This is a genomic window from Kineococcus deserti (assembly GCF_050871945.1).
Taxonomy (GTDB): Bacteria; Actinomycetota; Actinomycetes; order Actinomycetales; family Kineococcaceae; genus Kineococcus.
Genome location: NZ_JBJLSI010000030.1, coordinates 1 through 56,770, shown reverse-complemented (window position 1 = coordinate 56,770; position 56,770 = coordinate 1). Strand labels below are relative to the sequence as shown.

At 74.7% G+C, this 56,770-nt stretch carries 58 protein-coding genes and 1 tRNA gene (1 of these 59 cut by a window edge); 49 read left to right on the top strand and 10 right to left on the bottom strand.

What is annotated here, in order from left to right; genetic code table 11:
* The 9 genes in view from ACRYR2_RS19535 to ACRYR2_RS19495 are tightly spaced (at most 52 nt apart) and all read left to right on the top strand, a layout consistent with a single transcriptional unit that may run on beyond the window.
* Window positions 1-262: the 3' portion of an NAD kinase gene (locus ACRYR2_RS19535; protein ID WP_432564554.1), read on the top strand. Its footprint begins 677 nt before the window's first position; only the last 262 of its 939 coding nucleotides appear in the window; its start codon lies off the left edge, out of view; it ends in the stop codon at window positions 260-262.
* A 4-nt stretch (window positions 263-266) separates the two neighbouring features.
* Window positions 267-2,144 (top strand): DNA repair protein RecN, encoded by a 1,878-nt coding sequence (gene recN, locus ACRYR2_RS19530; RefSeq protein ID WP_432564553.1) that lies wholly within the window; start codon window positions 267-269, stop codon window positions 2,142-2,144.
* 11 nt (window positions 2,145-2,155) lie between these two features.
* Window positions 2,156-3,379, top strand: coding sequence for a putative cytokinetic ring protein SteA (steA, locus tag ACRYR2_RS19525; protein WP_432564552.1), 1,224 nt, complete (start codon window positions 2,156-2,158; stop codon window positions 3,377-3,379).
* Window positions 3,380-3,431: 52 nt separating this feature from the next.
* Window positions 3,432-4,400, top strand: a complete 969-nt coding sequence (locus tag ACRYR2_RS19520) for a copper transporter (RefSeq protein ID WP_432564551.1) — start codon at window positions 3,432-3,434, stop codon at window positions 4,398-4,400.
* The gene (locus tag ACRYR2_RS19515; protein ID WP_432564550.1) at window positions 4,397-5,239 is read left to right on the top strand and encodes a hypothetical protein; all 843 of its coding nucleotides are present in this window, start codon (window positions 4,397-4,399) and stop codon (window positions 5,237-5,239) included. Before ACRYR2_RS19520 ends, ACRYR2_RS19515 begins: the two co-directional genes overlap by 4 nt.
* 7 nt (window positions 5,240-5,246) lie before the next feature.
* The gene (locus ACRYR2_RS19510; RefSeq protein ID WP_432564549.1) at window positions 5,247-6,863 is read left to right on the top strand and encodes a lipid II flippase MurJ; all 1,617 of its coding nucleotides are present in this window, start codon (window positions 5,247-5,249) and stop codon (window positions 6,861-6,863) included.
* A gap of 14 nt (window positions 6,864-6,877) precedes the next feature.
* Entirely contained in the window at window positions 6,878-7,927 is a 1,050-nt protein-coding gene (locus ACRYR2_RS19505) for a glycosyltransferase family 4 protein (RefSeq protein WP_432564548.1), read from the top strand.
* A 41-nt stretch (window positions 7,928-7,968) separates the two neighbouring features.
* Window positions 7,969-9,687, top strand: coding sequence for a CTP synthase (locus ACRYR2_RS19500; RefSeq protein ID WP_432564547.1), 1,719 nt, complete (start codon window positions 7,969-7,971; stop codon window positions 9,685-9,687).
* Window positions 9,684-10,358 carry an NUDIX domain-containing protein gene (locus ACRYR2_RS19495; RefSeq protein ID WP_432564546.1) on the top strand — a complete coding sequence of 225 codons (675 nt, stop codon included), beginning with the start codon at window positions 9,684-9,686 and terminating at the stop codon, window positions 10,356-10,358. The genes ACRYR2_RS19500 and ACRYR2_RS19495 overlap by 4 nt, the downstream gene beginning before the upstream one ends.
* A gap of 67 nt (window positions 10,359-10,425) precedes the next feature.
* Here the strand turns inward: ACRYR2_RS19495 and ACRYR2_RS19490 are convergent, their stop codons facing one another.
* The gene (locus ACRYR2_RS19490) at window positions 10,426-11,346 is read right to left on the bottom strand and encodes a methyl-accepting chemotaxis protein (protein WP_432564545.1); all 921 of its coding nucleotides are present in this window, start codon (window positions 11,344-11,346) and stop codon (window positions 10,426-10,428) included.
* Complete coding sequence (locus ACRYR2_RS19485; RefSeq protein WP_432564544.1) at window positions 11,343-11,888, bottom strand: PAS domain-containing protein; 546 nt, start codon at window positions 11,886-11,888, stop codon at window positions 11,343-11,345. Before ACRYR2_RS19485 ends, ACRYR2_RS19490 begins: the two co-directional genes overlap by 4 nt.
* 104 nt (window positions 11,889-11,992) lie before the next feature.
* Between ACRYR2_RS19485 and ACRYR2_RS19480 the strand changes: the two genes are divergently transcribed.
* The 24 genes from ACRYR2_RS19480 to ACRYR2_RS19365 all read left to right on the top strand — a co-directional run bounded on the left by ACRYR2_RS19480 (window position 11,993) and on the right by ACRYR2_RS19365 (window position 34,766).
* Entirely contained in the window at window positions 11,993-13,069 is a 1,077-nt protein-coding gene (locus tag ACRYR2_RS19480) for a site-specific tyrosine recombinase XerD (protein ID WP_432564543.1), read from the top strand.
* 402 nt (window positions 13,070-13,471) lie between these two features.
* Window positions 13,472-14,287: a ParA family protein gene (locus ACRYR2_RS19475; RefSeq protein WP_432564561.1), complete on the top strand. Its 816-nt coding sequence runs from the start codon at window positions 13,472-13,474 to the stop codon at window positions 14,285-14,287.
* A gap of 241 nt (window positions 14,288-14,528) precedes the next feature.
* Window positions 14,529-17,096, top strand: a complete 2,568-nt coding sequence (locus tag ACRYR2_RS19470; protein ID WP_432564542.1) for an AMP-binding protein — start codon at window positions 14,529-14,531, stop codon at window positions 17,094-17,096.
* Window positions 17,097-17,290: 194 nt separating this feature from the next.
* Window positions 17,291-18,052, top strand: coding sequence for an SAF domain-containing protein (locus ACRYR2_RS19465; RefSeq protein ID WP_432564541.1), 762 nt, complete (start codon window positions 17,291-17,293; stop codon window positions 18,050-18,052).
* 3 nt (window positions 18,053-18,055) lie between these two features.
* Window positions 18,056-18,853, top strand: coding sequence for a hypothetical protein (locus tag ACRYR2_RS19460; RefSeq protein ID WP_432564540.1), 798 nt, complete (start codon window positions 18,056-18,058; stop codon window positions 18,851-18,853).
* Complete coding sequence (locus ACRYR2_RS19455) at window positions 18,850-20,184, top strand: CpaF family protein (RefSeq protein WP_432564539.1); 1,335 nt, start codon at window positions 18,850-18,852, stop codon at window positions 20,182-20,184. Before ACRYR2_RS19460 ends, ACRYR2_RS19455 begins: the two co-directional genes overlap by 4 nt.
* Window positions 20,184-21,032, top strand: a complete 849-nt coding sequence (locus ACRYR2_RS19450) for a type II secretion system F family protein (RefSeq protein ID WP_432564538.1) — start codon at window positions 20,184-20,186, stop codon at window positions 21,030-21,032. The genes ACRYR2_RS19455 and ACRYR2_RS19450 overlap by 1 nt, the downstream gene beginning before the upstream one ends.
* Window positions 21,029-21,988, top strand: a complete 960-nt coding sequence (locus ACRYR2_RS19445) for a type II secretion system protein (protein WP_432564537.1) — start codon at window positions 21,029-21,031, stop codon at window positions 21,986-21,988. Before ACRYR2_RS19450 ends, ACRYR2_RS19445 begins: the two co-directional genes overlap by 4 nt.
* 30 nt (window positions 21,989-22,018) lie before the next feature.
* The gene (locus ACRYR2_RS19440; protein WP_432564536.1) at window positions 22,019-22,270 is read left to right on the top strand and encodes a hypothetical protein; all 252 of its coding nucleotides are present in this window, start codon (window positions 22,019-22,021) and stop codon (window positions 22,268-22,270) included.
* Window positions 22,243-22,662, top strand: a complete 420-nt coding sequence (locus ACRYR2_RS19435) for a TadE/TadG family type IV pilus assembly protein (RefSeq protein ID WP_432564535.1) — start codon at window positions 22,243-22,245, stop codon at window positions 22,660-22,662. Before ACRYR2_RS19440 ends, ACRYR2_RS19435 begins: the two co-directional genes overlap by 28 nt.
* A complete protein-coding gene (locus ACRYR2_RS19430; RefSeq protein ID WP_432564534.1) occupies window positions 22,659-23,063 on the top strand; it encodes a TadE/TadG family type IV pilus assembly protein in 405 nt (134 codons plus the stop codon). Before ACRYR2_RS19435 ends, ACRYR2_RS19430 begins: the two co-directional genes overlap by 4 nt.
* Window positions 23,060-23,521 carry a pilus assembly protein TadG-related protein gene (locus tag ACRYR2_RS19425; protein WP_432564533.1) on the top strand — a complete coding sequence of 154 codons (462 nt, stop codon included), beginning with the start codon at window positions 23,060-23,062 and terminating at the stop codon, window positions 23,519-23,521. The genes ACRYR2_RS19430 and ACRYR2_RS19425 overlap by 4 nt, the downstream gene beginning before the upstream one ends.
* Before the next feature lie 20 nt (window positions 23,522-23,541).
* Complete coding sequence (locus ACRYR2_RS19420) at window positions 23,542-24,117, top strand: hypothetical protein (protein WP_432564532.1); 576 nt, start codon at window positions 23,542-23,544, stop codon at window positions 24,115-24,117.
* A complete protein-coding gene (locus ACRYR2_RS19415) occupies window positions 24,117-25,274 on the top strand; it encodes a hypothetical protein (RefSeq protein ID WP_432564531.1) in 1,158 nt (385 codons plus the stop codon). Before ACRYR2_RS19420 ends, ACRYR2_RS19415 begins: the two co-directional genes overlap by 1 nt.
* A 24-nt stretch (window positions 25,275-25,298) precedes the next feature.
* The gene (locus tag ACRYR2_RS19410; protein ID WP_432564530.1) at window positions 25,299-27,176 is read left to right on the top strand and encodes a LysM peptidoglycan-binding domain-containing protein; all 1,878 of its coding nucleotides are present in this window, start codon (window positions 25,299-25,301) and stop codon (window positions 27,174-27,176) included.
* A 127-nt stretch (window positions 27,177-27,303) separates the two neighbouring features.
* A complete protein-coding gene (locus ACRYR2_RS19405; protein ID WP_432564529.1) occupies window positions 27,304-28,260 on the top strand; it encodes a segregation and condensation protein A in 957 nt (318 codons plus the stop codon).
* Complete coding sequence (gene scpB, locus ACRYR2_RS19400; RefSeq protein ID WP_432564528.1) at window positions 28,257-28,988, top strand: SMC-Scp complex subunit ScpB; 732 nt, start codon at window positions 28,257-28,259, stop codon at window positions 28,986-28,988. The genes ACRYR2_RS19405 and scpB overlap by 4 nt, the downstream gene beginning before the upstream one ends.
* Window positions 28,985-29,974 (top strand): pseudouridine synthase, encoded by a 990-nt coding sequence (locus ACRYR2_RS19395; RefSeq protein ID WP_432564527.1) that lies wholly within the window; start codon window positions 28,985-28,987, stop codon window positions 29,972-29,974. Before scpB ends, ACRYR2_RS19395 begins: the two co-directional genes overlap by 4 nt.
* A 47-nt stretch (window positions 29,975-30,021) precedes the next feature.
* Window positions 30,022-30,384: a chorismate mutase gene (aroH, locus tag ACRYR2_RS19390; protein ID WP_432564526.1), complete on the top strand. Its 363-nt coding sequence runs from the start codon at window positions 30,022-30,024 to the stop codon at window positions 30,382-30,384.
* 30 nt (window positions 30,385-30,414) lie between these two features.
* Window positions 30,415-31,527, top strand: a complete 1,113-nt coding sequence (locus tag ACRYR2_RS19385) for a prephenate dehydrogenase (RefSeq protein WP_432564525.1) — start codon at window positions 30,415-30,417, stop codon at window positions 31,525-31,527.
* 59 nt (window positions 31,528-31,586) lie between these two features.
* The gene (gene cmk, locus ACRYR2_RS19380) at window positions 31,587-32,378 is read left to right on the top strand and encodes a (d)CMP kinase (protein ID WP_432564524.1); all 792 of its coding nucleotides are present in this window, start codon (window positions 31,587-31,589) and stop codon (window positions 32,376-32,378) included.
* Window positions 32,375-33,142: a lysophospholipid acyltransferase family protein gene (locus ACRYR2_RS19375; RefSeq protein WP_432564523.1), complete on the top strand. Its 768-nt coding sequence runs from the start codon at window positions 32,375-32,377 to the stop codon at window positions 33,140-33,142. The genes cmk and ACRYR2_RS19375 overlap by 4 nt, the downstream gene beginning before the upstream one ends.
* Window positions 33,139-34,626 (top strand): ribosome biogenesis GTPase Der, encoded by a 1,488-nt coding sequence (der, locus tag ACRYR2_RS19370; RefSeq protein ID WP_432564522.1) that lies wholly within the window; start codon window positions 33,139-33,141, stop codon window positions 34,624-34,626. Before ACRYR2_RS19375 ends, der begins: the two co-directional genes overlap by 4 nt.
* A 66-nt stretch (window positions 34,627-34,692) precedes the next feature.
* Window positions 34,693-34,766, top strand: a tRNA-Pro gene (locus ACRYR2_RS19365).
* Between the two features lie 74 nt (window positions 34,767-34,840).
* Here ACRYR2_RS19365 and ACRYR2_RS19360 read toward each other — a convergent pair.
* From ACRYR2_RS19360 to ACRYR2_RS19350, 3 genes are all read right to left on the bottom strand, one after another.
* Complete coding sequence (locus ACRYR2_RS19360) at window positions 34,841-35,425, bottom strand: TetR/AcrR family transcriptional regulator (protein WP_432564521.1); 585 nt, start codon at window positions 35,423-35,425, stop codon at window positions 34,841-34,843.
* 20 nt (window positions 35,426-35,445) lie between these two features.
* Window positions 35,446-35,781, bottom strand: a complete 336-nt coding sequence (locus tag ACRYR2_RS19355; RefSeq protein WP_432564520.1) for a YnfA family protein — start codon at window positions 35,779-35,781, stop codon at window positions 35,446-35,448.
* Between the two features lie 164 nt (window positions 35,782-35,945).
* Entirely contained in the window at window positions 35,946-37,097 is a 1,152-nt protein-coding gene (locus tag ACRYR2_RS19350; protein WP_432564519.1) for a glycerol dehydrogenase, read from the bottom strand.
* A gap of 117 nt (window positions 37,098-37,214) precedes the next feature.
* Between ACRYR2_RS19350 and ACRYR2_RS19345 the strand changes: the two genes are divergently transcribed.
* Genes ACRYR2_RS19345 through ACRYR2_RS19325 form a run of 5 tightly spaced genes read left to right on the top strand, consistent with a single transcriptional unit; the run spans window position 37,215 to window position 41,626 of the window.
* Window positions 37,215-38,066 carry an ABC transporter ATP-binding protein gene (locus ACRYR2_RS19345; RefSeq protein WP_432564518.1) on the top strand — a complete coding sequence of 284 codons (852 nt, stop codon included), beginning with the start codon at window positions 37,215-37,217 and terminating at the stop codon, window positions 38,064-38,066.
* A complete protein-coding gene (locus ACRYR2_RS19340) occupies window positions 38,063-38,836 on the top strand; it encodes an ABC transporter permease (protein WP_432564517.1) in 774 nt (257 codons plus the stop codon). Before ACRYR2_RS19345 ends, ACRYR2_RS19340 begins: the two co-directional genes overlap by 4 nt.
* A gap of 17 nt (window positions 38,837-38,853) precedes the next feature.
* Entirely contained in the window at window positions 38,854-39,948 is a 1,095-nt protein-coding gene (locus ACRYR2_RS19335; protein ID WP_432564516.1) for an ABC transporter substrate-binding protein, read from the top strand.
* On the top strand, window positions 39,945-40,988 hold the full coding sequence (locus tag ACRYR2_RS19330; protein ID WP_432564515.1) for an LLM class flavin-dependent oxidoreductase: 1,044 nt from the start codon (window positions 39,945-39,947) through the stop codon (window positions 40,986-40,988). Before ACRYR2_RS19335 ends, ACRYR2_RS19330 begins: the two co-directional genes overlap by 4 nt.
* Window positions 40,985-41,626 carry a cysteine hydrolase family protein gene (locus tag ACRYR2_RS19325; RefSeq protein WP_432564514.1) on the top strand — a complete coding sequence of 214 codons (642 nt, stop codon included), beginning with the start codon at window positions 40,985-40,987 and terminating at the stop codon, window positions 41,624-41,626. The genes ACRYR2_RS19330 and ACRYR2_RS19325 overlap by 4 nt, the downstream gene beginning before the upstream one ends.
* A gap of 6 nt (window positions 41,627-41,632) precedes the next feature.
* Here ACRYR2_RS19325 and ACRYR2_RS19320 read toward each other — a convergent pair whose 3' ends face one another.
* The 4 genes from ACRYR2_RS19320 to ACRYR2_RS19305 form a co-directional block, all read right to left on the bottom strand.
* Window positions 41,633-42,457 (bottom strand): anti-sigma factor, encoded by an 825-nt coding sequence (locus ACRYR2_RS19320; protein ID WP_432564513.1) that lies wholly within the window; start codon window positions 42,455-42,457, stop codon window positions 41,633-41,635.
* Entirely contained in the window at window positions 42,444-43,058 is a 615-nt protein-coding gene (locus ACRYR2_RS19315; RefSeq protein ID WP_432564512.1) for an RNA polymerase sigma factor, read from the bottom strand. Before ACRYR2_RS19315 ends, ACRYR2_RS19320 begins: the two co-directional genes overlap by 14 nt.
* Before the next feature lie 165 nt (window positions 43,059-43,223).
* Window positions 43,224-43,958, bottom strand: coding sequence for a DUF4397 domain-containing protein (locus ACRYR2_RS19310; RefSeq protein ID WP_432564511.1), 735 nt, complete (start codon window positions 43,956-43,958; stop codon window positions 43,224-43,226).
* Between the two features lie 116 nt (window positions 43,959-44,074).
* A complete protein-coding gene (locus ACRYR2_RS19305; RefSeq protein ID WP_432564510.1) occupies window positions 44,075-44,677 on the bottom strand; it encodes a hypothetical protein in 603 nt (200 codons plus the stop codon).
* Between the two features lie 179 nt (window positions 44,678-44,856).
* Here ACRYR2_RS19305 and hrpA point away from each other — a divergent pair, with 179 nt between their 5' ends.
* Window positions 44,857-49,038 carry an ATP-dependent RNA helicase HrpA gene (gene hrpA, locus ACRYR2_RS19300; RefSeq protein WP_432564509.1) on the top strand — a complete coding sequence of 1,394 codons (4,182 nt, stop codon included), beginning with the start codon at window positions 44,857-44,859 and terminating at the stop codon, window positions 49,036-49,038.
* 110 nt (window positions 49,039-49,148) lie between these two features.
* A complete protein-coding gene (locus tag ACRYR2_RS19295; RefSeq protein ID WP_432564508.1) occupies window positions 49,149-49,568 on the top strand; it encodes an Hsp20/alpha crystallin family protein in 420 nt (139 codons plus the stop codon).
* Between the two features lie 275 nt (window positions 49,569-49,843).
* Here ACRYR2_RS19295 and ACRYR2_RS19290 read toward each other — a convergent pair whose 3' ends face one another.
* Window positions 49,844-50,599, bottom strand: coding sequence for an SDR family NAD(P)-dependent oxidoreductase (locus tag ACRYR2_RS19290; protein WP_432564507.1), 756 nt, complete (start codon window positions 50,597-50,599; stop codon window positions 49,844-49,846).
* A 267-nt stretch (window positions 50,600-50,866) separates the two neighbouring features.
* On the opposite strand from ACRYR2_RS19290, the gene ACRYR2_RS19285 reads away from it, so the two are divergent.
* The 9 genes from ACRYR2_RS19285 (at window position 50,867) to ACRYR2_RS19245 (ending at window position 56,643) form a co-directional block, all read left to right on the top strand.
* Window positions 50,867-51,487, top strand: a complete 621-nt coding sequence (locus ACRYR2_RS19285; protein WP_432564506.1) for a CDP-alcohol phosphatidyltransferase family protein — start codon at window positions 50,867-50,869, stop codon at window positions 51,485-51,487.
* Complete coding sequence (locus ACRYR2_RS19280) at window positions 51,484-52,353, top strand: DUF881 domain-containing protein (protein WP_432564505.1); 870 nt, start codon at window positions 51,484-51,486, stop codon at window positions 52,351-52,353. Before ACRYR2_RS19285 ends, ACRYR2_RS19280 begins: the two co-directional genes overlap by 4 nt.
* A 68-nt stretch (window positions 52,354-52,421) precedes the next feature.
* Entirely contained in the window at window positions 52,422-52,754 is a 333-nt protein-coding gene (locus ACRYR2_RS19275; RefSeq protein ID WP_432564504.1) for a small basic family protein, read from the top strand.
* Window positions 52,751-53,509 carry a DUF881 domain-containing protein gene (locus tag ACRYR2_RS19270; protein WP_432564503.1) on the top strand — a complete coding sequence of 253 codons (759 nt, stop codon included), beginning with the start codon at window positions 52,751-52,753 and terminating at the stop codon, window positions 53,507-53,509. The genes ACRYR2_RS19275 and ACRYR2_RS19270 overlap by 4 nt, the downstream gene beginning before the upstream one ends.
* Before the next feature lie 43 nt (window positions 53,510-53,552).
* On the top strand, window positions 53,553-53,936 hold the full coding sequence (gene gcvH, locus ACRYR2_RS19265; RefSeq protein WP_432564502.1) for a glycine cleavage system protein GcvH: 384 nt from the start codon (window positions 53,553-53,555) through the stop codon (window positions 53,934-53,936).
* A 147-nt stretch (window positions 53,937-54,083) separates the two neighbouring features.
* Window positions 54,084-54,602 (top strand): FHA domain-containing protein, encoded by a 519-nt coding sequence (locus ACRYR2_RS19260; RefSeq protein ID WP_432564501.1) that lies wholly within the window; start codon window positions 54,084-54,086, stop codon window positions 54,600-54,602.
* A 41-nt stretch (window positions 54,603-54,643) separates the two neighbouring features.
* Window positions 54,644-55,357, top strand: coding sequence for a transcriptional regulator FtsR (gene ftsR, locus ACRYR2_RS19255; protein WP_432564560.1), 714 nt, complete (start codon window positions 54,644-54,646; stop codon window positions 55,355-55,357).
* Window positions 55,358-55,427: 70 nt separating this feature from the next.
* On the top strand, window positions 55,428-55,907 hold the full coding sequence (locus ACRYR2_RS19250; protein WP_432564500.1) for a bifunctional nuclease family protein: 480 nt from the start codon (window positions 55,428-55,430) through the stop codon (window positions 55,905-55,907).
* 139 nt (window positions 55,908-56,046) lie between these two features.
* Window positions 56,047-56,643, top strand: a complete 597-nt coding sequence (locus ACRYR2_RS19245) for a MerR family transcriptional regulator (protein WP_432564499.1) — start codon at window positions 56,047-56,049, stop codon at window positions 56,641-56,643.
* The last annotated feature ends 127 nt before the right edge of the window (window positions 56,644-56,770 follow it).

Below are 56,770 nucleotides of genomic sequence, written 5' to 3'. Positions count from 1 at the left end.
GTTCGCCCGGCCGCTGGTCATCGCGCCGACGTCCGTGGTGGGTGTCGACGTCCTGCGCAGCATGGGCGACGGCGGGGTCCTGTGGTGCGACGGCCGGCGCACCTTCACCGCGCCGGCCGGAGCCCGGATCGAGGTGCGACGCTCGGACCAGACGATCCGGCTGGCCCGGCTCAGCACCGGCATCTTCACCGACCGGCTCGTCGCCAAGTTCGGGTTGCCGGTCTCCGGCTGGCGCGGGCCCCGGTCCACCGAGGGAGGGTGAGCGTGTGATCGAGGAGCTGCACATCCGCTCCCTGGGCGTGATCCGGGACGCCCGGCTCCCGCTGGGGCCGGGGCTGACCGTCATCACCGGGGAGACCGGCGCCGGCAAGACGATGGTCGTCACCGGGCTGAACCTGCTCATGGGCGAACGGGCCGACGTCGGAGCCGTCCGCGCCGGCGACGACGCCGCCGTCGTGGAGGGCCGGCTGCAGGTGGCCGACGACGGACCGGTCGCCGCCCGCACCCGCGAGGCCGGCGGTGACCTCGACGAGGGCGAACTGCTGCTGGCGCGCACCCTGTCGACCTCCGGCCGCAGCCGCGCGCACGTCGGGGGCCGCAGCGCGCCCGTGGGCGTGCTGGCCGAGATCTCCGAGCACCTCATCGCCGTGCACGGGCAGACCGACCAGCTCCGGCTGCGCTCGGGGGTCCAGCAACTGCGCGTGCTCGACGCGTTCGCCGGGCCGGCGGTGGCGGGCGACCTGGAGACGTACCAGCGGCTGCACGCCCGCTGGCGCGCGGTCAGCGGCGAGCACGACCACGTCGCCGGGCACGCCGCCGAACGGGCCCGCGAGGCCGAGCTGCTGCGCCTCGGGCTCGACGAGGTCGAACGTGTCGACCCCCAGCCCGGGGAGGACGTCGCCCTGCGCGAGGAGTCCGAGCGGCTGGCCCACGTCGAGGTCCTGCGCACCGCGGCGGCGACCGCCCACGAGGCGCTGACCGGTGAGGCCGCGGGCAGCGAGGGCATGGGCGAGGGCGGGGCGGACAGCCGGGTGGACGCCGCCCGTCGGGCCCTGGCCTCGGCCGGCGACCACGACACCGTCCTGGCCGGGTTCGCCGCCCGCGCCGGCGAGGTCGCCTACCTGCTGGCCGACCTCGCCACCGAGGTCGCGACCTACGCGCAGTCCCTGGAGGCCGACCCGTTGCGGCTGTCCGTCGTCCAGGAGCGCCGGGCACAGCTGAGCGCGCTCGTGCGGCGGCACGCCGACCCGGCCGACGGCGTCGCCGGTGTCCTGGCCTGGGCCCGGGAGGCCGCCGAACGGTTGCTCGACCTCGACGACGACGGCCGGCTGGAGGCGCTGGCCAAGGAGCGCGACGAGCTCGAGCAGGAACTGCGCGCCCTGGCCGGGCGGCTGACCGCGGCCCGCCGCGCTGCCGCCACCGACCTGGAGGAACGGGTCGCCGGTGAGCTGACGGCGCTGGCCATGCCCAGCGCGCGCATCGAGGCGGCCGTGCACACCGGTCAGGAGCTGGGCCCGTGGGGCTGCGACAGCGTCGAACTGCTCCTGGCCGCGCACTCCGGTGCCGCGCCGCGACCGCTGTCGCGCGGCGCCTCCGGCGGTGAGCTGTCCCGGGTCATGCTCGCGCTGGAGGTCGTGCTGGCCGGTGCGGACCCGGTGCCGACGATGGTCTTCGACGAGGTCGACGCCGGCGTCGGCGGCCGGGCCGCCGTCGAGATCGGCCGCCGGCTGGCGCGGCTGGCCGCCAGCACCCAGGTCGTCGTCGTCACCCACCTCGCCCAGGTCGCCGCCTTCGCCGACGCGCACCTGACCGTCGTCAAGACCGACGACGGCAGCGTCACCGAGTCCGGTGTGGTCCGGCTGGACGACGAGGGCCGGATCACCGAACTGGCCCGCATGCTGTCCGGCCGGGGGTCGGGTACCGCCCACGCCCACGCCGAGGAGCTGCTGCGGTCATCGCGTGCAGAAGCCGTGCAGGACAGGGCGCCGAAGCGGCCGAAGGCCAAGCGCGCGGCGAGTGCGTCCCGAGGCGGTGCCGCGTCCGTGGGACGATCGAGCGCCGCCACCTCGCAGGTGGCCGGTGACACCGCTCGTGGGAGCACGCAGAAGAAGTCTCGGTCCGGGAGCCGCCGGACCCAGGGGTGAGGAGTTCGACAGTGATCAGGCGTCGGCGAACGCGCGGCGACGACCTGGCGACGTCGGGCTCCACCGCCGAGGCGGCCCACGAGGTGGCCGTCACCGGCACCGTGCGCGTCGACCGGCGCACCAAGCGGTTGACCAAGCGGCTCAAACCCGGCGACATCGCCGTCATCGACCACCTCGACCTCGACCGCGTCTCGGCCGAGGCCCTCGTCGCCTGCGCCCCGGCCGCCGTCGTCAACGCCTCCCGCAGCACCTCCGGCCGCTACCCGAACCTGGGCCCGGGGATCCTCGTCGAAGCCGGGATCCCCGTCCTCGACGAGGTCGGCGAAGAGGTCATGGCGAACCTGTCCGAGGGCGCCAGCGGAACCCTCACCGACGACGTGCTGCGCGCCGAGGGCCGGATCGTCGCCCGCGGGCGGCGGCTGACCCCCGACCTGGTCGCCGCGGACTCCGAGGCCGCCCGTGCCGGGTTGTCCCTGCAGCTGGAGGCGTTCGCCGCCAACACCATGGAGTACCTGCGTCGTGAACGGGAGCTGCTGCTCGACGGGGTCGGTGTGCCCGACATCCGCACCGACCTCGACGGCCGGCACGTCCTCATCGTGGTGCGCGGGTACCACTACAAGGAGGACCTGGTCACGCTGCGGCCCTACATCCGTGAGTACAAACCCGTGCTCATCGGGGTCGACGGCGGGGCCGACGCCATCCTCGAGGCCGGGTACAAGCCGCAGCTCATCGTCGGGGACATGGACTCCGTCTCCGACAGCGCCCTGCGCAGCGGGGCCGAGGTCGTCGTCCACGCCTACCGCGACGGCCGTGCCCCGGGGCTGGAACGCGTCCGGTCCCTGGGCATCGACGCCGTGGTGTTCCCGGCCACCGGCACCAGCGAGGACGTCGCGATGCTGCTGGCCGACGACAAGGGCGCGACCCTCATCGCGGCCGTCGGCACCCACGTCACGCTCGTGGAGTTCCTCGACAAGGGCCGCGCCGGCATGGCCAGCACGTTCCTGACCCGGCTGCGGGTGGGCGGCAAGCTCGTCGACGCCAAGGGCGTCTCCCGGCTGTACCGCTCCCGCGTGTCGGACAGGCAGGTCCTCGTCCTCGTCCTCGCCGGGATCCTGGCCCTGGTCGCCGCGCTGCTCGTCACCCCCACGGGGCAGGCGATCCTGGCCGTCACCGGCGCCCGCCTGGAGGACCTGTGGGCCGGCCTGGTCGGCCTGCTGCCGGGGGAGGGACCGTGAGCCGCCCGGTGCCCCACCGCTCCCGCACCGCCCACGACCGACAGGATGACCAGTGATCGACTTCCGGTACCACGTCGTCTCACTGGTGTCGGTGTTCCTCGCGCTGGCCGTCGGCATCGTCCTGGGGGCCGGGCCGCTGAACGAGGGCATCTCGACCGGCATCACCGACCAGGTCCGGCAGCTGACCCAGGAGAAGAACCAGCTGCGCACCGAGCGGGACGAGGCCCTCACCACCGCCGAGTCCCAGGACGCCTGGGCCGAGGCCGTCGCCCCGGCCCTGGTGGCCCGTCAGCTCGGTGGGCGCAGCGTCTCGATCGTCGAGCTGCCCGGCGCCGACTCCAGCCAGGTCGACGCCGTGATCGACGTCCTGGAGGCCTCTGGCGCCACCGTCGCGGCGCAGGTCACCGTGCAGGACGAGTGGACCGACCCCACGGCGGCAGGGGAGCGGGAAGGGGTCGCCGCCGGGCTCGTCGGGCAGCTGACCACCGCACCTGCCGCCGACGCCGGGACCGAGGACCTGCTGGCCGCCGAGCTGGCCCGCGCGCTGGTCACCACCGAGCTCGCGCAGACGGGCCAGCCGGACGAGGCCGCGGCCGCCGTCCTGGCCACCCTGGCCGACGCCGGCCTCGTCGAGGTCCGCGACGGGACCGACGTGGCCGCCACGCGCGGCACCCTGGCCCTGGTCGTCGGCGGTGCGCCCGACAGCGACGTCACCGACGACCAGGTGCAGGCGACGAACGCCGCCTGGACCGCCCTGGCCCGCGCGCTCGACGCGGCCAGCGCCGGGGCGGTGCTCGCCGGCCCGGCCGAGGCCGCCGGCGACGGAGGCCCGATCGCGGCCCTGCGCGCCGACGGCGAGGTGGCCGACGCCGTCAGCAGCGTCGACGGCCTGGACTCCCCGATCGGCCAGGTCAACGTCGTCCTGGCGCTGCGCCAGCAGCTGTCCGGGGGAGCGGGCCAGTACGGCACCGCCGGCTCGGCCACCGCGGTCAGCCCGCCGCTGCCGGCGGCCGCACCGTGAGGGCGCCGCTGGCCCTGGCCGCCGCCCGCGGCGCCGGCCACCGCGCGGGAGCCCTGCTGCGGCACAACCCGCCCGGGGGTGCCGAGCGCTGGGACCGCACGAACCACGCGGGACGCACGGTCACCCTCCTGGAGGGCCCCACGGTGGCGCTGGCGCTGGCCGCCGGCTGCCTGGCCACCGCCCCGGGCACGCGCGCCGCGGCGGTCCTGGCCGCCGTCGGCGCCGGCGGCTTCGGTGCCCTGGACGACCTGACCGAACGAGCCGGTGACCGCGACGCCGGCGCCCGCGGGCTGCGCGGTCACCTCGCGGCGCTGCGCCGCGGCCGCGTCACCACCGGGGCGGTCAAGGTCCTCGGCATCGGTGCCACCGGCGTGCTGGCCGCGGTCGTGCTGGACCGCCCGCGCACGCCGGCGCAGGTCGTGGACACGGCTCTGGCCGGTGCCCTCGTCGCCGGGTCGGCCAACCTGCTCAACCTCTTCGACCTGCGCCCGGGCCGGGCCGCCAAGGTCGCGACCGTCGTCGCGGCCTCCCTGAGCGTGGGCGCGCCCGGCAGCGCCGGAGCCGCCGCCGCCCGTCCGCCGGCGGCCGCCGTCGTCGGCGCCTGCTCGGCGGTGCTGCCCGACGACCTGGCCGGGCGCAGCATGCTGGGGGACACCGGGGCCAACGCCCTCGGCGCCGTCCTCGGCGTGGCCGCGCTGCGCCGGTGGCGCCGGCCGGGGCGGGCGGTGGCCCTGGGCGTCGTGGTCGCCCTGACGCTGGCCTCCGAGCGCATCAGCTTCAGCCGCGTCGTGGAGGCCGTGCCGGTGCTGCGCGAACTCGACCGGCTGGGCCGTCCATGAGCCGCCGGTGACCACCCGGACCCGTTCGATCGCGGCGGCCGCCGCATCGGTGGCGCTGCTGACGGTCCTGGCCCGCGTCGCCGGGTTCGCCCGGCTGTTCGCCTTCAGCCAGACCGTCGGCGACACCTGCCTGGGCACGGCCTACCAGACGGCCAACCAGGTGCCCAACGTCCTGTTCGAGGTGGTCGCGGGCGGCGCGCTGGCCGGGGTGCTCGTGCCGCTGCTGTCCTCGCGGCTGGCCTCGCAGGACCCGCGCGAACGCGCCGCCGCCTCCCGCACCGCCTCGGCCGCGCTGACCTGGAGCGTGCTGGTCCTGCTCCTCGTCACCGCCCTGACCGCCCTGCTGGCCCGGCCGGTCGTGGAGGCGCTGCTGGCCGGCGCGGCCGTCGGCCAGTGCGGGAACCAGGTCCTGGTCACCGGGACCGTCATGCTGTGGATCTTCCTGCCGCAGGTCCCGCTGTACGCCGTGGCCGTCGTCTTCGCCGGGGTGCTGCAGGCCCAGCAGCGCTTCACCGCCCCCGCCGCGGCCCCGCTCGTCTCCAGCCTCGTCGTCGGCACCAGCTACCTGGTGGTCGGCGCGATCGTCCCGGCCGCCGTCGTGCGCGGCGACCTCGCCGACGTCCCGGGCACGGCGGTCGCGGTGCTGGCGGGCGGCACGACGCTGGGCGTCCTGGCGCTCGCGGCCACCCACGCCCCGGCGCTGCGCAGCGCCGTGCGGTGGCGGCCGGCGCTGCGCCCGGCGCCGGGGGACTGGCCCCGGCTGCGGTCGCTGGCGCTGTCCGGGCTGGCCGTGCTGCTGGCCCAGCAGGTCGTCACCGTCGCCGCCGCCGTCGTCGCCAACGACGGGGCAGCCGGCGCGATCAACCGGTGGAGCTACGCGTGGGCGATGTTCCTGCTGCCCTACGCCGTCCTGGCCGTCCCGGTCGCGACGGCGGTCTTCCCCCGGCTGGCGCAGGCCGCCGACGCCGGCCGGGCCGAGTTCGCCGCCCTGCTCGCGCCCGCCGTGCGCACGGTGCTGCTCGTCAGCTCCCTGGGGGCGGCGGTGCTGGCGGCGGTCGCCGCGCCCGTCGCGGTCGTCTTCGTCGCCGGGCGGGTGGGCTCGGGGCAGACCGCCGACCTCGCCGTGGCCCTGGTCCTCTTCGCGCCCGGCCTGCTCGGGTACGGGCTCGTGGCGCTGCTGACCCGGGCGCTGTACACGCTGGGCGCCGGCCGCAGCGCTGCGCTGGGGACGGTGACCGGCTGGGTCGTCGTGCTCGCCGGGGTCCTCGTGCTGCCGCTGCTGCTGCCGGCCGACCGGGTGGTCGGGGCGCTGGCCCTGGCCCACACGCTGGGCCTGACGCTGGCCGGCGTGCTCCTGCTGCGGGCGGTGCACGTGGCCGCTCCGGGGGCGCTGACGGGCCTGGGCCGGGTCGCCGTGGCCGCCGTGCTGGCCGCGGCGGTCGCGGGGAGCGCCGGCGGCCTGCTGGGGGCGTGGTGGCGGCTGCAGGACGTCGTCGCGGCCGTGGCGCAGGGCGTGCTCATCGCCGCCCTGGCCGCGCTCGTCTGGCTGGCCGTGGCCCGCCTCGGCGCCCCGGCCGAACTGGGCGCCCTGGCGCGCAACGTGCGGCGGGTGGTCCGCCGGTGACCTCGGGAGGACCAGTGGAACGGGTCGTGTTCGTGCTCGGCAGCAGCGCCGGCGGGGTGGGACGGCACGTCGCCGCGCTGTGCGCGGGGTTGCGGGACGAGGGCGTCGACGTGCGGGTCGCCGCGCCCGCCTCGACCTTGCGGCGCTTCGACTTCGGCGTCCCGGCGACGGCCGTGGAGATCGGCCCGAGCATCGACCCCGTGCGCGACCTGCGGGCCGCCGCCGCGCTGCGCCGCGCCGTCGGTGCCGTGCCGGGGGCGCTCGTGCACGCCCACGGGGTCCGCGCCGGCTTCGTCGCCACCCTCGCCGTCGCGCGCCGCACACCGTTCGTCGTCACCCTGCACAACGCCGTCCTGGGCACCGGCCCGCGCGCCCGGCTCGGGACGGCCGTCCTGGGGCGGGTGTGCCGGCGCGCCGACGTCGTCCTCGCCGTCTCGGGCGACCTCGTCGCCCAGGCCCACCGGCTGGGGGCGAGCGTGGCCGACCGCGCCCTCGTCCCGGCACCCGCGCTGCCGCCGGGCGACCCGGCGCGGGGCCGGGCCGTGCTCGGCGAGGGCCCCGTCGCCCTCACCGTCGCCCGGCTGGCCCCGCAGAAGGGCCTGGGCACGCTGCTGGAGGCCGCCGGCCGCAGCGGCGTGCGCGTCGTCGTGGCCGGCGACGGGCCCCTGCACGACGAGCTCGCCGCCCGCATCCGGCGCGAGGACCTGCCCGTGCAGCTGCTGGGCCGGCGCGAGGACGTCGCCGACCTGCTCGCGGCCGCCGACGTCGCGGTCAGCGCCAGCGTCTGGGAGGGGCAGCCGGTGTTCGTCCAGGAGGCGCTGCGGGCCGGTGTCCCCGTCGTGGCCACCGACGCCGGAGGAACCCGCGAGGTCACGGCCGACGCCGCCGTGCTCGTCGGCGTGGGGGACGCGACGGCGCTCGCCGACGCCCTGCGACGGCTGGCCGCCGACCCCGCGCAGCGGGCCGTGGCGGCCCACCGCTCCCGGCTGCGGGCCGCCGAACTGCCCACCGCCTCCGACGTCCTGGAGCAGCTCCGCCGGGTCCACCGCGCGGCGCGCGGCTGAGCCGGCGCACCTCCGCGCCGCGTCCGGTACGATCGAACTCCGTGGCGAACCGCAGCACTCCCGAGTCCATCACCCAGCACGTCTTCGTGACCGGGGGTGTGGCCAGCTCCCTCGGCAAGGGTTTGACGGCTTCCAGCCTCGGTCGTCTCCTGCGCGCCCGCGGTCTGCGGGTGGCGATGCAGAAACTGGATCCCTACCTCAACGTCGATCCCGGAACGATGAACCCGTTCCAGCACGGTGAGGTGTTCGTCACCGACGACGGCGCCGAGACCGACCTCGACATCGGCCACTACGAGCGCTTCCTCGACGTCCGCTTCGACGCCTCGGCCAACGTCACGACCGGCCAGGTGTACTCCTCGGTCATCGCCAAGGAACGGCGCGGGGAGTACCTGGGCGACACCGTCCAGGTCATCCCGCACATCACCAACGAGATCGTCGACCGGATGCGGGCCCAGGCCCGCGAGGACATCGACATCATCATCACGGAGGTCGGCGGCACCGTCGGCGACATCGAGTCCCTGCCGTTCCTGGAGGCCGCACGTCAGGTGCGCCAGCGCCTGGGCCGCGACAACGTGTTCTTCGTGCACGTCTCGCTCGTGCCCTACATCGGCCCCAGCGGTGAACTGAAGACCAAACCCACCCAGCACTCGGTCGCGCAGCTGCGCAACATCGGCATCCAGCCCGACGCCATCGTCTGCCGCGCCGACCGGGACATCCCCGAGAGCGTCAAGCGCAAGATCGCCTCGATGTGCGACGTCGACGACGAGGCCGTCATCGCCTGCGTCGACGCCCCGTCGATCTACGACATCCCCAAGGTGATCCACCGTGAGGGCCTGGACGCCTACCTCGTCCGCAAGCTGAACCTGAGCTTCCGCGACGTCGACTGGTCGACCTGGGACGACCTGCTGCGCCGCGTCCACAACCCGCGCCGCCGCGTCGAGATCGCCCTGGTCGGCAAGTACATCGACCTGCCCGACGCCTACCTGTCGGTCACCGAGGCGCTGCGCGCCGGGGGGTTCGCCGAGGACGCCAAGGTCGACATCCGCTGGGTGGCCTCCGACGAGTGCTCCACCCCCGAGGGCGCGCAGAAGCAGTTGCACGGCGTCGACGCGATCTGCGTCCCCGGCGGTTTCGGGGTCCGCGGCATCGAGGGCAAGCTCGGTGCGCTGCGCTGGTCGCGGGAGAACGGCGTTCCCACGCTGGGTCTGTGCCTCGGCCTGCAGTGCATGGTCATCGAGTACGCGCGCAACGTCGCCGGCATCAAGGACGCCAGTTCCACCGAGTTCGAGCCCACCGCCAAGAACCCGGTCATCGCCACCATGGCCGAGCAGCGCGAGATCGTCTCGGGCGAGGGTGACCTCGGCGGGACCATGCGTCTGGGGTCGTACGAGGCCGTGCTGCAGCCGGGGTCGGTCGTGGCCGCCACCTACGGCAGCGAGCGGATCTCCGAACGCCACCGGCACCGCTACGAGGTGAACAACTCCTACCGCGACAAGCTGTCGGGCAAGGGGCTGGTGTTCTCCGGCACGTCCCCGGACCGCGAACTGGTCGAGTTCGTCGAACTGCCCGCGAAGGTCCACCCGTACTACGTGGGCACCCAGGCGCACCCGGAGTTCAAGTCGCGCCCGACGCGGTCGCACCCGCTGTTCTCCGGCCTGGTGGCCGCGGCCCTGCGCCGGCAGCGCGAGGAGCAGCTCATCGACGTCGACCCCGAGCCGGCCGCCGACTCGGCCGAGGTGCTGTCGGACGTGACCGCGTGAGCTTCCCGGAGGAACTCGACGTCCCCGTCGTCGAGGGGAGCGGACTGTCCGACGCGCTCGCGCAGCGTCGCCTGGTCGGCAGCGAGGTCGTCTTCAGCGGCCACGTGTGGGACGTCGTGCGCGAGACGGTGGAACTGCCCGACGGCGGGACCGTCGTGCGCGACGTCCAGCGCCACCCCGGTGCGGTGACGATCCTGGCGCTCGACGACGACGAGAACGTCCTGTTCATCAAGCAGTACCGCCACCCGATCCGCCGGGAGATGTGGGAACTGCCCGCCGGGCTGCTCGACGTCGCCGACGAGGAACCGCTGGTGGCCGCGCAGCGGGAACTGGCTGAGGAGGCCGACCTCGTCGCCGCCGACTGGGCCGTGGTGGCCGACTGGTTCAACTCCCCGGGCGGGTCCAGCGAGGCCAACCGGATCTACCTGGCCCGCGGGTTGTCCGCGGTGCCGGCCGGCGAGCGGCACACCCGCGAGGACGAGGAGAAGGACCTCGTCCCGGTGCGGGTGCCGCTGGAGCAGGCCGTCCGCGCCGTCCTGGAGGGCCGGCTGGCCAACCCCGGCAGCGTCATCGGGGTGCTGGCGCTGCACGCCGCGAAGGCGGGCGGCTGGAAGGACCTGCGCCCGGCCGACGCGCCGTGGCCGACGGGACTCATCCGGCCCGAGCGCTGAACGGATCGTCGGGCCCTCGTTCCCGGTGACCGGGAACGGGGCCCGGCGATCCGGATCCCGAGGCCGCTCAGGCCCCTCGGACGGTGGCGACGAACCCGGTCACCTGCTGCTGCAGCAGGCCCGCGACCTCCGACAGCCCGGTGGTCCCCGAGCCCCCGGAGACGGCGTCGGTGATGGCGCCGACCTCGGCGTCCATCCCCTCGATGCGCCGGGCCACGCCCTCGATGACGGCCACGGCCTCCTCGGTGGCCTGCTGGCTGGCCGCGACCTGCGCCGCGATCACCGCGTTGGACTGGGCGGCCTGGTCGGCCAGGCGCTTGACCTCCTCGGCGACGACGGCGAACCCGCGACCGGCCTCGCCGGCGCGTTCGGCCTCGATGGTGGCGTTCAGCGAGAGCAGACGGGTCTGCGCGGCGACCTTCTCGATGAGCTGGACGGCCTCCTCGATGCGGGTCGAGGCCTCGCGCAGCGACCCCACGGTGACGACGGCGCGCTGCACCTCCTCGACGGCGTCGCGGGCCGTGCGGGCCAGTTCGGCCGCCCCGGACCCGGCGCTGGTGGCACCCGCGCTGACCTGCTCGGAGGCCGACAGGACGGTCGACTCCAGCTCGTCGGCCAGCGCGTGCCGGGCCGTGGTGGCGCGGTCGAGCTCCACGGCGGCGGTGGCCGAGGCGCGGCGCGCGGCGTCGATGACCTGGGCGCCCCCGCGGAACGCCCCGCGGGTCCCGCCGAGCAGGAACCGGCGGTGGAAGCGGCCTTCGCTGGCGGCCGTCAGCGTCGCCGACGCGTCCCGCACGAAGGCGTCGGTCATGTCGAGCTGGTGGTTGAAGGCGGTGCGCAGCTCGACGAGCAACGGGTCGTCGCCCAGGTGCGGCACCCTCGCCTCGAGGTCGCCGTCGGCGGCGCGCGAGGCCACCTCCACGACCGCCCGCAGGACGTCGTCGTGGTTCTTCGCGGTCGTGGGGGCGTTGCGGCGCAGGCGCTTCACGCGGCGGCTCCCTGGGGGACGAGGGACCACACGAACTCCTCGTAGCTCTGGCCGGCGGCCTGCAGCCGCTGCGCGAGCAGTGCGCGCGAGGCCGCGACGGCGTCGGCGGGACGGGAGTGGCGGGACTCCACCGCGAGCAGGTCGTCGTACAGCCGGCGGACGGCGGCGACCGCGCCGGGAGCCGGCACCCGGCGGTTGGAGTGGTAGCCCAGCAGCCGGCCGGAACCGTCCACGCTGGGGGTGACGTGGGCCAGCACCCAGTAGTGCGCCCCGTCGGCGGCGAGGTTGACGACGTAGGCGAACATCTCGCTGCCGCCGCGCAGCGTCTCCCACAGCAGGTCGAAGACGCCGCGCGGCATCCCCGGGTGCCGGATGATGTTGTGCGGCTGCCCGATCACCTGCTCCTCGGTGAGCGCCGACACGCGCAGGAAGACGTCGTTGGCGTAGGTGATCACGCCCCGCGGGTCCGTCTTGGTGACGATGAGCTCGTCGTCGCCGAAGCGACGCTCCGCACCGGTCGGAGAAGTGGTGGACGGTCGCATGCCTTGTCCCTCGGCCGGACGGGTGACGGACTTGAGGCGAGTCCGTCACCCTCCGTCCGCGTGGGTGCCCCGAGGAGGGAGCCGGTGTCCCCTAGGGTCGGAACGTGTCCGCCACCTCGCTCGCCCGGGACCCGGAGCCTGCCTCCCGCCCCGTGCCGGTCGTCCCCGCCCCGGGGGTCGGCTCGGGGGACGAGCCGACGGCGTTGTGGACGGCGGTGCAGGACTACCTGGGCCACCTGGGGGTCGAGCGCGGGCTGTCGGCCAACACGCTCGGGGCCTACCGCCGCGACCTGGCCCGCTACGTGCGGTTCCTGACCGCGCGCGGGGTCGACGATCCCGCTCAGGTCGACGAGGCGACGGTCAGCGCCTTCGTCCTCGCCCTGCGCTCGGGAGAGGACGGCGGCGCGGTGCTGACGGCGAGCTCGGCGGCCCGCACGGCCTCGGCGGTGCGGGGCTGGCACCGGTTCCTGCACGCGCAGGGACGCAGTGCCGACGACCCCTCGGTGCAGGTGCGGCCGCCCGCACCGCCACGGCGGCTGCCGTCCGCGCTGACCGTCGAGGAGGTCACCCGGCTGCTGGAGGTCGCCGGCCTCGTGCAGGACGGCGCACAGGCCGCCGTCCCGTTGCGGGACCGGGCGCTGCTGGAGGTGCTCTACGGCTGCGGGGCCCGCATCAGCGAGGCCGTCGGGCTCGACCTCGACGACGTCGACCCCGAGGTCCTCGGCGAGACCGGCGTGGTGCGCCTGCGCGGCAAGGGGGTCAAGGAACGGGTGGTGCCCGTCGGCCCCGTCGCCCGCGCGGCGCTGGAGCGGTACCTGGCGCGCTCGCGTCCGCAGCTGGTCGCCGACGGGCGCGGTACACCGGCGTTGTTCGTCAACACCCGCGGCGGAAGGCTGTCCCGCCAGAGCGCCTGGGCGGTCCTGCAGTCGGCGGCCGGCAGGGCGGGCATCACCCGCGCGGTGTCGCCGCACACGCTGCGGCACTCCTTCGCCACCCACCTGCTGCACGGCGGGGCCGACGTGCGCGTCGTGCAGGAGCTGCTCGGCCACGCCTCGGTGACCACGACGCAGGTCTACACGCTCCTCAGCGCCGACTCGCTGCGCGAGCTGCACGCCGACGGCCCCCCGCGGGCGCGCCACGGTCACCACCCGTCGGCACCACCACCGCGCGACGGCGACTAAGGTCACCGCAGACCTGCCCGTCCCCGACGACCGCCCCGAGGAAGTGCCACCTCCGTGACCAGCGAGTTCCCGCCGCCCGCCACCTCCACGCCGTCGAGCTTCGGTCCCCTCGTGGACCGGGCGCGCGAGCAGGCGCGGCAGTTCCCGGCGGTACCGGCGGTACCGCCGGTGGCGCAGCCGGAGGCGCAGCCGGAGGTGCAACCGGTGGCCCAGGTGCCGCAGCCCGAGGCCGAGCGCCCGCAGGAGCCGCAGGCCCAGCAGCCCGACGTTCCGCAGCCCGACGTTCCGCAGCCCGAGGGCCGGCCGTGGCCCGAGTCGGATCCCGAGCCCGTCACGGCGGAGCCGCGCGCGGTGCAGGCGCAGATCGAGCTGGGCCTCCAGAACGGCCCGACGGGCCGTCCGATGCCGACGTTCCCGGTCCCGGCGCCGCTGGACCACCACGGCCCGGCCCGGGTCATCTCCATGTGCAACCAGAAGGGCGGCGTCGGCAAGACGACGACCACCATCAACCTGGGCGCCGCGCTGGCCGAGTACGGTCGCCGGGTGCTGCTGGTCGACTTCGACCCGCAGGGCGCACTGTCGGCCGGGCTGGGGGTGAACTCCCACGAGCTCGACAAGACCGTCTACCAGTTGCTGATGGAACGCGGTACCGACGTGCGCGAGGTCATCCAAGAGACGGCGGTCGAGGGGCTGGACCTGCTGCCGGCCAACATCGACCTGTCCGCCGCCGAGGTGCAGCTGGTCGGCGAGGTCGCCCGCGAGAGCGTCCTGGCCCGGGCGCTGCGCCCGGCGCTGGCCGACTACGACGTCGTCCTCATCGACTGCCAGCCCTCGCTGGGGCTGCTGACGGTCAACGCGCTGACGGCCTCGCACGGGGTGCTGATCCCGCTGGAGTGCGAGTTCTTCGCGCTGCGCGGGGTGGCGCTGCTGGTCGAGACGATCGAGAAGGTCCAGGAACGCCTCAACCCGGCTCTGGAGATCGACGGGATCCTGGCCACCATGTTCGACGGCCGGACGCTGCACAGCCGTGAGGTCGTCACCCGCGTCGTGGACGCGTTCGGCGACGACGTCTTCCACACCGTCATCGGCCGCACGGTGAAGTTCCCCGACGCGACGGTCGCCGCCGAGCCCATCACGTCCTACGCGGGCAACCACCCGGGAGCCGAGGCCTACCGGCAGCTCGCCCGTGAACTCGTCGCTCGTGGTGACGCAGCCTGAACTCCCCGTGACGGGATGAAACCTCCCGTCTCGTAAGGGTTTCGGTCGCGACGGTGGCTGTTCGTGGTCAGTGCTCGACTCTCCGTCGAATTTCCTCGTCCGGTCGGTGATGGTCCCCGTCGGCCGGGCCGTTCTGCCCGTCCGGGCCCCCCGGAACGGGTTAGTGTGCGTCCCCGGATGGCCGGATCTTCGTCCGGTCGGGGGAGGGGGCTCACCCGTGGGGGGACACGCAGGAACTGTCGTGAGCGAAGGGTTCACGACGTTCTCCGAGGAACACGCGCAGGGGCAGCTGATCCCGCGCATCGTCGACGTGGCGCTGGCCTGCGCCGCGCGGGTGCTGGTCGCCGACGGCCGGGCACGGCTCACCGGCGCCGACCTGCTGCGGCGTGCCGCGCTCGTGCGCGCGGCCGTCCTGGCGCACCACCCGGTCGACGGCGTCGCCGCGCAGGAGACACCTGTCGCCGTGCTGCGCGGTCACGACGTCGGCGCCGTCGCGGCCGTCGTCGGCGTCATCGCCTCCGGGCACCCGGTCGTCATCCTGGACCCGACGACCCCCGCGACCCGGTTGCGGCACTACGTCCAGGCCGCGGGCGCCGACCTGGTCGTCACCGACGCCGAACGCGCCGCCACCGCCGCTGAGCTGGCCGGTGCCGTCGTCGACCCCGACTCCGGCGCCGACGCCCTGGCGTCCTGGCCGGACCACGTCGAGGCCGCCGCCGCCCTGGTCGCCACCGAGGCCGCACCCGACGACGTGGCCGTCATCGTCTACACGTCCGGCTCGACCGGGGCCCCCAAGGGCGTGGCCTGCGACCACCGGTCGATCCTGCACGACACCTGGGTCAACTCCGAGGGCACCGGCGCCTTCCCCGCCGGCAGCGTCGTGGCCCACCTGCTGCCCATGGCTTTCAGCGCCGGGGTCACCCCGACGCTGGGGACGCTGCTGGCCGGCGCCCGGCAGGAGCTGTTCGACCCCCGCCGCCGCTCCGTCGCCGAACTGCCGGGGTTCCTGGCCGAGGTCGGCGCGGACGTGCTGCTGGCCTCCCCGGCCATCCTGCGCGGGGTGATCACCTCGCTGGGTCCCGACGGCCGCATCCCCGGGCTCAAGACCGTCACGATGGCCGGCGAGACCGTGCACGGCGCCGAGCTCGCCGCCGTCCGGCGCGCCGTCGGGCCGGAGTGCGTGGTGCGCAACCGGTACGGCTCGACCGAGACCTGGCTCATGAGCGAGTACGCCATCACCGGTGACGACGAGGCGCCGGACGGGGCCACGCCGGTCGGCTGGGCCGTGCCGGGAGCGCGGCTGCAGGTGGCGCTGGAGGACGGCACGCTGGCCGACGAGGGCACCGGCCGCGTCGTGCTCACCTCGCGCTGGCTCGGTGGCCGCTACTGGCGCAACCCCGCCAAGACCGCCGAGGTCTACACCGACAACCCCGACGGGTCCCGGACGTTCCGCACCAGCGACGTCGGAACCCTCGGAGCCGACGGCTGCCTGCGCCTGCTCGGCCGCAGCGACCACAGCGTCAAGATCCGCGGCCTGCTCGTCGAACCCGGCGAGATCGACGCGCTGCTGTTCGCCCAGCCCGACGTGCGCGAAGCGGTCGTCGTCGGCCGGCCGAACCCGCGCACCGGGCGCCCGTCGCTCGTGGCGTACGTGGTTCCGGAGGGTCCGCGTCCGCAGGCCTCGGCGATCCGTGCCGTGGTCCGCGCGAACCTGCCCTCCCACATGGTTCCCGAGCACGTGGTCTTCCTCGACGCGCTCCCGCGCACCGAACGCGGCAAGCTCGACCGTGCCGCGCTGCCCGAGCCGGCCCGCAGCACCGCGCCGTTCGAGGTGCCGCGCTCGAGCTGGGAGGAGATCGTCTTCGAGCACTTCTGCGCCGTGCTGGAACTCGAGGGCATCTCCATCCACGACGACTTCTTCGAACTCGGCGGGGACTCCCTGGCGGCCGAGGCGCTCGTGAGCCGCATCGAGGCGCTCGGGGACGCCGCGGTCGCCGGGTCGATCGGCACCTCCACGCTGGCCGAGTCGCCCACCGTGGCCTCCTTCGCCGCGGCCGTGCGCTCCACCGCCCGCCGCACGACCCCGACCCTGGTCCCGCTGCGACCCGAGGGGACCGAGGTGCCCCTGTTCCTGGTCGCCGGCGCCGGCAGCGCCGCGCTGGCGCTGCGGACGCTGGCCCAGCGCATCGCGCCCGGCATCCCCGTCCTGGGGTTGCAGGCCAACGGCCTGGAGAACAAGGCGCTGCCGGACTGGTCGATCGAGCGGATCGCCCGCCGGCACGTCGCCACCCTCCGCGGCCGGCAACCGCAGGGTCCGTACCGGATCGCCGGGCACTCCCTGGGTGGCCTCGTCGCCCTGGAGATGGCCCACCAGTTGCGCCGGGCCGGGCAGGAGGTTGAACTCCTGGCCGTCGTCGACTCCTTCCCGCCGGACCCCGCGCTCATGCCCGCCCCGCACCACCCCTCGGCGTTCGCCAAGGTCAAGGAGGGGATCTCCCTGGCGCTGACCGGCATCAAGGCGCACGCCGGCCTCGGTCACTACGTCCGGTTCTTCCGGCAGGGGATGTTCCTGCAGCGCAGGTACACCACCGAGCCGTACTCCGGCCGCACCCTCGTGCTGGTCGCCGCCGACGACGTCGACGCGGGCGCCCGGCGGCAGTGGCAGCGGCACCTGAACGGCCCGCACGAGATCGTCGACGTCCCCGGCGAGCACATGTCGATCCTGCGCGACCCGCGGGTGGCGCAGGTGGCCGAGCACGTCTCCCGGGCCCTGCGCCCGCAACCGTCCCACCCGGGGCAGCACGCCTGACGCAGGCCACCGGCCGCTGACGGCGCGCCGGGGCACCTGCGGCGCCGGTTCGGGTGGGTTCGCGAGAACTCACCCGAACCGGCTACCCCACGTCACCACAGCCTGCGCAAAGCGGGTGAACAGCTCCGCCCGGACGGCGCAACCCCTCGCCGACGGTCACCGGTACCGGGTTCCGCCGTGCCACCGTCGTGGACATGCCCCTTGCCGCCGCACCGACGAAGCGCCCCGGGAGGACGCCCGGGAACTCCCCGGGGAACTCCTCGGGAAACACCCCGGCGACCTCCGGCCGGCTGCCCGGACCCGTCCGCGAACGTCGCCCCGCGCTCATCGCGTTCGGGCTGGTCCTCGTGGTGGGCGGTGCGCTGGGCAGCGCACTCGTCGTGCACCGCAGCGGGGACCGCGTCGACGTCCTCGTCGCCCGGCACGACATCGCCCCCGGTGAACTCGTCACCGCCGACGACCTCGGCACCGCGCGGGTCGCCGCCGACGGTGCGGCGCTCGTCCCGGCCGCGGCGCTGCAGAACTTCGTCGGCACGTACGCCACCGGGCGCATCCCGGCCGACACCCTGGTCAACCGCACGATGTTCCTGTCCGGGGACACCGTCCCCGCCGACGCCGCCGTCGTCGGGGTGGTCCTCGACGCCCAGCAGCGGCCCACCGACCCCCTCGCCGCCGGGGACGTCGTGCGCGCCTACCTGGTCTCCGCGGACGGTTCGGGCACCGCCAGCGGCCAGCCCGTGGGCACGGTCCTGCTCGAGGCCGCCCGGGTGGTCGCCGCCGGGGGCAGCTCGGCCGGTGCCGCCACCGGCCAGGTCACCGCCGACTCCGGCGCCGTCTCATTGCTCGTCCCCACCCCGCGGGCCGCCGACGTCGTCGCCGCCGCGGCCGCCGGGCAGATCGCCCTGGTGCGGCTGGCCGACGCCACCACCCCGCCCGTCGACCTCGTGCGGGAGTGAGCCGTGGCGATCGTGTCCTTCCTGTCGGCCAAGGGTTCTCCCGGGGTGACGACGACGGCGCTGCTGGCCGCGGCGCTGTGGCCGCGACCGGCGGTGCTGCTCGAGGCCGACCCGGCCGGCGGTGATGTGGCGGCCCGGGTGCCGGCGCTCGACGGCGGGGTCCTGGACCCCGACCGCGGGCTGCTGCCGCTGCTGACCAGCGCCCGCCGCGGGCTGAGCGCCGCGCAGGTCCTGGAGCAGACCCAGCACGTCGCCGGCGGTTCGCGGGTGGTCGTCGGGCTGGGCAGTTCCGAGCAGTCCCTGGCCGCCGGCGCGGGCTGGTCCGCGCTGGCCGTCGCCGTGCGTGGACTCGACCGCGGCGCCGAGCCCGTGGACGTGGTCGTCGACGCCGGCCGGGTGGGCGCCCACGCCGTCCACCTGGACCTGCTGCGCGCCTCCGACCTGGTCGTCCTGGTCGTGCGGGCCGAGGTCGCCGCCGTCCTGCACGCCCGGGAACGGCTGCGCGCCCTCGGCGGCGCCCTGCGCCGGCCCGACGGGCTGCTGCCGCGCCTCGGCACCGTCGTCGTCGCCGACCTGCGGCGCCGGGCCCGCGACGCCGACGAGGCCGCGGACGTCCTGACCGCCGTGGGTGCCTGGGCCGACGACTTCGGCCGGCTGCCGCTGGACCCCGCCGGGGCGCGGGTCTTCGACGGGGCCCTGGCCAGCCGTCCCGAACGCACCGCCCTGGTGCGCGCGGGCCGCACCCTGGTCACCGACCTCTTCACCGCCGCCCACGGCGGCACCGCCGGGAGGGCCGCGTGAGTCCCACCCTCGACACCCCGCACGAGGCCGTCGACCACGACCTGGTCCGCCGGTTGCGCGGCGTCGTCGCCGACCGGTTGTCCGCCCACCGCCGCCGCGACGACGCCGCCGGGCGCCCGGCCATGTCGGCCGCCGACGAACGCCAGTTCGCCCGCTCACTGGTCGTGCAGGTCCTGGAGGACCACGCCCGCGCCGAGATGGCGGCCGGCCGCCCCCCGCTGTCGGCGACCGGGGAGGAGGCCGTGGCGGCCGCCATCGGCGCGGCGCTGTTCGGCGTCGGCCGGCTGCAGCCGCTGCTGGAGGACCCCGACGTCGAGAACATCGACATCAACGGCTGCGACCGGGTGTTCGTCAGCTACGCCGACGGCCGCGAGGAACTGCACGGCCCGGTCGCCGAGTCCGACGAGGACCTCGTCGAACTCGTCCAGGTGCTGGCCTCCAACGTCGGCCTGACGAGCCGGCCGTTCGACGCCGCCAACCCGCAGCTGGACCTGCGGTTGCCCGACGGTTCCCGGCTCTCGGCCGTCATGGGGGTCTGCCAGCGTCCCGCACTGAGCATCCGCCGCGCCCGGCTGGCCAGCGCCACGCTGGCCGACCTGGTGGCCGCGGGCTCGATGAGCGAGGACCTCGCGCAGTTCCTGCGGGCCGCCGTGCGCGCCCGCAAGAACATCATGATCGCCGGGTCGACGAACTCGGGCAAGACGACGCTGCTGCGCGCCCTGGCCGCCGAGATCCCTTCCCACGAAAGGCTCATCACCGTCGAACGCGCCCTGGAACTCGGCCTGGACGCCCAGCCCGAACACCCCAACGCCGTCGCCTTCGAGGAACGGCTGCCGAACTCCGAAGGACTGGGCGGGGTGGGGATGGCCGAACTCGTGCGGCGCTCGCTGCGCATGAACCCCAGCCGGGTCATCGTCGGCGAGGTCCTCGGCGACGAGATCGTCACGATGCTCAACGCCATGAGCCAGGGCAACGACGGTTCGCTGTCGACGATCCACGCCAACTCCTCGATGGAGGTGTTCAACCGCATCGCGACCTACGCGCTGCAGGCCGCCGAGCACCTGCCGGTCGAGGCCAGCCACATGCTCATCGCGGGCGCGGTGGACTTCGTGGTGTTCCTGGACAAGCAGAACACCCACCACCTCGGCGGTGGGTTGCGCCGCGTCGTGGCCAGCGTCCGCGAGGTGACCGGGGTCGACGGGCGGGTCCTGAGCTCGGAGGTGTTCGTGGCCGGCCCCGACGGGACCGCCCGCGCGCACGCCCCGCTGCAGTGCGCCGACGACCTCGAGGCCGCCGGGTACGCCGCTCCGGTCGTGGAGCGGTGGCAGTGATGGCTGTTCCTCCCGAGCCCCTCGCCGCCCTCACCGCCGCCGCGGCCGGCCTGGGGATCCTCGTCACGGTGCTCGGCGTCCACGGCCGCGTGCCCGGCCCGAGCGCCCGACCGGGCCGCCGCCTGGTGGCGGGTCTGGGCCGGCAGGCGCTGCTCGGCCTCGGCGCCGGTGTCCTCACCCTGGTCCTGACCCGGTGGGTCGTCGCCGGCGTCGGCGTCGGTCTGCTGGTCGCCTGCTGGCAGCGGTTGCTGGGGGGCAACGCCGGCGAGCAGCGCGGCATCGCCCGGCTGGAGGCGCTGGCGACCTGGACGGAGTCGTTGCGCGACACCATCGCCGGGGCCATCGGGCTGGAACAGGCGATCCCGGCCACGGCGGCCACCTCGGCGCCGGTGCTGCGCCCGTCGCTGAACCTGCTGGTGGACCGCCTGCGCATCCGCGAGCCCCTGCCCGAGGCGTTGCTGCGGTTCGCCGACGACGTCGACGACCCCAGCGCCGACGTGGTCGTGGCCGCGCTCGTGCTGAACGCCCGGCTGCGCGGCCCGGGGTTGCGCGACGTGCTCACCGCACTGGCGACCTCGACGCGCGAGGAGCTCGACGTGCGGCGCCGCATCGACGCCAGCCGGCGCAGCATCCGGCGCAGCGTCCAGATCGTGCTGCTCATCGTGCTCGGGGTCATGGGGCTGCTCGCGGTGTTCAACCGCGACTACGTGGCGCCCTACTCGAGCCTCGAGGGGCAGGTCGTGCTCGTGCTCGTGGGGGCGCTGATGGTCGCCGGCCTGGCCTGGTTGCGCCGCCTGGCGCGGGTGGAGACGCACGACCGGTTCCTGACCCGGCGGGTGACCTCGTGAACCCGGTCCAGCTGGCCCTGCTGAGCGGGGCCGTCGCCGCCCTCGGCCTCGTGGTGCTCCTCGCGGCGCTGGTGCGGCCGCGACCGTCGGTGTCGGTGCGGATCGCCCGGTACGACGGGCGCCGCTCCAGCCACCGCACCCTGCTGTCGGCGGCCGAGGCCGCCGCCTCGGCCGCACCCGACCGCGGGTTGTTCGGGGCCTCGGCCGCCTTCGGGCGGGCGATGGCCGCCCTGGCCGACCGCCTGGAGGTGCTGAGCACCGAACGCGGCTGGCGGCTGCGGCGCACCCGCGCCGACCTGGCCGTCCTGGGCCGGCGCACCGGGGAGTTCCTGGCCACCAAGGTCGTGGCCGGTCTGGTCCTGCTGCTGCTCGCCCCGGTCTGCTGGTTCGTCCTGCGGGCCTGGGGGGTTCCGCTGCCGGGCGGGGTTCCGCTGTCGCTGGCGCTCGTGCTGGGCGGTGCGGGGTTCTGCGTGCCGGACCTGGCGCTGCGCTCGGACGCCGCCCGGCGCCGTCGCGACTTCCGCCGCGTGGTCGGGGTGTTCTCCGACCTGGTCGCGATGAACCTGGCCGGCGGCCGCGGTCTGCCGGAGGCGCTGCTCAGCTCGGCCTCGGTCAGCGACTACTGGGCGCTGGTGCGGATCCGGCAGGCGCTGTCGGGGGCCCGGCTCGCGGGCAGCACGCCGTGGCAGGCCCTGGGCGACCTCGGTGCGGAACTGGCCGTCGCGGAGCTGTCGGACCTGGCCGGTGCGCTGGCGCTGGCGGCCGACGACGGCGCGAAGATCCGCGCGTCCCTGGCGGCGCGGGCGGCGACGTTGCGCCGCAAGGACATGGCCGACGTCGAAGGGGAGGCGGGGGAGAAGTCCCAGTCGATGCTCGTCGCCCAGCTCGTCCTGTGCACCGCGTTCATGGTGTTCCTCGCCTTCCCCGCCGTCCACAACCTCATGGCCACCTCGTGAACACGTACGAACCGCTCGAAGGAGAAACCCATGTCCAGCTCGTTCCTCACCCGGTCCGCCCGGCTGCTCTCGGCCCGCGCCCGGCAGGCCGCGCGGTCGGGTCGCGACGCCGGCGCCTCGGCCCTGGAGTGGGCGATCATCGCGGCGGTCGTCGTGGTCGCGGCCTCGCTCATCGGCGGGGCGATCTTCAAGATCGTGCAGGACAAGAGCGCGCAGTTGGAGTCCTGCGCCGGGTCCGCCATCGGCGGGGCGGCGTGCAGCACGGGCGGCGCCGCGAGCTGAGCGACTCCGGTTCGGCCGCGCTGGAGATGGCGTTCATCGCCCCGGTGTTCCTGCTGCTGGTGTTCTTCGGCGTCCAGGTGGGGTTGTGGGCCTACGGCCGGTCGGTGGCCCTGGCCGCGGCCCGCGAGGGGGTGGCGCAGTTGCGGGTCGTGCCCGACGAGCAGTTCGCGGCTGCCGCCGATCCCGTCGTGCGCGCCCACGTCGAGCAGTTCGCGACGACCGTCGGCCGCGAGTCGCTGCTGGACCCGCGGGCCACCACCAGCTGGAGCCCGGACCGGAACACCGTGACCGTCGAGGTCACCGGAGGCGTCATCAGCCTGGTCCCCGGCCTGGACCTGAGCACCACCCAGCACGCCGCGGGCACCGTCGAGCGCTTCGGGAGCGTGCGGTGAAGCGGGACGACCGAGGCAGCGTGGCGCTGGAGTTCACGCTCGTCGCACCGGCCCTGCTCCTGCTGGTCCTGCTGCTGCTCGGGTACGCCCGCGTCGCGCAGGTCTCGGCGACGCTGGACACCGGGGTGCGGGACGCGGCGCGGGCGGCGACGACCTCGCGGTCGGCGCAGGCCGCGCAGCACCGGGCGTACGCCGTCGTCGCGGCGGCCGTGGGCCCGGGTGGCTGCGCGGACTCCCTCGTGGTGGAGCAGGTCGGCGACTTCGCCCCCGGCCGGCCCGTGACCATCACGGCCCGGTGCAGCTGCTCCGTGGCCGACCTCGGGTTGCCGGGACTGCCGGGAACCCTGTCGGTGCGCAGTTCCTTCGCCAGCCCGCTGGACCCGAACCGGGAACTGTCGTGAGGCCTTCGCGGGACGAGGGGTCGATCGCCCCGGCCGTCCCCGTCCTGGCGCTGGTGCTGCTGCTGCTGGCCGGGCTGGTCGTCGACGCCTCGCGGCAGCTGAACGCCCGGGCCCGCGCCGTCGCCTACGCCGAGGAGGCCGCGCGGGCCGGGGCCGCGGCGATCGACCTCGACGCGGCCGACCTGGAACTGCTGCCGGACGGTGAGGTGGCGAACCGGGTCAACGCCTACTGCCAGGCCGCCGCGGCGTCCGGCGCACCGATCGTGGACCCCGGGAACTGCTTCCGGGGGACCACCACCGTCGGCGACCCGCAGGGGCGCCGCATCGTCGTGCAGACCCACGTCGAGATCGTCCAGCGGGCCGGCCTGCTCGGGATCGTCGGCGTGACCGAACTGCGGGCCGCCGGTGAGGGCCGGGCCCGCCCCTTCGAGGGAACCAGCGAGGAGGACGCGCAGTGAGACGAGGAGCCGCAGCGGTCGTGACCCTGCTGGCGGCGGCCGTGGCCGGTTGTTCCGCGGACACGTCCGACCCCACCGGCGGCATGGCCCCGCCGGCGGCAGCGCCGGTCGCCGCAGCACCCGGAACCACCCCGGAGCAGACCCCGGAGCAGACCCCGGCGGCGACGGCGGGGGAGTTCGACGGGGACGCCGCCGTGACCGCCGTCCGCACGTACCTGCGCGAGCAGGCCCTGGCCGTCAACGCCGGCGTCGCCGACCCCGCGCAGGTGCCGGACTTCACCGCCACCCTCACCCCGGCCGGTCAGCGGTGGGCGCTGCCGTTGCTGGCGGCCAACCTGGGCGACCGGATGCCCGGGCCCTACCCCTCGGGGGTGCTGGCCAGCCGGCGGATCGAGGACGACCGGGTCGAACTGGACCTGTGCCTGCAGGACCGCGGCTGGCAGGTCGACCGCACGACGGGCCGGCCCGTCAACGCCGCGCACTTCGGCACCGCCCGCGCGGTGGTCCTGCGCGTCGGGGACCGCTGGCTCGTCGACGACGTGGCCGCCGACGGCGGCGGGTGCTCGGCCGCCGACGTCGTCGAGGAGCGGTTCTGATGCGCACCGGACTCCTCACCGGACGTCGCGCCGGTCCGCTGGTGGCCGCGCTGGGGGCCGTCGCGCTGGCCACCCCGGCGCAGGCCGCCGAGACCGGCGCCGCGCGGCTGCTGGCCGGGGCGGGGGACGTGACCGCCTCCGTGGGGTCCTGCTCGATGTGGTCCAGCGCCGCCGGCGGCTACGGGATGCGGTGCTCGGGCGGCGGCCGGGCCGGTGACACCTTCCGGACGATGCTGGCCGGCGCCCCGGTGCCCACCTGCTGGCTGCTGCCGGCGGACACCCCGCGCGAGGACCTCACACCCGTGTCCGCGCAGCCGTTCGGGCTGACCGCCCCGGTGGGGCTGACCCCGGACGCGACCCCCACGGCCAACCCCTCGGCGACTCCTTCGGCGACTCCCTCGGCGAGTCCCACGGGAACCCCTCCGGCGACGCCCACGGGAACTGCCGCGCCCGAACCCCAGCCCACCGGAACCGTCCCGGCGCCGGTGACGGACACGCCGACGACCCCGGTGGAACTGCCCGAGCAGTTCCTGCAGGTCTGCGTCGACGGCCACGTCGACCCCGTCACCGCGGCGCCCGCCCGCACCGCGCAACTCGTGTGGGCCACGGTCACCCTGCTGCGCAGCGACCCGGGCCGGCCGCCGTTCTGGTTCGAGCTGACGGCCGGCCAGCGCCGGTGGGCGACGTGGACCGACGAGCGGAACGGGAACCTCGACCCCGGCAGCATCAGCACCTCGCCGTCCCGGACGCCGCGGATCGGGCAGGTCGTCGCGTTCTCGGCGGTGGGTGCCCGGGCCCTCACCGTCGGGGTGGGCGACTACCGGATGCGCGCCGTCCTGGAGCGCTTCGAGGTCGACACCGGTGAACCCGGCCGTGCCCCGGTCGTGTGCGCCGGCGCGGGGCTGGTGCTCGCGCCCGGCGCGACCGAACGCACCGGCGAGGGCATCTGCTCCTTCACCTACTCCGAGACCTCCGGTGGACGGCAGGGCGGACCGGCGCCGGACACCTACGCCGTGGTCGGCACCGAGCACTGGCAGATCCAGTACAGCGACGACGACGGCGCCAGCTGGAAACCCCACCGGGACGTCGAGCGCACCGTCACGGCCGGACTGCGCGTCACCGAGGTGCAGACCCTCGTCGTCCCGCTCGCCCCCTGACGAAACCCGAGAGAAGGCCCGACCGTGAGCACTGCCACTCCCGTCCGACCCCGGCCCCGCCCGGTGCCCCGGCTGCCGCGTGCGCCGCTGACCCGGCGCGCCCGTGCGGGTGAGGTGCTGCGTGGGCTGCTGGCGGCCGCCGTCCTCCTCACGGTGCTGGCGGGTGTGCCGTACGCCCTCGTGGTGCTCGTGGGCAACCCGCTGCCCACCTCGGCGCCGAGCCGGTCCTGGCTGGAGGCCGAGCTCAGCGTGTCCGCCGTGCTGGACGTCCTGGCCGCCGTGCTGTGGCTGGTGTGGGGGCACTTCGTCGTCTGCGTGCTGGCCGAGTTCCGGTCCTGGGCGGTCGGCGACCGCTCCGGTGCGGTGCCGTTCGGCGGCGCCAACCAGGTGTTCGCGCAGCGCCTGGTCGCCGCGGTCCTGCTGCTCGCTGCCGGGGCGGTGTGGGTTCCGGGCACGGTGTCGGTGCTCGACGCGGTCCCGGTGAGCTCGACGACGGCCACCTCCACCCCCACGTCCACCTCGGAGCCCGCCTCGGGACCGGTCGGCGGCGCCGAGTCGGGGGCGGCCCGCGCGGAGACCGGCGACACCCCGCGGACCCCCGACGCGGGCTGGGCGGCCGGTACCGCCGTGACGGCCCGGCAGGCGGGGGAGTCCGTCGCCTACGTCGTGCACCCCCCGCAGGGCAGGTACCACGACTGCCTCTGGGACATCGCCGAACGCACCCTGGGTGACCCGCTGCGCTACCGCGAGATCTTCGAACTGAACGAGGACCGGGTGCAGCCCGACGGTTCGCGGCTCGTCGACGCCGACCTGATCCGCCCCGGCTGGGTGCTGCTGCTGCCGGCCGACGCCGTGGGGGCCACCGCGACACCGCTGGCGCCCGCGCCGGTGGCCGCGCCCTCCGCACCGGACGAGAACCCGCCGACCGGGACGGGGGCCGAGACGGCGGCCGAGCAGGACGTCACGGCCCGCGCGGTGCTGTCCGGCGGGTTGCTGCTGGCCGGGGTGTCGCTGGCGTTGCGGCGGGGTTCGCGGGCCGCGAACGACCTGGCCGACGAACTGGGCGACCAGGCGGACCCGGAACGCGCCGAGTTCCTCGACAGGGCCCTGCGGCACCTGGTAGCGGCACGGACCGCGGCGGAACTCCCGCTGCCGGAGGTCGTGGCGGCCCACCTGTCGGCCGGGGAACTCGTCCTGCACCTGGGGGTCCGACCCGACGGCGCTGCCGCGCAGCCCCCGCAGCCGTGGACGGTGCTGGACGGCGGGGCCTGGCGCGTCCGGCGCGAGGACCTGCCGGCGTCCGTTCCGCAGGGTGTTCCGGCGCCCTACCCCGCGCTCGTCGACGTGGCCCGCAGCGGAGAGCACGAGGTCCTCGTCGACCTCGAGAGCGCACCGGGGATCGTCGCCGTCGGCGGGCACGCCGACACCGCCCGCGACGTCGTCACGTCGATGGTCGCCGAACTGGCCACGAACACCTGGTCGGACGGCGTCGACGTGCACCTCGTGGGTTTCGGTGACGAACTCGGCGCGCTGGCCCCGGACGCCGTCCACACCCACCTGCGGCTCGAGGAACTCCTCGACCGGTGGGACGCCGCCGGACCCGGGCAGCCCGCCGAACTGCTCACCGGGCGGGCGGCGCGGGCCGCGGACCGGGTCCGTCCGCAGGTCGTCGCCGTCTCCGGCCGCCCCACCGACGAGCAGGTCCGCCGGCTGAGCGCGTTCACCGCCGGCGGTCGGACCCCCGTCGCCGTCCTGTGCGTCGGCGACGTCCCGGCCGCGTCCTGGCGGTTCGCCGTCAGCGAGGCCGGAACCCTCGACCTCGGCGTGCTCGGCCTGCAGGGGCGTGCGCGCCGGCTCCCGCCGGCGGAGTACCGGCGCTGGATCGCCGCGCTGCGCAGCTGACCGCGGCGTCGGGACGTTCCGCCACCGCGCAGCGCGCTGGCGCCCCTCCAGCCCGGCCGGGTGCTGCTGCACACCGGCGACGGCGAGCTGCGCACGGTGGCGGTTCCGCAGTCGGTAGCCTGAGGCCGTGCCGGCCAGCCCTCCGCAGACCTCTCCCGAGACGCCCTCGGAGGGGACCGCCGGGACGGTGCCCGGGCCGGCGCAGACCCCGCCGGCCGGTCCGCCCGACGCCGGTCGCGGCGGGTTCGCCGTCCGGCTGGACAACTTCGAGGGCCCGTTCGACCTGCTGCTCGGGCTGATCACCAAGCACCAGCTGGACGTCACCGAGGTCGCGCTGGCCCGCGTCACCGACGACTTCATCGCGCACCTGCGGGCCGCGTCGGCCTCGGAGGAGGACTTCGACCTCGACGAGGCCAGCGAGTTCCTGCTGGTGGCGGCGACCCTGCTGGACCTCAAGGCCGCCCGGTTGCTGCCCGCGGCCGACGTGGAGGACCCCGAGGACCTCGCGCTGCTGGAGGCGCGCGACCTGCTGTTCGCGCGGCTGCTGCAGTACCGCGCCTACAAGCAGGTGGCCGCGCTGCTGTCGGACCGGTTCGAGCAGGCCTCGCGCCGGGTTCCCCGGGCCGTGGCGATGGAACCGCACTTCGAGAAGCTGCTGCCGGAACTGGTGCTCACCGTCACCCCCGAGCAGTTCGCCGCGGTCGCGGCCCGCGCGCTCACCCCGAAACCGGTTCCGGTCGTCGGTCTGGACCACCTGCACGCCAGCGCGGTGAGCATCCGCGAGCAGGCCACCGTCGTGGTGGACCGGTTGCGGCGCAAGGAGGCCGTGACGTTCGCCGAACTCGTCCAGGACGCCGGCGAGGGCGAGCTGGGAACCCTGGTGGTCGTCGCGCGGTTCCTGGCGGTGCTGGAACTGTTCCGCGAGCGCCGGGTGCGGCTGGAGCAGGAGGAGGCCCTGGGGGTGCTGACGGTCCGCTGGGACCGCGACGCCGAGGCGAACCAGGGTGGGGCGGCGGCCGCGGTGCCGTCGGGGCTGGACGAGTTCGAGGGTGCCGCGGGCGCTGCGGGAGGGAACGGGTCGTGAGCGGGCAGGGGCTGGAAGGTGCCGGGCAGGAGGACCCGGGCCGCCGGGTGCGCGGCGCGATCGAGGCGGTGCTGATGGTCGCCGACGAACCGGTGGGCACGCAGGCGCTGGCCCGGGCCACGGGCGAGCAGCCCGACGAGGTCGACCTGCTGCTGCGCGAGCTGGCGGGGGAGTACTCCGAGCAGGGCCGCGGTTTCGAGCTGCGCGAGGTCGGTGGCGGCTGGCGGATGTACTCGCGCGCCGAGCACGCCGACGTCGTGGAGGCCTTCCTGCTCGACGGGCAGACGGCCAAGCTGACCCAGGCGGCGCTGGAGACGCTGGCGATCGTCGCCTACCGCCAGCCGGTGAGCCGGGCGCGGGTCTCGGCGGTGCGCGGGGTCAGCGTCGACGGGGTGATGCGCACGCTGCTGACCCGTGGGCTGGTCAGCGAGGCCGGCGTCGAGGCCACGTCCGGGGCGACGCTGTACCGCACGACCGAGGAGTTCCTGCAGCGGATGGGGCTGGACAGCCTGGACGACCTGCCGCCGCTGGCGCCGTTCCTGCCCGACGAGCTGTCGGTGGAGGAGGTCGAACCGGCCGAGGTGCTCGCCGAGCCGGTGCCCACGGCCCCCGAGCCGGTTCCGACCACGCCCGTGGTGGGGGATGATGGAGGGTCGGAGCTCGAGGCTCCCGCGGCCGCGACCGATCCGGAGCCGGCCGAACCCCAGCAGCAGGAGGACCCACGATGAGCCCGCAGGCACCCCGCAGCGGCGGCGGCCGAGGGCAGGGCCGCCCCCAGCGGCCCGCTTCCGGCCGCGGACAGGGCCCCAAGAGGGCCGGTGGCGCGCCCCGCCGGGGGCAGTCCGGGCAGCCCGGGCAGGCCCAGCCGAAGCAGGCGCCCCGCCGTGGCGCGGCCAAGCGCATGACCGACCAGATCGCGCCCGCGCCCCAGCCGCCCCGCCGCGGCCCCGCGCAGGTCAAGGCCCGGCCCGGCGTCGACGTCCACGACCCCGAGGGCGTGCGCCTGCAGAAGGTGCTGGCCCAGGCCGGGGCCGGTTCGCGTCGCGCCTGCGAGGAGATGATCGCCGCCGGACGGGTCACCGTCGACGGCGAGGTCGTCACCGAGCTCGGTGTGCGCATCGACCCCACCCGCCAGGTCGTCCACGTCGACGGCATGCGCTTCACCATCGACGACGACCTCGTCTACATCATGGTGAACAAGCCCAAGGGCGTCGTCTCGACGATGTACGACGAGCAGGACCGGCTCAACCTCGCCGACATGGTCGGCCCGCGCGAGCAGCGCCTGTTCCACGTCGGCCGGCTGGACCTGGAGACCGAGGGCCTGATCCTGCTGACCAACGACGGGGCGCTCACGCACCGGCTGCAGCACCCCTCGTTCGGCGTGCAGAAGACGTACCTGGCCGAGGTGCGCGGGCCGGTGAAGCGGGAGCTGGGCCGCAACCTGCGCGCGGGCGTCGAGCTGGAGGACGGACCGGTCTCGGTCGACTCCTTCAAGCTCGTCGACTCCAAGCCGGGTTACGCCCTGGTCGAGGTGGTCCTGCACGAGGGCCGCAAGCACGTCGTGCGCCGCCTCCTGGAGGCCGAGGGCTACCCCGTCCTCAAGCTCGTCCGGGTGCAGATGGGGCCGATCGTGCTGGGTGACCTGAAGCCGGGCAAGAACCGCCGCCTGACCCGTGGTGAGGTCCAGCAGCTGATGGCGGTCGCGGGGCTGTGACGGAGCCGGGGACGACGCCGGCGACGTCGACGGATAACCTGCCGCGCGTGTCGGTACGGGCGGTTCGCGGTGCGGTGCAGGTCGACGTCGACGAACGCGAGGAGGTGCTGGCCAGGACGCGGGACCTGGTCTCGGAGGTCATCCGGGCCAACGACCTGAGCCTCGACGACTTCATCAGCGTCATCTTCACCTCCACCGCCGACCTGGTCTCGGAGTTCCCCGCCGTCGCCGCGCGTGAACTGGGCATGGGTGACGTCCCGTTGATGTGCGCGCGGGAGCTGGAGATCTTCGGCTCGATGCCGCGCGTCATCCGGCTCATGGCGCACGTGGAGACGGCGCGCCCGCGCAGCGAGGTCAGGCACGTCTACCTCAACGGTGCGCAGGCCCTGCGGCGCGACATCGCCCAGTGACCGCCCCGCTGACCGCCCCGTGATCCTGCGATGACCCTCGACGCGGCCGCCCCGGCGCGCACCCGCGGGACGGTCCGGATCGTCGGCACGGGCCTGCTCGGCACGTCCGCGGCGCTCGCGCTCACGCTGCGCGGGGTCGACGTCGTCCTGACCGACCCCTCGCCCACGGCGGTCGCGCTGGCCCGTGACCTGGGCGCCGGCCGGCTGGCCGGCCCCGAGGACGACCCGGCCCTGGTGCTGGTCGCGTGCCCGCCGGACGTGGTCGCCGACGTCGTGGCCGACGAGCTGGAGGTGTTCGGCGCGGCGGTGGTCACCGACGTCGCCAGCGTCAAGGGCGGTCCGCTGAAGTCGTTGCGGGCCATGGGCGCGGACCTGACCCGGTACGTGGGCAGCCACCCGATGGCCGGGCGCGAACGCTCCGGCGCGGTCGCCGCGCGCACCGACCTGTTCGCCGGCCGGCCCTGGGTCATCGCCCCCACCGAGGCGGTCGGGCCGTCTGCGCTGCAGGCGGTCCGCGACCTCGCGCTGGACTGCGGCGGGGTTCCGGTGACGATGCCCGCGCACGAGCACGACGAGGCCGTGGCGCTGGTCTCGCACGCCCCCCAGGTGGCCGCGAGCCTGGTCGCGGCGCGGTTGCGCGACGCGAGCGAACCCGCGGTCGGGCTGGCCGGGCAGGGCCTGCGCGACGTGACCCGCATCGCCGGCAGCGACCCGGCGCTGTGGTCGCAGATCCTGGCCGGCAACGCCGGTCCCGTCGCCGACGTCCTCGAGGCCCTGCGCGAGGACCTGGAGGAGGTCATCGGGGCGCTGCGGGCCCTGGCCACCGACTCCGGCGCCCCCGGCGCGCGGGGCCGGCTGGCGCGGGCCATCGCCGACGGCGGCGCCGGTCGCGACCGCATCCCCGGCAAGCACGGCAGCGCGCCGGCGGTCTACGCGACCGTCCTGGTCGTGGTGCCCGACCGGCCCGGTGCGCTGGGCCGGCTGCTGACCGACGTCGGCGAGGCCGGGGTGAACCTGGAGGACCTGCGGCTGGAGCACTCCGAGGGACAGGCCGTCGCCCTGGCCAGCATCGACGTGGTCCCGGCCGCGGCCGACCCGCTGGCGCAGGCCCTGCGCTCGCGCGGGTGGACCGTCCCGCGCTGAGCCCGCGGGCGCCCCGCACCGATTCACGGGGGAGCGGTCGCGTCGACTAACCTCGTCCGGTGTCCTCCACACCTGCTCCACGTGGTCCCGTCGCGTCCCCGGCCGCGCGCGAGGAGGTGCCCGTCGTGACGACCCGCCCGCTGGTCGTCGCCGTCGACGGCCCCTCCGGCAGCGGCAAGTCCAGCGTCAGCCGGGCCGCGGCCGCCGCGCTGGGGCTGGCCTTCCTCGACACCGGCGCGATGTACCGCGCGGTGACCTGGTCGGCGATGCACGCCGGCGTCGACCTGACCGACCCCGGGGCGGTGGCCGCGCACGTGCGCACCGTGGCCCTGGTGATGGGCACCGACCCCGCCGGACCGACGGTCGCCGCCGTCGTCGACGGTGCCGAGACCGACCTGACGCAGGCCGTGCGCGGCGCCGAGGTCACCGCGAACGTCAGCGCCGTCGCCTCGGTGCCGGCCGTCCGCTCCGACCTCGTCCTGCGTCAGCGCACGCTCATCGAGTCCGCCTGCCTCGCACCGGAATCCGGGCGCCGACCCGGGATGGTCGCCGAGGGCCGGGACATCACGACCGTCGTCGCGCCCGAGGCCGACGCCCGCATCCTGCTGACCGCCGACGAGAGCGTCCGGCTGGCCCGCCGCGCCCGGCAGGACCTCGGTGCGGCCGACGCGGCGGCGCTGGAGGCGACCCGCCGGGGCATCGTCGAGCGCGACCGGGTCGACTCCCTGACCACGGCGTTCACCACGGCCGCCGACGGTGTCGTCACCGTCGACTCCACGCACCTGGACTTCGACGGGACGGTCGCGGCCGTCCTGCAGGTCGTCGAACGGGCCACGGGGGACGAGGCGTGAGGTTCAAGCCCAACAAGGCCCCGGCCGGCGGGTCGCTGCCGGAGGCGCCGCACGCCTGGACGCGCGGGCTGGGCAAGGTCTTCGCCCACGGCGTGTGGAACTCCCGCGTCCTGGGTGCGCACAACGTCCCGGCGACCGGCCCGGTGCTGTTCGCCGCCAACCACGCCTCCATCGTGGACGGCCCCCTGCTGTACGGCGTCACCCCGCGACCGGCGCACTTCCTGGTCAAGAAGGAGATGTTCGAGGGGACGCTGCCCCACCGCGTCGTGGGCTGGTCGCTGCTGCAGGCCGGGCAGATCCCGATCGACCGCAGCCGGGGTGACCGCGACGCGCTGGCCTCGGTCCTGTCGGTGCTGGCCGCCGGCGGGGCGGCCGGGGTGTTCCCCGAGGGCACCCGCGGGCGCGGCGACGCCGCCAGCGTGCGGTCCGGGATCGCGTGGATCGCCCTGCAGTCCGGGGCACCCGTCGTCCCGGTCGCGTGCCTGGGCGCGCACCTGCCCGGGGAGGGGGCCCGCAAGCTGCCGCCGTTGCGCCGCCGGCTCACGTTCTGCTTCGGAGAACCGTTCACGGTCGTGAAGGAACCCGGGGTGCCGGGGCGGGTGGCGCTGGCGGCCGCCGTGGAACAGGTGCGCGTGAAGCTGTCCGGACACGTGCTGGACTCGTTGCGGCGGACCGGGATGCAGCTGCCCCATGACGAAACCGCCGCCGACGAGCTGGGGCTCGGCGAGATGGCGTCCGACGACGTGCCAGGAGGCACCCGGTGACTGACCACGAAACTCCCGAAACACCCGAGACCACCGCCGGGACGCCCGACGAGAACGTCGAGAACGCGCTGCGCGTCGGTCTCGACGAGTACGACCTCTCACCCGAGGACGTCGCGCTGCTGGAGGCCGACGGCGCCGAGGGGCCCGAGGAGGCGCCCACCGGCCCGCTGCCGGTGCTGGCCGTCGTCGGGCGCCCCAACGTCGGCAAGTCGACGCTGGTGAACCGCATCATCGGCCGCCGCGAGGCCGTCGTCGAGGACGTTCCCGGCGTGACCCGCGACCGCGTGGCCTACCCGGCGAACTGGGCCGGGCGCGACTTCACCCTCGTCGACACCGGCGGCTGGGAGGCCAAGGCCGAGGGCCTGAACCTGGCCGTGGCCGACCAGGCCGAGCTGGCGATCGAACTGGCCGACGCGGTGATGTTCGTCGTCGACGGGACCGTCGGCGCGACGGCCGGCGACGAGCAGGTCGTGCGCCTGCTGCGCCGGTCCGGCCGGCCCGTCACGCTCATCGCCAACAAGGTCGACGGCCCCCGCCAGGAGGCCGACGCCGCCGAGCTGTGGAGCCTGGGTCTGGGCGAGCCCTTCCCCGTCTCGGCCCTGCACGGACGGGGGACCGGTGACGCCCTCGACGCGGCCGTCCGCACCCTGCCCGCCGTCTCGGCGGTCGGTGGCGGTTACTCCCAGGAGGGCGGCCCGCGGCGCGTCGCGCTGCTGGGGCGGCCGAACGTGGGCAAGTCCTCGATGCTCAACAAGCTCGCCGGCTCCGAGCGGGTGGTCGTGCACCCCACGGCCGGCACGACCCGCGACCCCGTCGACGAGCTCATCGAGCTCGGCGGGCGCACGTGGCGCTTCGTCGACACCGCCGGCATCCGCCGCCGCGTCCACCTGACCAAGGGCGCGGACTTCTACGCCTCGCTGCGCACGCAGACGGCGCTGGAGAAGGCCGAGGTGGCCGTCGTGCTCGTCGACGCCTCCGTGCCGATCGCCGAGCAGGACATCCGGATCATCTCCACCGTCGTGGAGTCGGGCCGGGCCCTGGTCGTGGCATACAACAAGTGGGACCTGACCGACGAGGAGCGCCGGCACTACCTCGAACGCGAGATCGAGAAGGAACTGGTCCAGATCCCCTGGGCGCCGCGCGTCAACGTGTCCGCCCAGACCGGCCGGCACATGGAGCGGCTCGTGCCGGCCATCGACACGGCCCTGGAGTCCTGGGAGACGCGCATCCCGACCGGACGGCTCAACGCCTTCCTGGGCCAGATCGTCGCCGCCCACCCGCACCCGGTGCGCGGGGGCAAGCAGCCGCGCATCCTGTTCGGCACCCAGGCCTCGACGCGGCCGCCGCGCTTCGTCGTCTTCGCCAGCGGCTTCCTGGAGGCCGGCTACCGGCGGTTCATCGAGCGCCGGCTGCGTGAGGAGTTCGGCTTCGTGGGCACACCGATCGAGTTGAGCGTGCGGGTGCGGGAGAAGCGCAAGCGATGAGGTAAGGTTCTACCCGGCTCGCAAGACCGGGGCCGGGTAGGACCAGTAGTTCCAGCAGTACAGATTCGGGCTGTGGCGCAGCTTGGTAGCGCACTTGACTGGGGGTCAAGGGGTCGCAGGTTCAAATCCTGTCAGCCCGACCGGATCGCGCAGCGGGTGTTCACCTCAGGGTGGGCACCCGCTTCGTCGTTCCGGGGCGCACTCGCCCGGGCGGTCAGAGCGAGCCGGCGGCGTGGTGCGGGCTCAACGGCCACCAGGAGGGCACGAGCCGGGCGAAGTCGTCGAGGAACCGCTCCGCGTCGCGCGGCGCCTCCCCGGCCAGCCACACCGACACCGCCCCCGCCGTCCCGTCCGCGAGGTACCTGGCCATCAGCTCCAGGTCGTCCACGGGGGAGTCCAGCGCCCCGCGGGCGGCCAGCAGGGTGATCGACGAGTGGAAGTGGTCGCTCAGCAGCGTCCGCAGCGACCCGTCCGCCGGGCTGCCCAGGCTGCGCAGGTACACCGCCCGGTGGCGCTCGAGGTGGTCCAGCACGTCCAGCGTCGTCGCCCGGACCGCTGCGTCCCAGTCCCGGTCCCACGAACCGCCCAGGTGGCGCTCGCGGACGTCGTCGAGTTCGTCGCGCAGCACCGCGCGCACCAGCGCCGCGGGGGAGTCGCTGTGCTCGTAGAACGTCGAGCGGTGCACGCCCGCGGCCCGGGCGACCTCGACGACGGACAGCGTGTCCAACGGCCTCGTCGCGGCCAGATCGAGCACGGCCGCGGAGAGCCGGTCGTAGCTTCGTCGCGCCCTGGCATCCACGCGGGGGAGCGTAGCGGCGCTCATCCGGGTCGAGGCGCGTACATGATGATGCCGACGCCGATCAGGCAGACCAGTGCCCCGGCCACGTCGAACCTGTCAGGTCGGTATCCGTCCACGACCGCCCCCCAGGCCAGCGACCCCGCCACGAACACCCCGCCGTAGGCCGCGAGGATGCGGCCGAAGGAGGCGTCGGGCTGCAACGTCGCCACGAACCCGTACAACCCCAGCGCGATGACCCCGGCCCCGATCCAGGCGATCCCCCGGTGCTCGCGCAACCCCTGCCAGACCAGCCAGGCGCCGCCGATCTCCAGGAGGGCGGCGAGCACGAAGAGGGCGATCGAGCGCAGGACGTCCACGTCCGGACGGTACCGACCGGCCGGGGAGGCGCGGGGAGGGCGGAGGCCGCCGTCGCGGGTCCGGGAGCGGACGCTCGGAGTTCCCGACCGCGTCGCGCCGGACAGGACCACGAGGACTCCGAGTTCCGACGACTTCCGTGGGAACCCGGAGCCCGTGGTCACGCTCAGTGCTTGGCGACGTACCTCACCGGCGCCGGCAGCCCGGCCTCGGCGCGCACCCGGGTCGCGAAACCCTCGATGGAGCGCAGCGCGGAGACCACGTCGGCCGGGCGGACCGTGAAGGGCATCGAGTGGATCGTCTCGGTCGGGACGGTCGCCGCCTGCGCCACCGCGGTGAGCGTGTCGACGTCGTCGACGCTCAGGCCGATCTCGGTCAGCGTGTTCGGCAGGCCGACGCGGGTGGTGAACTCGACGAAGTCGCGGATCTCCGAGGTCGGGGCGCCCTCGAGCACGAGCTGGGTGACCGAGCCGATGTTGACCTTCTGGCCGTGCGCGAGGCCGTGGGCCTGCGGGGCGGCGGTCAGGCCGTTGTGGATCGCGTGCGCGGCGGCCAGGCCGCCGGACTCGAACCCGAGGCCGGACAGCAGGGTGTTCGCTTCGATGACCTTCTCCACGGCCGGGGTGACGGCGTGGTCGCGGACGGCGTCGAGCGCCGGCAGCGCGTTCTCCCACAGCACGTCCCACGACAGCCTGGCCAGCGCGGTGCCGGTCTGGGTGGGCAGGCCGCCGGCCATGGTGGCCGAACCGGACGCCGCGGTGGCGCGCGCCTCGATCCACGTCGCCAGGGCGTCGCCGACGCCGGCCGCGAGCAGGGTGACCGGCGCGTTGGCCACGACCTGGGAGTCGACGAGGACCAGGTCGGGGTTGCGCGGGAAGAAGCGGTACTCCTCGAAGCCGCCCTCCTGCGTGTAGACCACGGCCAGCGCGGAGGTGGGGGCGTCGGTGGAGGCGACGGTCGGGACGCTGGCCCAGCGGATGCCCGCGAGGTGGCCGGCCGCCTTGACCGCGTCGATCGTGCTGCCGCCGCCGACGCCCACGAGGACGTCCGCGCCGTGCTCCTGCACGACACCGACCAGGCGCTCGATCGTCCTCGCGGTCGCCAGACCGGAGAAGACGTCGCGGTGCACCGGCAGGCCGGCGGCCCGCAGCGAGGCCTCGACGTCGTGCCCCACGAAGCCCCAGACGACGTCGTCGGCCACGACGACGGGGGTCCTGCCGACGGTGGCGAGGTACTCGCCGACCTTGGTGATCGCGCCGGGTCCCTGCACGTAGCGGCCCGGGCTCATGACGGTGCGGATGGTGGTCTCGGCGGGCATGTGCGCCTTCCTCTCCTCGGTGCTTCGTCGGTGCAGGACCCTAGCCAGCTAGTCGAAGCTTCAACCATCTGGGGGGTGAGGCCCCCCGGGGCGCCGGCCGCTGAGTAAGGTCACCGCATGTCCTCGCCGCAGCCGTCCGACCTGCCCTGCGCGGCCGGCACACCCTTCGTGCAGGTCCAGGACGCCTGCAAGACCTACGGGACCGGCGAGAAGGCCGTCCAGGCCCTGTCCCACGTCGACCTGCAGGTGCCGCGCGGCCGCTTCGTCAGCGTCATCGGTCCCTCCGGCTGCGGCAAGTCGACGCTGCTGCGCACGGTCGCCGGGCTGGAGCAGCCCGACGGCGGATCGGTGCGCATCTGCGGGCGCACGGCCGCCGAGGCGGGCGCGGCCAAGATGATCGGCTTCGTCCCGCAGGTGCCGGCGCTGCTGCCCTGGCTCGACGTCCTGGGCAACGTGCGGGTGCTGGAGAAGGTGAACCGCGGTGGCGGTGCCCGGCGGCACGGGGGCGCGGGCCAGGGCCTGGCCTCCGACCCGGTCGCGCTGCTGACCCGGCTGGGCCTGGGGGACGTCCTGCACCGTCGTCCCGGCCAGCTGTCCGGGGGGATGCAGCAGCGGACGGCCATCGCGCGCGCCTTCGCCCTCGAACCGCAGGTGCTGCTGATGGACGAGCCGTTCTCGGCCCTCGACGAGTTCACCCGCGAGTCGGCGCAGCTGCAGCTGCTCGACGTCTGGCAGGAACTGCGCACGACGGTGGTGTTCGTCACCCACTCGATCGCCGAGGCGGTCCTGCTGTCCGACAGCGTCGTGGTCATGGCCGCCCGGCCCGGGCGCATCGCCGGCGTCGTCGACGTCGACCTGCCCCGCCCGCGCCACCACGGACTGCTCGACTCGGCCGACATGCACGAGCACGAGCACCGCATCCGGCAGGTCCTGGAGACGGCCTGGAACCCGGTCGAGGACGTCGCGTGAGGTCCGGCACCAGGTTCTGGCACCTGCGGTTCTGGCTCCCCACCGTCCTGGCCCTGGTCGTCGCGGGCCTGCTGTGGACCTGGGTGGCCCGCGACAACCCGTACGTGCTGCCGACGTTGTCCAGCGTCGCCCGGCAGTTCGTCGAGCAGCCCGACCTGTACCTGCGCAACGCGTGGACGACCCTGCAGGAGGCGCTGCTGGGCCTGCTGTTCGGCGGGCTGGCCGCGGTCGTCCTGGCGGTGCTGATGGGGGAGTCCACCCTGTTCCGGCGCGGGCTGACGCCGTTGATCGTGGTCCTGAACGTGACCCCGGTCGTGGCGATCGCGCCGGCCCTGGTCGTCGCCTTCGGCTTCGGCATGCTCCCCAAGGTCATCGTCACCGGGCTCATCACGTTCTTCCCCGTGCTCATGAACACCGTCACCGGGCTCCGGTCGGTCGACCGGCACGTGATGCAGGTGTTCCGCACCGTCGACGCCTCCCGTCTCGACGTGCTGGTCCGGCTGCGGTTCCCCAGCGCCCTGCCGTACCTGTTCTCCGCGCTGCGGGTGGTGTTCCCGCTGTCCCTGGTCGGGGCGATCGTCGCGGAGTTCACCGCCGCCGGGGCGCAGTCGGGGCTGGGCACGCTCATCAGCGTCGCGAGCTCGAACTCGCAGCTGGACCGGGTGTTCGCGGCCATCGCGTGCCTGGCGGCCATGGGCTCGCTGCTGCTGCTGCTGGTGACCGTCGTCGAACGTCGTGCGCTGTCCTGGCACGAGTCGCAGAACCGCTGAAGAACCAGGGAGAACTCGTGAACCGCCTGCGCACCGCCCTCGCCCTCGGCGCGACCTCCGCCCTGCTGCTGGCCGGCTGCGGCGGGTCCGACGACGAACCCGCGGGCGGCTCGACCCCCGGCGAGAGCCGCGGTGCGGCCGTGTCGGCCGAGCGCTGCGCGCAGAACGAGGCCGCCGGGACCATCACCTACGTCACCGGTTACCAGTTCCAGGCCTCGGCGAGCATCCTGGACCCGATCGCGGCGCAGGCCCTGGGCTACTTCGACGCCCTCTGCCTCGACGTCGAGATCCAGCCCGGCACCGGCGAGACGGCGCAGAACGCCCAGCTGGTGGCCGCCGGGACGGCGCAGATCTCCTCCATCGCCGGCAACGGCGACGTCCTGGTGAACGTCGCCAACGGCGTCGACGTCCAGGCCGTGGCCATGTTCGGGCACGTGCCGGTCGCGACCCTCATGACCGGACCGGACGTCACCGACCTCAAGCAGTTGCAGGGCACGACGCTGGGGCAGAAGGGTGCGCTGCCGGTGACGATCGAGGCGATGCTGCGCGCCGCCGGCGTCGACCTGTCGACCATCACCCAGGTCACCGTCGGCTACGACCCGACCGTGCTGGTGCGCGGGCAGGTGCAGTCGCTGACCGGCTACAAGTCCAACGAGCCGCTGACCCTGGAGGCGATGGGGGAGGACGTGACGTTGTGGAACCCCGAGGACTACGAGGTTCCCGGCTCGATCGCCACCACCATCGTCAACCCGCGGTTCCTCACCGAGCACCGCACGGCCGTCGAGGACTTCCTGCGCGCCCAGCTGCGCGCCTACGCCTACTGCCAGGACCACACCGACGAGTGCGTCGCCGACGCCGCCGAACTGTCCCAGGCCGGCTACGACAGCGAGCACAACGCCCAGGTCTGGCGGACCGAGTCCCAGCTCGTCGACGAGTCGCTGCCCGCCGGGCAGGTCCTCGGGCAGATCGAGGAGGCGGCCGTGCGGACCGAGGGCGACTTCCTCGTGCAGATGGGCCAGATCCCCGCGGTGCCGGACCTGTCCCGGCTCGTGGTCCCCGACCTGGTGCCCTCCCTGTACGCCGACGGCTCGCTCGTCTGGCCCGTGCCGTGAGCCCGGCGGAGTTCGGGACCTTCCTGCCGATCGGCAACGGCGGCTGGATCATGTCCGAGACCGCTCCGCACCCGCAGGCGACCTACGCCTACAACCGCGAGGCGGCCCTCATCGCCGAGGGCATCGGCCTGGACTTCGTCATGTCGATGGCCAAGTGGCGCGGCTACGGCGGCCGGACCGACCACTGGGGGCAGACCCTGGAGTCGATGACGATGATGTCCGCGCTCGCCGAGGCCACCGAGCGCGTGAAGATCTGGGCCACCGTGCACACCAACCTGTTCCACCCCGCGCTGGTCGCGAAGATGTTCGCGACGCTGGACCAGGTCTCGAACGGGCGGTGCGGGATGAACGTCGTGGTCGGGGCCTACGAGCACGAGTTCTCCCAGATGGGGCAGTGGCGCGAGGACTTCAGCCACGACGACCGCTACCGCTACACGCAGGAGTGGCTGCAGCTGGTCGAGCGGTTGTGGACCGAGGACTCCGTCACCCACCACGGTGAGTTCTTCACCCTGGACGACTGCCAGTCCCGTCCGCACCCCTCACGCCGCCCCACGCTCATCGCGGCGGGCCGGTCGCAGGCCGGGCTGAGGTTCCAGGCCGAGCACTGCGACGGCTCGTTCCTCACCGCCCCCGACCTGCCGGGACTGCGAGCGGCCAGCGACGACGTGAAACGCCTGGCCGCCGACCACGGACGTTCGATCCGGACGTACGCCATGCTCACCGTCGTCCTGGGGCAGACCGACGCGGCGGCCGAGGCGAGGTTCCGCGAGTACGGCCGCGGCTACGACGCCGAGGCCATCACGAACATGAAGCTGTCGTGGGGGCTGCCGCTGGAACGCGCCATGTCCATGACGGCCGGGGACGAGGCGCACGAGGCGTTCCAGACCGCCGTCGTCGTCGGCGGCCCCGACACGGTCACCGAGCGGATCCGCGCCCACGTGGACGAGACGGGGCTGGACGGCATCATGCTCGTCTTCCCCGACTACCTGCGCGACATGCCGGAGTTCGGCGAGCTCGTCCTGCCCCGGCTGCGCTCGTGAGCGACCAACGGCTGGCGGCGCTGTCCCCGGCGACCGGTGCGCTGCTGGTCGTCGACGTCCAGCGCTCCTTCGCCGACCCCGCACTGCTCACCCACCTCGAACCCGCCGCCCGCGACGACCTCGCGGCCGCCGTCGCGCGGACGGGGGAGGCGCTGGCGTCGGCGCGGGAACACGGGATCCCCGTCGTGTGGTGCCGGTTGCGTGTGCGCCCCGACGATCCGTGGCCGGCCTCGAACTGGTTCCGGGGCCTGGGCCCGCAGGAGCAGTGGCCGACCGCGTGGGAACCGTGCGTCGAGGGAACCGCCGGCATCGAGTGGTACGGCGTCGCACCGGCTGCCGGTGAACCCGTCGTCGACAAGCGGACCTACGACGGTTTCGCCGGGACGGACCTGGCGCGGGTGCTGCGCGAAGGCGGGACCGACTGGCTGGCGATCGCCGGACTGACGAGCGACTGCTGCGTCCTGGAGACCGCGGGCAGCGCCTTCACGAACGGTTTCCGCGTCGTGGTCCTGGCCGACGCGACGGCCGCGGAGGACCGCGGGAACCACGAGGCGGCGCTGCGGGTGCTGGGCACCCACAGCGCCGTCGTGGCCGACGTCGGGTGGTTCGCCGGGGTCGCGGCACGAGGGCCGCGCTGAGGCGCGTCAGGTCGGCGTGAGGGTGCCCCGCAGCACGCTGTCGCTGGAGTGCCCCGGGTCGCCGTCGAGCGGTTCGGCCGACACGTCGACCACGTCGTAGCGGTCCAGGTCCAGACCGGGCGGCAGCGCCACCGTCGCGCTCGTGCCGCCGAGCGCCCCCAGCGAGACGAGGCCGCCGTCGGCGTCCATCAGCCAGGCCTCCAGGAAGCCGCCCGGTGGCGGGGTCACCCCGTGGACGGTCAGGTGCAGCCGGCGGGACCCGTCCTCGTCGTCGACCTCGGCCGAGCCGCCGGGGGCGGTGTCCGGTGCCGGGTCGGCCGGCAGCGCCACGGGCTGCAGCACGGCCGAGGACACGACGGCCGGAGCGGGCGGCCCCGGTGCCGGGGCGCCGTCCGACGCCAGGCGCGTTCCGACGACGCCGGCGGCGATCCCGACGAGCGCGGCGGCGACGGCCGGCCACCAGCGCCGCGCTCGAGGCGCCCGGCCCGCGCCGCCCGGCCGGTCCGCCCGGTGCGGCGCCGCAGCGGTGACGGGAGCGGTGACGGGCTCGTCGGGCGTGCTGACCGGAGCCGGCCGGCTCCCGTCGTCTCGCAGCCCGGCCTCCTGCGCGATCCGCTCCCAGGCCCCCGCGGGCAGCGGGTGCGGTTCGACGTCGTCGGCGGCGCGGGCGGCGGCCAGGCGCGACCAGCCGGCGACCTCGGCGCGGCAGGCCGCGCACCCCCGCAGGTGGGCGCGGTGGGCCGCGTCGACCGGTTCTCCGAGGGCCGCCTGCAGCGCGCGCTCCTCGCCCAGGTGCCCCTGCCCCGGAACGGTCGGCTCATCGAGCGGCACGGTCGTCCTCCAGGCGCGTACGCAACCGGCGCAGTGACCGCCGGAGGTGGCTCTTCACGGTACCCAGGGGCAGGCCGGTGCGGGCCGCGACCTGCTCGTGCGTCAGGTCGCCGAAGAAGGCCAGCCGGACGACCGTCCGCTGCGGTTCGCCCAGGTCCTCGATCTCGGCCAGCAGCACGACCCGGTCCGCGGCGGCGTCCTGCGGCGCGGGGCCGACCGGGCCCGTGGCCTCACCGCGGTGCAGCTGCTCGGGATCGGTGACCACCTCGGAGCGGTAGTGCTGGGCGAGGGCGTCGGCGATGCGGTGCCGGGCGATCCCGACCAGCCAGGCCGGGAACGAGGAACGGGTGGGGTCGAACGTCGCGCGGGAACGCCAGGCCGAGACGAAGACCGCCTGGACGACGTCCTGGGCGTCCTGGTCGTCGAGCCGGCGCCGGGCCAGGCCGTGCAGCACCGGACCCCACCGGTCGAACGCCTCGCGCAGGCCGCGTTCGTCCCCGGCCTGGACCGCGCGGCCGACGGCCGCGTCGCTCCACTGCGAGGGTTCCGTCCAGCCGGGCGTGCCCGCGGCCTGGTCCGGGGAACCCGGCCTCGAGGTCACGGCCCCACCGTAGGGGGCCGCCCCGTCGCCACCCGTGCGTCCGGCACGTCAGGTTCGGGTCGTGACGGCGCAGTTCCCCGCGCGGTTCCCCGGGTGGTGCCCGGCGGGGCACGGCGCTCCTCGACGGGGACGCGGAGGAGCGCCGGCGTCCGGGAGCCGGACCGCTCAGGCGGCCGCGGCGCACCCTCCACCGCCGGAGGAGGCGCCCGTCGGGTGACCCGCCCCGCCGGCGAGGACCTGGGGCGTCAGCGCGAGGTTCGCGTCCGCCGCCGAACCCCAGGCGTACACGATCGTCTGCGTCCCCTCGGCCAGGGTGAGGTCCGCCGGTCCGATCACCACCTGGTCGGTTCCGGCGAGCACCACGTCGGCGCTGACCGTTCCCGCCGGGACGGGGGTGCCGGCCCCGTTCGGGTTGGTCAGCCCGGTGAGCACGGGGTGCCCGCCGGCCCGCACGTCCACCGCGGGAGCCGCCGCCACGTGGCGCACGGTCAGCTCGGCCTGCCCCGGCTCCAGGGCCGCGGGCTCGTTGACGAAGGGCGTGAGGACCGGGGTCCCGTTCGCGTCGAGGTGGGCGACGACGGTGATGTCCGCCCCCGCCGGCACCTCGACGCCGTCCGCCGAGATGGCCGGCTGGGCCGCGGCCGGGTCCGAACCCGCGGGGTAGACGTGGAGGTCGTACGTTCCCGCAGGCAGCTGCCGCGGGTCGGTGAGGGTGCCCGGGGTGAAGTCCGAGATCAGTTCCGAACCGTTGGCGTACACGTCGACTGTGAGGCCGGGCACGCCGTGCAGCACCGAGACGGTGGCGTCCTCGCCGTCGTCCGCGGCCGCCGGTTCCACGGCCACGGACAGTGCGAACAGGGGTGCGGCGGCGAGCGTGGCGACGCGGGGGGTGGAGCGCATCGTGGTCTCCTCCTGGTCCGCGGACCGCGGGCGCGATCCGTCAACCACCCCTTCCGGTGCGCAGGGGTTCGCGGATGCGCGGGCGCGGCACTTCCCCCGGTGGGTCAGGCCGTGGGTCAGGCCGGCGGGGCCGGGAAGGAGTACGTGTGGGACAGCGAGGCCCGGTAGGTGCCGGTGACGGTGCCGTCGAAGGTGGCGCGGGAGGAGGCCAGCGCGGTGATCCGGTAGCGGTACCAGCCGGCGGTCGTGCCCTCGGCGCAGTCCAGCGCCTCCAGGTCGCCGGCCCGGTCGCGCAGGATGCCCTTCAGGACGACGTCGGCCGAGATCGTCGTCACGGCCGTGGTGGCGTCGGTGTAGGCCTCGACGTCGCCGCCCTGGAAGGGGGCGGCGTCGAGGGAACCGGTGCGGATCCAGCCGGCGCTGCGGCCGGTGCCGGGCACCACGGCGCCGTCGTCGAAGCAGGCGGCCGTCACCTTGCCGTACAGCGAGGACTGCACGTAGCTGGGCGCGTCCAGGGGCCCGATGGTGCTGCGCACGGCCAGCGCGTCCCCGACGGCGACGAGCTTGCTCGTGACCGCGCCGCTGCGGACGTCGGCGACGGTGCGGGCCGGACGGTCGGCGGCGGTGGCCGGGGTGGCGGCGGCGACGCCGGCGCCGAGGGCCAGGGCGGCCGCGGCGCCGAGGACGCGGCGGGTGGCAGGGCGTGCGAGAACGGTCATGGTCTTCCCCCCAGAGTGAATCAGTCGTCGCTCTGCGTGACGACCATGAGGAGCGTGACCCGTCCGGGCGATGCCGCACAAGTACAGGAGGCGACATTGCTCCTTTCGGGTGTCTACGGAACGTCACCCCTTGCTCCGATCGGGTGAAGCGCAGCGGGGGAGCCTAGACTTGGGCGGTCATGTCACGGTCCTCGCAGCGACGTTCCCGGCCCGCCTCCCGCCGCCCCTCCCGTCCCGGGTCCGGCCGCCGTCCCGCGACCGACCCGGCCGCGCTGCCGGACGACCCGCGTGCCCTGGCCCTGGCGCAGCGGTTGGGGTCCGTCTCGCTGCGCGACGAGGACCGCCTCCGGCGCCGGCTGGCGAGCCTGACCCGGCGGCCGGCCGACGCCCTCGAGGCCGAACTGCCGGCCCTGGAGGAGCTCACGGCCGCCGCCGAGGCGCGCACCGCCCGCCGGGCGGCCGGCGTGCCCGCCGTCGACTACCCCGAGCAGCTGCCGGTCAGCCAGGAGAAGGACCGCATCGCGGCCGCGCTGCGCGAGCACCAGGTGGTCGTGGTGGCCGGTGAGACAGGCTCGGGCAAGACGACCCAGCTGCCGAAGATCTGCCTGGAGATCGGCCGTGGCGTGCGCGGCCGGATCGGGCACACCCAGCCCCGGCGCATCGCCGCCCGCGCGGTGGCCGAACGCGTCGCCGAGGAACTGCACACCGACCTCGGCGGAACCGTCGGGTACGCCGTCCGGTTCACCGACACCGTCGGCGAGGACAGCCTCGTGAAGGTCATGACCGACGGCATCCTGCTGGCCGAGATCCAGCGCGACCCCGAACTGCTGCAGTACGACACGCTGATCGTCGACGAGGCGCACGAACGCAGCCTCACCATCGACTTCCTGCTGGGCTACCTCGCCCAGCTGCTGCCGCGCCGGCCCGACCTCAAACTCGTCATCACCTCGGCCACGATCGACCCCGAGCGGTTCTCCCGGCACTTCGGCGGTGCGCCGGTCCTGGAGGTCTCCGGCCGCACCTACCCCGTGGAGGTCCGCTACCGGCCGCTGCTGGCGGCCGAACTGGCCGAGGAACTCCTCGGGGCCGACCTGGAGGAGGCCGGGGACTCCCTCGACTCCGACGACGACGCGCTGGAACAACTGGTCGGCGACGACCGCGACCAGACCGAGGCCATCCTCGACGCCGTCCGCGAACTGGCCGCCGAGGGGCCGGGCGACGTCCTGGTGTTCCTGCCCGGCGAACGGGAGATCCGCGACACCGCCGACGCGCTGGCGGACCTGGTGAAGGAGCGCGAGTTCCGGGGGACGGAGATCCTGCCGCTGTTCGCCCGGCTGTCGGCCGAGGAGCAGCACCGGGTGTTCCGGCCGCACTCCGGCCGGCGGATCGTGCTGTCCACCAACGTGGCCGAGACCTCGCTGACGGTTCCCGGCATCCGGTACGTCGTCGACGCCGGCACCGCCCGCATCTCCCGCTACAGCCACCGCACCAAGGTGCAGCGCCTTCCTGTGGAACGGATCTCACAGGCCTCGGCCAACCAGCGGGCCGGCCGCTGCGGCCGGGTCGCCGACGGCATCTGCATCCGGCTGTACTCCCAGGCCGACTTCGAGTCCCGGCCCGAGTTCACCGACCCCGAGATCCTGCGCACCAACCTGGCCGCGGTCATCCTGCAGATGGCCTCGCTGGGACTGGGCGACATCGCCGCGTTCCCGTTCGTCGAACCCCCCGAGCGTCGGGCGATCACCGACGGCCTGGACCTGCTGGCCGAGCTCGGCGCCCTCGAGGACGCCCGGCCGACCGACCGCGGGGTGCCGCGGCTGACCCGCACCGGCCGGGACCTGGCGAGGCTGCCCATCGACCCGCGGCTGGGGCGGATGGTGCTGGAGGCGCAGCGCAACGGCTGCCTGCACGACGTCCTCGTCGTCGTGGCGGCGCTGTCCGTGCAGGACCCGCGCGAACGTCCGCTGGAACAGCGGGAGCGCGCCGCGCAGCTGCACGCCCGGTTCCGCAACGAGACGTCGGACTTCCTGACGTACCTGAACCTGTGGTCCTACCTGCAGCACCTGCAGCGCGACCTGTCGAGCTCGGCGTTCCGGCGCCGGGTCAAGGCCGAGATGCTGCACTTCCTGCGCATCCGGGAGTGGCAGGACACCTACGCCCAGCTGCGCCGCGTGGTGCGCGACCTGCGTTTCGAGGTCGACCGCCCGGCACCGGCCGAGCTCGCCGAGGGGGAGCTGTTCCCCGACCCCGGCTACGACGCCGACGCCGTGCACCGCTCGCTGCTGTCCGGGCTGCTGGGCAACATCGGGCTCAAGGACGTCCGTGAGGACACGGGCGGCCGGCGCGAGCAGCGGCGGCCGCAGGCTGGGAGCCGGCGGCCAGCGCCGGAGTACCTCGGAGCGCGCGGGGCGAAGTTCGCCCTGTCGCCCGGTTCCTCGCTGGGCCGCAAGAACCCGGACTGGGTCGTGGCGGCCGAACTGGTCGAGACGTCCCGGCTGTGGGCGCGTGTCGCCGCCGGCATCGACCCCCGGTGGATCGAGCCGCTCGCCGAGCACGTCGTGAAGCGCACGTACTCCGAGCCCCGGTGGTCGCGCAAGCGCGCCGCCGTCGTGGCCACCGAACGCGTCACCCTCTACGGGGTCCCCGTCGTCGCGGGGCGCACCGTCGCCTACGGCTCGATCGACGCCGAGCTGTCGCGGGACCTGTTCATCCGCCACGCCCTCGTCGAGGGCGACTTCGAGACCCGGCACGCGTTCTTCCACCGCAACCGCGAACTGCTGGCCGAGGCCGAGGAGCTCGAGCACCGCGCCCGGCGACGCGACATCGTCGTCGACGACGAGGTGCTCTTCGCCTTCTACGACGCGCGCATCCCGGCCGACGTCGTCTCCGGACGGCACTTCGACGCCTGGTGGAAGGACGCCCGGCGCGCCAGTCCCGACCTGCTGACGTTCGACCCGGCGATGCTGGTCACCGAGGACGACGCGGTGAGCGAGGAGCAGTTCCCCCGCACGTGGCGGCAGGGCGACCTGGAACTGGCGCTGGAGTACGTCTTCGACCCCGGCTCGGCCGCCGACGGCCTGAGCGTCGACGTGCCCGTCGAGGTCGTCAACCGCTTCGACGACCGCGACCTGCTGTGGCAGGTGCCGGGGTTCCGGCACGACCTGGTGACGGCGATGATCCGCTCGCTGCCCAAGGAGCTGCGCAGGAACCTCGCGCCCGCCCCGGACAAGGCGGCCCGGTTCCTCGAGCGCGTCCGCCCGCACGCCGAGCAGTTCTGGGCCGCCTTCGAGCGGGAGCTGCCCGCCCTGGGCGACGGGACGGAGATCTACGAGCAGGACGTCGACTGGTCCAAGGTCCCCGCGCACCTGCGGCCGACGTTCCGCGTGCGGGGCGCCGACGGGAAGGTCATCGCGGCCGGCAAGGACTTCCCGCGGCTGCGCGCCCAGCTGGAGTCGACCGTCGAGGAGACGCTCACCGCCGCCGCGGACGACGTGCAGCGCACGGGTCTGACGTCGTGGGCCGGTCTGCCCGAGGTGGTTCCGGACACCCACACCAGCGTCGTGCGCGGCAGCGACGTGACGTCCTACCCCGCCCTGGTCGACGAGGGGGCCACCGTGGGGCTGCGGACGTTCCCGACACCCCACCAGGCCCGGACCGCGCACCGCGAAGGGGTGCTGCGCCTGCTGCTGCTGGCACTGCCCTCGCCGGCGCGGGCGGTGCAGGACGGGCTGGCCAACGACGCCAAGCTGCTCCTGGCCCGGGCCCCGCACGGGAACGCGAACGCCGTGGTCGCCGACTGCGCGCACGCCGCGGCCGCGCAGCTGCTCGACGAGCTCGAGGGGGGATCGGTGCGGTCGTCGGGGGAGTTCGGCCGGCTCGTCGCCGCCGTCCGCCCGCGGTTCGCCGAGCTCACCGCGACGGCCGTGGACCGGACGGTACGGGTGCTGCGCACGGCGGCCGGGGTGGAGCGCAACATCTCCCGGACGAACAGCCTGGCGCTGGTGCCCTCGCTGGCCGACGTGCGCGAGCAGTTCTCCGGTCTGGTGCACGCCGGTTTCGTCGCCGACACCGGTGTGCAGCGGCTGCCGGACCTGCTGCGGTACCTGCAGGGCATCGACCGCCGGCTGGCGACCATGCCGGACAACCCCCAGCGCGACCGGGTGCGGATGGCCGAGTTCGCCCGCGTCCGGGACGAGTGGGCGAACCGGGTGCGGCGCGCGGGAACCCCCGTCCCGCCGGAACTGGCGCGCATCCGCTGGACCCTGGAGGAACTGCGGCTGCAGAAGTTCGCCCCGGGCATCCCGACGGCCCACCCGGTGAGCGACGAGCGCGTGCTGAAGGCCCTGGCCGAGATCGGCTGAGACCTCTTGCACTCGCGCGTGCGGAGTGCTAAATCAATGCCATGGGCACCGGCCCTGTCCGGTGACCCGATTGGAGCGCATCTACTTCTCTCGCACTGGAGGTGGTGGCCATGTTGATGCGCACTGATCCCTTCCGCGAGCTCGACCGGCTCACGCAGCAGGTCCTCGGGACGTCGGCACGACCGGCCGTCATGGCGATGGACGCCTGGCGCCGCGGGGACGAGTTCGTCGTCGAGTTCGACCTCCCGGGGGTCGACCCGTCCACCGTGGAGCTGGACGTCGAACGCAACGTGCTCACCGTGCGGGCGCAGCGCCCCGTCCACGAGGGCACCGACGAGATGATCGCGGCCGAGCGGCCGCGCGGCGTGTTCAGCCGGCAGCTCATCCTCGGTGACAACCTCGACACCGAGAAGATCGCCGCGAGCTACGGCGCGGGCGTGCTGACGCTGCGCGTCCCGGTGGCCGAGAAGGCCAAACCCCGGCGCATCGCGGTGGAGACGCACGACAGCCCGCAGGCCATCGGCTCCTGAGGGCCGCGGTGCGCACCGTGCTGGACCCGGCGGTGGACCCGGTCTGCGAGTGGACGGACGCCCGCGTCGAGGCGGAGTTCCGCGCGATCGTGGCGGAACTGCTGCGCGTGGGCGTGCCCGTCCTGCGGCCGGGGCCGCCGCCTCGGGGGCGGCCGGCCGCGCCGGCGCCGGCCGACCAGGAGCCGGACCGTCGGCCGACCGGCCGGGAGCGTGGGCCGCCCGCGGGCGGTGCCGGTCCGGCCGCGTCCTGCGGGGCGCGGCCGGACCCGCCGGCCTCAGTGGGCGGCGTAGCCGCCGTCGACGAGGTGGTAGGAGCCGGTGACGAAGCTCGCGGCGTCGCTGGCCAGGAACGCCGTCAGCGCCGCGACCTCCGCCGGCTGCCCGAGGCGGCCCACGGCGTGCTGCGCGGCGAGGGCGGCCTTGACGTCGGCCGACAGGTTCGCGTCGACGAGCGGGGTCTGGATGAAGCCCGGGCCCACGGCGTTGACGCGCACGCCCTGCGCCGAGTACTCCAGCGCGGCGTTCTTGGTGAGCCCGACCACGGCGTGCTTGGCGGTGACGTAGGCGCTGGACTGGGCGATGCCGACGCTGCCCAGGACCGAGGCCATGTTGACGATGGAGCCGCCGCCGGCGGCGACCATCGCGGGGATCTGCGCCTTGAGGCCGTAGAACACGGCGTTGAGGTTGACCTGGATGACCTTGTGCCAGCTGTCCAGGGAGTAGTCGGCGACCGGCGCGGCCTCGCCGCCGATGCCGGCGTTGTTGACGGCGACCTTCAGCGGAGCCAGCTCGCCGGCCGCGGCGACCATCGCGACGTTCACGTCGTAGTCGGCGACGTCGCCGGCGAAGGCCTTGGCGGTGCCGCCCGCCGCGGTGATCTCGTCGGTGACCTTCTGCGCGGACTCCGCGAAGAGGTCCGCGACCAGGACGGACGCCCCGTTCCTCGCCAGCTCCAGCGCGACGGCGCGGCCGATGCCGGACCCTGCGCCGGTCACGATCGCGGAGCGGTTGCTCAGGTCGTAGGTGGCCATGGTGATCTCCTCTGATCTCATCGACATGTGTCGGACAACGCTGTTGATCGTACGCCTGGCGAACGACCCGGGGGCGCGGTGCTGCGCCGGTCGTGGACGCGGCGACGGTGACCTCCACCACACCGGGGACCGCCGGCGCCGCGAGGTCCGGATGCGCCGGCACCGGGCACTGCGGATCCGGTGCGCGGCACGGCGTCGACGGCCGGCCGCCTCTCCGGGCCGTAGGCTGCTGGTTCGAGCCGGGTGAGTCGGGAAGGTGGGACGGGCGTGGTGGCGGCGGGGGAACAGGTCGTCAGCAACCGCGTCTGGACGATCCCCAACGCGCTGAGCTTCCTGCGACTGGTCCTGGTGCCGGTCTTCGCCGTCCTCATCGTGGACGGCCGGGACGGCTGGGCGCTGCTCGTCCTGGCCGTCAGCGGCGCCAGCGACTACCTCGACGGCAACCTGGCCCGCCGGTGGAACCAGGTCACCCGCATCGGCCAGCTGCTCGACCCCTTCGCCGACCGGCTGTACATCCTCACGACGCTGCTGGGCCTGGCCTACCGCGGGCTCGTCCCGTGGTGGCTGGTGGTCGTCCTCGTCGCCCGCGACCTGACCATGGTCGCCACGCTGCCGGTGCTGGCGAAGCTGGGGCACAGCGCGCTGCCGGTGCACTTCCTGGGCAAGGCCGGCACGTTCTGCCTGCTGTACGCCTTCCCGCTGCTGCTGCTGGGGGAGCTGTCGCCGACGCTCTCGCTCGTGGCCGGCGCCCTCGGCTGGGCGTTCGCCCTGTGGGGCACCGGGCTGTACTGGTGGGCCGGGATCCTCTACGTCCAGCAGGTCGGGCAGCTGTGGCGCGGGGAACACCGCGGGGAACACCGCGGGGAACACCGCGGGGGACGCGCGTGAGGTTCACGCTGCCGGGGCTGCCGCGCACGCCGGCCGACCCGGACCGGCCACGGGACCCGGCCGCCAGCACCCGCCTGCTCACCGAGGTCATGACGCACCCGCTGGACCCGGGCTACGAGGCCGCGGCCCGGCGCCGCGCCGAGAGCGGGCAGGAGCCGTCCCGGTCCTCGCGCGTGTCCTCGCGGCTGGTCACCGTCGTGGCGCTGCTGGCGATCGGCGGGCTCTTCGCCGTCGCGGGCCTGCGCGCGGCCGCCGCCGAACCGGCCGCCGACCGCGGCCGGCGGGCGCTGCTGGAACGGATCGAGGCCACCACCGCCCGCTCCGACGACCTCGCGCAGCAGGTCGCCTCGCTGCAGGCCGGGAACGCCGCCCTCGCCGCGCAGCTGGGTGGTGCGCCGGCCGCCTCGGCGGACGTGGAGGCGCAGGCCCTGCAGGTCGCGGCCGCCGCCACGGCCGTCACCGGCCCGGGGTTGCAGGTCGTCCTCGACGACGCCCCCGCCCAGGAGGAGACGGCGTCGGCCACCTCCGGGCGGGTCGTGGACCGGGACGTGCAGATCGTCGTCAACGGTCTGTGGCAGTCCGGCGCCGAGGCCGTCGCGGTCAACGGGCAGCGGCTGTCCGCGCTGTCCTCGATCCGCGCCGCCGGGGAGGCCGTCCTGGTCGACTACCGCCCGTTGACGCCGCCGTACACGGTCTCGGCCGTCGGGGACCGGACGGCGATGCAGACGGCCTTCGCGACCTCCGTCGCCGGCCGGTACGTGCAGGTGCTGCGGGACAACTACGGCGTCCGCGCCCAGGTGAACACCGCCGACGAGCTCGAGCTGCCCGCCGGCCGGACCGCCCTGAGGCTCGCGCAGACCCCGTGACCGCCGTCACCGGGGCGCAACGCGTCGGAGCCGGAGCCCGGGCGCGCCGCCCAGTAGGGTTTCCCGACGTGATCGCAGCTGTCGGACTCGTCGTGGGGATCGTCGCGGGGGTGCTGCTGCAGCCCGAGGTGCCGGTGTTCCTGCAGCCCTACCTGCCGATCGCGGTGGTCGCGGCGCTCGACGCGGTCTTCGGCGGCCTGCGCGCGGTCCTGGACGGCATCTTCGACGACAAGGTGTTCGTCGTCTCGTTCCTGTCCAACGCCGTCGTGGCCGCGCTCATCGTCTACCTCGGTGACCAGCTCGGCGTCGGGTCGCAGCTGTCGACGGGGGTCGTCGTGGTCCTGGGCGTGCGCATCTTCTCCAACGTCGCCGCGATCCGCCGGCACCTGTTCAGGGCATGAGCGCCCACGAGGCCGCCGGGCCCTGGCGGCGGTTGTGGCGCGCGGCGGCCCCGCGCGCCACCCGCGGCCAGCTGCTGGCCGGGATCCTTTGCGCCGCACTGGCCTTCGCGATCGTCGTGCAGGTCCGGCAGACCGACGTCTCGGGGCTGGCCGACCTGCGCGAGAGCGACCTGGTCCGGATCCTGGACGACACCACCGAACGCGGCGACCGGCTCGAGCAGGAGGTGCGCGACCTCGAGGCCACCCGGCGCGAGCTCACCGAGGGGTCGGACTCCGCGCAGGCGGCGGCCGAGGCCGCCGCCGCGCGTGCGCAGGAGTACGGCCTGCTGGCCGGGACGCTGCCCGCGCACGGCCCGGGCATCGTGGCCACCATCACCGACCGCACCGGCGCGCTGCGCTCGACCAACGTCATCCAGCTGGTGCAGGAACTGCGCGACGCCGGCGCCGAGGCGATCCAGATCGGCTCCTCCCGCGTCGTGGCGCAGACCGCGTTCACCGACTCCACGGGCGGGGTCCTCGTCGACGGCACGCTGGAGGCGTCCCCGTACACCGTCAGCGTCATCGGGGACCCGCCGACGCTGGCGACGGCCCTGGACATCCCCGGCGGCGTCCGCGAGACCCTGCGCTCGGCCGGCGCGGACCTCGACGTGGTGCAGGTGCCGGGTCAGGACGGGGGCGGGCAGGACGTGCAGGTCACCGCCTTGCACGCCGTCTCGGCGCCTCAGTACGCTCGCCCGGCGTCGCCGGAGCAGTGATCCGGAGCAGGAACGCGTCCCCGTCGAAGGAGCTCAGCACCACATGTCGAACGTCCCGTCCGACCTGCGCTACACCAGCGAGCACGAGTGGGTGCGCGTCGAGGGCGACGGCACCGTCCGCGTCGGCATCACCGACCACGCCCAGGACGCGCTCGGCGACGTGGTCTACGTCTCGCTGCCGGCCGAGGGCGAGACCGTGAGCGCGGGTGGAGCCTGCGGCGAGGTCGAGTCGACCAAGAGCGTCAGCGAGATCACCGCCCCCGTCTCCGGCACGGTCTCCGGCCACAACCCGGGTCTGGAGACCCGCCCGGACCTGGTCAACACCGACCCCTACGGCGACGGCTGGATGTTCACCATCACCCCCAGCGACCCCTCCGAGGTGGACGGTCTGCTCGACGCCGAGAGCTACGCCGCGCACGCGGGCTGAGGTCCGCGTTCACACGCGTGACCCAACACGCGCGACAGGCGGGCTGACCTGCGCGGTCGGCCCGGCTAGGGTGGCCTTCGAAGTTCCAAGCGTGATCGCTCGCCTGCAGGGAGTGGTCACGTGATCTGTCACGAGAGGGTGGTGTCGATGTCTTCGCCGGGCACCGTGCCGGAGGACGGGCCGAACGACGGGACGACTCCCGGGCAGTCGGCCCCCGAACGTCCGATCGACTCCACGATGTCGTTCGCAGGACTGGTGGTCCCCGAGGTCCACGAGAGTGCCGACCGCGGCCTGACCGGTGACGACACCGAGGCCATCGACGCGCTGCCGGCGGGGTCGGCGCTGCTGGTGGTGCGTCGCGGCCCGAACGCCGGTTCGAGGTTCCTGCTCGACGCCGAGCGGACCTCGGCCGGCCGGCACCAGACCAGCGACATCTTCCTCGACGACGTGACCGTCTCGCGCAAGCACGCCGAGTTCCTGCGCGCCCCCGACCCGGCCTCCGGCCCGGGGTTCCGGGTGCGTGACGTCGGCAGCCTCAACGGCACGTACGTCAACCGCGAGCGCATCGACGACGCGCTGCTCAAGGCCGGTGACGAGGTCCAGATCGGCAAGTACCGCCTGGAGTACCACCCGAGCCCGCGGGTGAGCGCGCAGGGCAAGGCGTGAGCGGCGCCAACGCCCGGGCGCTGGACCCCAGCGCGCCGCGCATGACGATCGGCGAGGTCATGGCGATCCTGCGCCCGGAGTTCGACGACATCACGATCTCCAAGATCCGCTTCCTCGAGGAGCAGGGGCTCGTGGAGCCGGGCCGCACCGCGGCGGGGTACCGCAAGTTCTCCTCCGACGACGTCGACCGCCTGCGCTACGTGCTGTGCGCCCAGCGCGACCACTACCTGCCGTTGAAGGTCATCCGGGAGAACCTGGAGGCGCTGGACCGCGGCCTCGAACCGGCCGAGCAGCCCGGTGCCGCCCCGCGGGTCCCCGAGATCGCCGTCGCCGCCGGTGTCCCCGCGGCCGACCGCTTCGACGGGCACGCGGCCGGTCTGCGGCTGACCCGCGGCGAACTGCTGCGCGAGTCCGGGGTCGAGTCCGAACTGCTCGACGCGCTCGAGGGTTTCGGCGTCCTGTCGCCGGCCCCCGGGGGTCCCTGGTACGACGGCGAGGCGCTGGAGGTCCTGCGGGCCGCGGCCTCGCTGGCGGCGCACGGGATCGAGGCCCGGCACCTGCGCATGTTCCGCACGGCCGCCGACCGCGAGGTGGCCCTGGCCGAGCAGGTCGCCGCGCCGCTGCACCGGGGTGGGCGCTCCGGCTCGGCCGAGTCCGCGGCCCGCGCCGACCAGGTCGCGCGCGAGATCGCCGCGGCCTGCCTGCGGCTGCACACGGCCCTGGTCGCCGGTGCGCTGGGGCGGGCCACCCGCTGACTCGCCCCGGCCCCGCGGTCCAGGCGCGGCCGACCGGTCGGCCGGCGGGCAGGAGGGGTACGGTGAAGTCGTGCGAGCGCTCGATGTCATCGGTGTCAGGGTCGAGATGCCTTCCAACAACCCGATCGTCTTGCTGCGCGAGCGGGACGGCGACCGCTACCTGCCCATCTGGATCGGGGCGCCGGAGGCCAGCGCGATCGCCTTCGCCCAGCAGGGGGTCGTGCCGCCGCGGCCGTTGACCCACGACCTGCTCAAGGACGTCATCGAGGCGCTGGGACGGCGTCTGGAGGAGGTGCGCATCGTCGAGGTGAAGGACAACGTCTACTTCGCCGAGCTCGCCTTCGACGGTGGGCTGACGGTCAGTTCGCGCACGTCGGACGCCATCGCGCTGGCGCTGCGCGTGGGCTGCCCGATCGTCAGCGCCGAGGGCGTGCTGGACTCCGGCGGCGTTCCGGTGCCCGACGAGGACGAGGACGAGGTGGAGAAGTTCCGCGAGTTCCTCGACCACATCTCACCCGAGGACTTCGAGTCCGGTTCGGGTGACCGCTGAGCCGTCCGGGTCACGATAAGGTCACGGGCCACGCCGCGCCGCGCGCCTCGTTGACGCTCCGGGGGTGCTCTTCTACGGTCAGTGTGCAGAAACGCTTCCGTTCGAAACCTCGACGGGTGGCGATGACGAGGAGGCCGGCGTGAGCAGTGGCGACGCAGTCGCGGGGTCGTCGCGGAAGTCCCCACCCGTGCGTGCGCAGGGTCTGCTGTTCGCAGAGGACCTTCCCGACCTCGACGAGGAGGTCGGCTACCGGGGGCAGACGGCCTGCAAGGCCGCCGGCATCACCTACCGGCAGCTGGACTACTGGGCCCGTACGGGTCTGGTCGAGCCCAGCGTCCGGGGAGCCTCCGGCTCCGGCTCCCAGCGCCTGTACGGCTTCCGCGACATCCTCGTGCTGAAGGTCGTCAAGCGGCTGCTGGACACCGGGGTCTCGCTGCACCAGATCCGCACCGCGGTGACGCACCTGCGTGAACGCGGTGTCGACGACCTGGCCCAGATCACGCTGATGTCCGACGGGGCCAGCGTCTACGAGTGCACCTCGGCCGACGAGGTGATAGATCTCGTCCAGGGCGGGCAGGGTGTCTTCGGCATCGCCGTCGGCCGGGTCTGGCGCGAGGTCGAGGGCGAACTGGCCTCGCTGCCCAGTGAACGTCCCGCGCCGCGCGAGCAGGAGCGGCCCACGATGGTCCTGGCCGACGAGCTCTCCCGCCGCCGGGCCGCCCGCGAAGCCGGCTGAGCCCACCCACAGCGAGAACCCGCCGTGGGGGGGGGCGGGGGGGGGGGGTGTGGGGGGGGGGGGGGGGGGGGGGGGGGGGGGGGGGGGGGCGGGGGGGGGGGGGGGGGGGGGGGGGGCGGGGGGTCGG

Bases quoted from the DNA above. Each gene is read 5' to 3' on its own strand.
- ACRYR2_RS19295 (WP_432564508.1), top strand. From the start codon at position 49,149: ATGTTGATGCGCACTGATCCCTTCCGCGAGCTCGACCGGCTCACGCAG.
- ACRYR2_RS19270 (WP_432564503.1), top strand. From the start codon at position 52,751: ATGAGCGCCCACGAGGCCGCCGGGCCCTGGCGGCGGTTGTGGCGCGCG.
- ACRYR2_RS19385 (WP_432564525.1), top strand. From the start codon at position 30,415: ATGACCCTCGACGCGGCCGCCCCGGCGCGCACCCGCGGGACGGTCCGG.
- ftsR (WP_432564560.1), top strand. From the start codon at position 54,644: ATGACGATCGGCGAGGTCATGGCGATCCTGCGCCCGGAGTTCGACGAC.
- ACRYR2_RS19260 (WP_432564501.1), top strand. From the start codon at position 54,084: ATGTCTTCGCCGGGCACCGTGCCGGAGGACGGGCCGAACGACGGGACG.
- hrpA (WP_432564509.1), top strand. From the start codon at position 44,857: ATGTCACGGTCCTCGCAGCGACGTTCCCGGCCCGCCTCCCGCCGCCCC.
- ACRYR2_RS19305 (WP_432564510.1), bottom strand. From the start codon at position 44,677: ATGACCGTTCTCGCACGCCCTGCCACCCGCCGCGTCCTCGGCGCCGCG.
- ACRYR2_RS19485 (WP_432564544.1), bottom strand. From the start codon at position 11,888: ATGCGACCGTCCACCACTTCTCCGACCGGTGCGGAGCGTCGCTTCGGC.
- ACRYR2_RS19395 (WP_432564527.1), top strand. From the start codon at position 28,985: ATGAGCCCGCAGGCACCCCGCAGCGGCGGCGGCCGAGGGCAGGGCCGC.
- ACRYR2_RS19345 (WP_432564518.1), top strand. From the start codon at position 37,215: ATGTCCTCGCCGCAGCCGTCCGACCTGCCCTGCGCGGCCGGCACACCC.
- ACRYR2_RS19475 (WP_432564561.1), top strand. From the start codon at position 13,472: ATGCCGACGTTCCCGGTCCCGGCGCCGCTGGACCACCACGGCCCGGCC.
- ACRYR2_RS19465 (WP_432564541.1), top strand. From the start codon at position 17,291: ATGCCCCTTGCCGCCGCACCGACGAAGCGCCCCGGGAGGACGCCCGGG.
- ACRYR2_RS19415 (WP_432564531.1), top strand. From the start codon at position 24,117: ATGCGCACCGGACTCCTCACCGGACGTCGCGCCGGTCCGCTGGTGGCC.
- ACRYR2_RS19350 (WP_432564519.1), bottom strand. From the start codon at position 37,097: ATGCCCGCCGAGACCACCATCCGCACCGTCATGAGCCCGGGCCGCTAC.
- gcvH (WP_432564502.1), top strand. From the start codon at position 53,553: ATGTCGAACGTCCCGTCCGACCTGCGCTACACCAGCGAGCACGAGTGG.
- ACRYR2_RS19450 (WP_432564538.1), top strand. From the start codon at position 20,184: ATGGCTGTTCCTCCCGAGCCCCTCGCCGCCCTCACCGCCGCCGCGGCC.
- ACRYR2_RS19290 (WP_432564507.1), bottom strand. From the start codon at position 50,599: ATGGCCACCTACGACCTGAGCAACCGCTCCGCGATCGTGACCGGCGCA.
- ACRYR2_RS19440 (WP_432564536.1), top strand. From the start codon at position 22,019: ATGTCCAGCTCGTTCCTCACCCGGTCCGCCCGGCTGCTCTCGGCCCGC.
- ACRYR2_RS19310 (WP_432564511.1), bottom strand. From the start codon at position 43,958: ATGCGCTCCACCCCCCGCGTCGCCACGCTCGCCGCCGCACCCCTGTTC.